Below are 57,211 nucleotides of genomic sequence, written 5' to 3' on the forward strand. Positions count from 1 at the left end.
CAATCGAAACGTGGCGCGCATGTCCCTACTTTTGGCAGGCTTACCTTTTACGGTGCCTGGGGAAACGATTAACAGATTGTGTAGTAGTGGACTATCTGCCATTGTGCAAGCCAATCGCGCTATCAAGGCTGGAGATGGAGATCTATTCATCTCTGGAGGAGTTGAGAATATGACCCGCGGGCCTTACGTGATCGCCAAGCCTTCTTCTGCGTTTGGTAACGATTCCAAAATGTATGATTCCAGCTTCGGATGGCGATTTGTGAATCACAAGATGCACGAGCTTTACGGAACCGATGGCATGGGAACCACAGCAGAGAATCTCGTTGCTAAGTACAACATTTCCCGAGAGGATCAGGATGCTTTTGCACATTGGAGTCAGATGAAGGCTGCGGCAGCTCGTGAGAACGGTCGCCTTGCTAAAGAGATCGTTCCTGTGACCATTCCGCAGCGCAAAAAAGACGATATCGTATTTGCAGCAGATGAATTCATCAAAGCAGGTACCACCAAAGAAATTTTAGCCAAGCTTCGTCCCGCTTTTAAATCAGACGGCAGTGTGACTGCTGGAAATTCTTCTGGTTTGAATGATGGAGCAGCAGCTACCATTGTCGCTTCAGAAGACGCAGTGAAGCAGTACAACCTAAAACCACTTGCCAGAATTGTAAGTTCTGCAGTGGTCGGTGTAGAGCCAAGAGTAATGGGGATCGGTCCTGTAGAAGCCACTTATAAAGCGCTTCAAAAGGCCAACTTAAGTCTTGCAGATATGGACGTGATTGAGCTCAATGAGGCTTTTGCCTCTCAAGCTTTGGCCTGCATTAGACAGTGGGGCTTGGCCGATGATGATCCGAGAATTAACCCTAACGGAGGTTCTATTGCTATTGGGCATCCACTTGGTGTGACAGGAACTCGAATTGCCTATTCTGCCGCGTTGCAATTGCAAGAAACTGGGAAACGCTATGCACTGATCACCATGTGTGTTGGTGTAGGCCAAGGATACGCGGCGATTATTGAAAACGTAAATCTTTAATCAGGATGAAAATAGTAGTCATTGGAGGAAACGGTACCATAGGCAGCCATGTAGTTGCGGCCCTAAAACAAGCGCATGAAGTGGTTGTAGTAGGTAGAAATTCTGGGGATCTGCAAGTGGATATGGCCTCAGAGGCCGATCTAATGCAGCTCTTTAAAGCCACAGGTACAGTGGATGCGGTTGTGGTTACTGCGGGTGATGCCAAATGGGACAAGTTTGAAAGCTTGACTGAAGACGATTTTTACATTGGTATCAACAGTAAACTCATGGGGCAGGTCAATGTAGTGCGTATTGCCAAAGACTATTTGACCCCAGGAGGCTCCATTACCTTGTCCACAGGTATACTCGCAGATGACCCCGTAGATATGACCACCTCCGCAGCTATGGTAAATGGTGCTATACACAGTTTTGTAAAGGCAGTTGTTCTTGAATTGGACGCAGTGCGTGTCAATGTGGTATGTGCCGGTCTAGTAAAAGATGCCTACGAAAAATATAAAGACTATTTCCCCGGACACGATCCTGTACCGATGCCAAAGGTGACCAACGCTTACCTCAAAAGTGTACTCGGAAAGATCAACGGACAAATAATACGCGTTAACGCATAAATCAGCAGTATGAATAAGACCCAACATTATGTATTAGGATCCTGGATGGACGGTGCCGGAGACGGCAACCCAATAGCAGATTCAGTGACCGGAGAAGTTTTTACTGCAGTATCGGTAGAAGGACTTGCAGTGCCTGATATTTTACAATACGGTCGTGATAAAGGTGATACACTAAGAAAAATGACCTTTCAAGAGCGCGGAAATATGCTTAAAAAGCTGGCGCTGCATTTGACCAAAAAGAAGGAGGCCTTTTATGAACTCAGTTACAGAACTGGAGCCACACGTATTGACAGTTGGATCGATATTGAAGGTGGATTTGGAAACCTCTTTGCCAACGCATCGCTTCGTAAACTGTTCCCGAATCAGCCGTATCACGTAGAAGGTGATCCTATTGACCTCTCTCGCGGTGGACGTTTTATGGCCCATCACATTATGGTGCCGCGTCAAGGAGTTGCCGTCCACATCAATGCTTTCAACTTCCCAGTTTGGGGTATGTTAGAGAAGTGTGCGGTGAACTGGATGGCCGGAATGCCTGCAGTTGTATTGCCCGCACCTCAAACCGCCTATCTAGCTGAAGCTGTTGTGCGTGAGATCATCGCTTCAGGAATTTTGCCTGAAGGTAGCTTACAACTCATTAGCGGGACAGCCAAGAACATATTAGACACAGTACATTCTCAAGATGTGGTGACCTTTACGGGTTCTGCGAGTACCGGTCGTTTACTAAAAAATCATCCGCAACTACTTGCAGAGTCAGTGCCTTTTACCATGGAGGCCGATTCTTTAAACGCTTCTATTTTAGGAGCCGATGCGGTTCCGGGCACTCCAGAATTTGACCTTTTTATCAAAGAGGTTCGCAAAGAAATGACCGTAAAATGTGGTCAAAAGTGTACGGCCATCAGAAGAATCATTGTTCCAGAACCATTGATGGAAGATGTGCAGATCGCTCTGGGTAAAGCCTTAGATAAAGTAACCGTTGGTGATCCACGTCTTAAAGAAGTGCGTATGGGTGCCTTGGTAAGCACGCAGCAGCGTGATGCGGTTAAAGAACAAGTCAGCAAGATCGCTGAGACGGCTAGTTTGGTCTACGGGAATTTGGATGGAGTAAATACCGCTGGCGCAGATGCAGAATCTGGAGCCTTCATTTCTCCGATCTTATTACGAGAAGACGATCCATTTAAAAATCAAGCGGCACACGTTACGGAAGCCTTTGGCCCAGTAAGCACTTTGATGCCGTATAAAGATTTGGATGAGGCCATCACCTTGGCTCGTATGGGTAAAGGTTCCTTAGTGAGTTCTATTGTGACTCATGACGATGCTATTGCTAGAGATTATGTAGTTGGTGCAGCCAGCCACCACGGCCGCATTTTGGTACTTAACAGAGAGAATGCTAAAGAAAGTACCGGTCACGGTTCTCCGCTACCAAACTTGATCCACGGTGGTCCGGGTAGAGCCGGAGGTGGAGAAGAGATGGGAGGCATGCGAGGAGTGAAGCATTATTTACAGCGTTGTGCAGTTCAAGGTTCACCGACTACGCTAACGGAGGTGACTGGAATCTATCAGCCTAAAGGTGCGTACAAAGAAATTGACAAGCATCCTTTTGCTTACCATTGGGAAGATATTGAACCAGGCATGTCTTTAAAGACTCACAAACGCACTATTACCGATGGGGACATTGTGAATTTTGCCAACCTGACTTGGGATCATTTCTACGCGCATACGGACATTACTTCACTGGACGGTTCCATTTTTGAAAAGCGTACGGCGCATGGGTATTTTATCCTCGCTGCGGCAGCGGGCTTGTTTGTTTATCCAAACAAAGGGCCAGTAGCTGCCAACTACGGTTTGGAAGAGTGCCGCTTTTTACGTCCGATCTATCACAACGATACCGTTTATGTACGTCTGACCTGTAAGCAGAAGATCGATAGAGATTCTCGAGGCAAAGAACTGCCAAGCGGTATTGTGAAATGGTATGTGGAGGTATTTGATACTGAGGATGAGTTGGTGGCCATTGCGACCATTTTGACCATGGTACAAAAGAAGCAAACGGTCTTTACGGAGATGACCGAGAGCACCATAAAAGGCTGTCTTAATAGACTTCAAGCCGATGACAAACCGGCTTGGGGAACCATGACGGCGCAAAGCATGGTGGAGCACCTAGAATACACCTACCGCATTGCCAGTGGTGAGATCCAAGATTTTGAGATCGCCACGCCAGAAAAGATATTGGAGAAGGTCAATGAGACCTTATATAACTATAAGAAAATGCCAAGGGAGTACGATTTCCCATTGGCTGCAGCATCTAAGATCGAAGAGCATTTGCACGCCGATCTTGACACTGCGAAAGTAAGAATGCTAGAAGCGCGCGAGGAGTATCTGCAGTTCTTTAAAGAGAACCCAGAAGCAATTACCAAGAACGTGGTCTTTGGACCCCTCAACAAGTTTGAATGGTATCTCTTGGAGCGCAAGCATTTGAATCATCATTTTGAACAATTTGGACTTTTATAAATATGACCGCACCTTACGTAAAGACACATATAGAAGACGGGATAGAAACCATTGAATTCTTCCATCCCGCGCATAACAGTTTGCCTGGAGATATCTTGGCACAATTGGCAGCTGCAATTACTGAAGCTGGAGAAAATGAGGCCGTGAAGGTGATCATTTTAAAAAGTGGAGGCGACCGCACCTTTTGTGCGGGGGCTAGTTTTAAAGAACTCATCGCAATAAATGACGCCCAAACTGGGCAGGTGTTCTTTTCTGGATTTGCCAATGTGATCAACGCGATGCGAAAATGTCCTAAGTTCATTTTAGGGCGCGTACAAGGAAAAACTGTTGGCGGCGGAGTTGGTTTGGCTTCTGCTACTGATTATTGTATAGCCACCAAATTTGCGGCTATCAAACTCAGCGAACTCAATGTTGGGATAGGACCGTTTGTGGTTGGACCAGCGGTAGAGCGCAAATTGGGCTTAAGTGGCATGTCGCAGATCGCTATTGATGCCAACACTTTTTACCCCGCAGAATGGGCTAGACAAAAAGGATTGTTCACTCAGGTTTATGATTCCACAGAAGAATTGGACGAGGCCGTCAATGGTTTTGCGAAGCAGCTCTGCGGATACAACCCAGAGGCTATGCGTGAAATGAAGCAGATGTTCTGGCAAGGAACCGAGCATTGGGATGAACTATTGGCCCAACGTGCCGCCATTAGCGGACGCTTGGTGTTGAGTGAATTCACCAAAGAAACTTTGAAACGATTTAAATAGTGATCTATTCCTTTAAAGGACATATCCCAGTAGTGCACCCGAGCAGTTTTGTGCATCCTTTGGCTGCAGTGACCGGCAATGTGATCATTGGTAAAGACTGTTATATAGGGCCAGGAGCTGCTATTCGCGGGGACTGGGGTGAGATCATTTTAGAGGATGGTGTCAATGTGCAAGAGAACTGCACCGTACATATGTTTCCGGGCAAGAGTATTACGCTGGAAGCCGGAGCTCATGTGGGACATGGAGCGGTAATTCACGGAGCCAATCTAGGCCGTAATTGCCTCATTGGGATGAACACCGTGATCATGGATGATGCCGTAATTGGAGATGAATCCATAATAGGAGCCATGAGTTTTGTCAAGGCAGAGACGGTGATCCCAAGACGCAGTTTGGTGGTCGGAAATCCGGCCAAGGTGATCAAGGAAGTTAATGATGAGATGATTGCATGGAAGACAGCGGGGACCAAACTTTACCAGCAATTGCCGGCAGACTGTCATGAATCTCTCCGTGAAGTAGAGCCACTAACAGAGATTCCTGAGAACAGACCCGATCAAGAAGATTTTTACAAAACACTAGCGAGTTTTAAACGCAATAATTCATGAAGAAACACACCTTGACTTTACCGAGAATGGGAGAATCCATTACTGAAGGCACCTTGCTCAACTGGTTGGTGGGGGAAGGCGAGTCCTTTGCAGAAGGAGATATCCTTTGTGAAGTGGCTACAGACAAGGTAGATAATGAAGTTCCAGCTCCTGCTGCTGGAACGCTAATCAAGCATTTAGCTTTGGCTAAAGAGGTTGTTGCTGTTGGCGCTCCTTTGGCAGAATTAGAACTCAGTGATGAAGTTGTGGTTAAAGCTGAGGTACCACAAACTGCCGCTCCAGCATCCGCAGCACCCAAAACATCAAAACCCAAGAAAAAGCCTGCCACAGGCTACACGGTAAACGAAAATATCTTTGTGAGCCCGCTTATTGAGGCTATTGCCCGTGAGCATCATATCAGCTTTGAAGAATTGGCTCGAATCCCAGCTACGGGGAATGAAGGCCGCCTTAGAAAGAGTGACGTTATGCAATACATCGCTGACGGGCGTCCATATCAGTTTGTACAACCCGCAAGTGATTCAGGTTTTAAGCTACCCGATCTTAAATTTGACAAAGGCACCGGAGAACGTGTGCCTATGGACCGTATGCGCCAAATGATCGCAGATCATATGGTGTTCTCTAAGCATACTTCGCCTCACGTGACTGCTTATGTAGAGGCGGATCTTACGGCAATGAGTACTTGGCGCAAGGCCAATAAAACGGCTTTTATGGATAAGCATGGGCAGAAGTTGACTTTCACGCCTCTGTTCATTCAAGCCATTGCAAAGGCCATTCAAGATTTTCCGAACATCAATAGCTCTTTAGATGGTGAAGACATCATCATTAAAGATCATATCAATATTGGTATGGCTACTGCTCTGCCGAGTGGTAACTTGATTGTACCTGTAGTGAAGGATGCCGATAAATTGAGCTTGGCGGAATTGGCTGCGGAGACCAACCGTTTAGCCCTCGCCGCGCGTGAAGGCAACTTAAAAGCGGACGATACGCAAGGCAGCACCTTTACCATCAGTAATGTAGGAACCTTTGGAAGCCTGATGGGCACGCCGATCATCAATCAACCAGAAGCCGCGATTCTCGCAACGGGAATCATTAAAAAGCGCGCTGAGGTGATTGAGTATCCTGAGGGAGATCAGATCGAGATCCGACAAATGATGTATCTCTCCCTTTCTTTTGACCATCGTATTGTAGATGGTTTCTTGGCAGGATCTTTCTTGAGAAGGATAGCCGATTATATGGAACAGTTTGATTCCGAAAAAACGATTTAAGACCATGGAAACAACTATGCAAAACATAAAAATTCAAAGGGTCGCTCAATCACGAGCCACCGCTATTGATTTTGACAATATCCCACTAGGGCGCACTTTTACAGATCATATGTTCATCTGTCAATATGAAGACGGGCAATGGCAGGATCCGGAGATTCGCCCTTTGGAGCTTATCCCAACACATCCAGCAGCGATGGCCTTGCACTATGGACAAGCTATTTTTGAAGGCATGAAAGCCACTGTGGATGCCTCTGGAAATCCTATGCTCTTTAGAGCTTATGATAATGCTGCGCGCCTTAATTTTAGTGCAGCGCGTATGGGGATGCCTGATTTTCCCGAGGAACTTTTTGTAGAAGGTCTAAAGCAGTTGGTAGCTTTGGAACGCAGTTGGATTCCTCCGCAGGAGGGAAGTGCATTATACTTGCGTCCGTTTATGTATGCCGATGAGCCTTTTATCGGTATGCGTGCGGCTACTTCGTATAAATTTATCATTATCGCTTCACCGGCGGGACCGTTCTTCAGTAAGCGTATTCGTTTGTATGCAGAGAATCAATACATCCGTGCGGCCCAAGGCGGAACGGGAGAAGCCAAGGCGGCAGGAAACTACGCTGCAGCTATTCGTCCGACAGAATTGGCAAAAGCAAAAGGTTATGACCAAGTTTTATGGTTGGATGCAGATAATCACGAATACATTCAGGAGGTTGGAACCATGAATATCTTTTTTAAGATCGATGGGCATTTTGTGACGCCTATTTTGGATGGTGCCGTACTTGATGGTATCACCAGACGTTCTGTAATGACCTTATTGACTGATGCTGGATACAATGTGGAGCAAAGACGAATCAGCATTAAAGAATTGGCAAAAGCGGCTGAAGAAGGCCGCTTAGAAGAAGCCTTTGGTACTGGAACGGCTGTTGGTATTGCCTATATCGAGGCCATTGGTTGGGGAGATCTAGTGATTCCTGTGGGCGACTCTAGCCCTGTAGCAGAACAGATTAATGCGACCTTGAATGGAATTAAAACGGGACGAATAGAAGACCCACACAATTGGATGCTTACTGTCTAGTTTCCACAGCTATGAATAAAGAACTTTTAAACAAGGCATTTGCCAATGTGGCCACGGCTAAGGCTATGACCGAACTCTATGAGGAAAACTTCAAAGAGGTCTCTAAATATGTACATGCAACTTCACGCGGGCACGAGGTAATTCAGACCGCAGTTGGCTTGCAGATGCAACCCCAAGACTATATGTTCCCGTATTACCGGGACGATTCGATGTTGCTCGCCATAGGAATGCAGCCCTATGAATTGATGCTTCAGGTCTTGGCTAAAAAAGAGGATCCGTTTTCTGGCGGAAGGACCTATTATTCTCACCCCAGTTTGCGGGATGAGGACAAACCTAAGATCCCGCATCAAAGTTCTGCCACAGGGATGCAAGCCATCCCGGCAACTGGAGTGGCGATGGGCTTTTGGTACAAAGAAAGTGTGGGTCTGCAGGATGAATCCGTTGCGCCGCCTGTTGTGGTTTGCTCTTTAGGCGATGCATCTGTGACAGAAGGAGAGATTGCTGAAGCCTTTCAAATGGCGGCCTTAAAGCAGTTGCCCATCTTGTACTTGGTGCAGGACAACGGCTGGGACATTAGTGCCAACGCTGCTGAAACTCGTGCGCAAAATGCCTATGAGTACGCTGCTGGATTCCACGGTTTGGACGCCGTAACCCTTGACGGAACTGACTTTGCAGAAAGTTATTCGCAATTGGAAGAGATCATTGCCACCATTCGCAAAGAGCGCAGACCGTTTTTGGTTCATGCTAAGGTGCCTCTTTTGAATCACCACACTTCTGGGGTACGCATGGAATGGTATCGGGATGATCTGGACGAGGCGCGCAGTCGTGATCCCTATCCGAAGATTATAAAATTACTGAGTGAAAATGGTTTTTCTGCGGAGCAGATCAGCGCCATTGAATCCGAAGTAAAAGAAAAAGTAGCTGCCGATTTTGTCAAGGCCAAGGCTGCAGAAGATCCAAAACCGGAAGATCTCTTTACGCATGACTTTGCACCAACACCAATTACTCAGGAGCAAGGTGAACGCAGCCCAGAAGGGGCGGAGCAGGTCGTCATGGTTGACTGTGCCCTTTTTGCCATTGAAGAGCTTATGGCGCAAAACAAGGAGTGTCTGCTCTACGGTCAAGATGTAGGAGCGCGCTTGGGAGGTGTGTTTAGAGAAGCAGCAACGCTTGCTCAAAAGTTTGGAGACAATCGTGTGTTCAATACGCCGATCCAAGAAGCTTTTATTGTAGGTTCTACCGTTGGGATGAGTGCAGTTGGGCTAAAACCTATAGTTGAGGTTCAATTTGCTGATTATATCTGGCCGGGGCTCAACCAGCTATTTACAGAAGTGAGTCGCAGTTGTTATTTGAGTAATGGAAAGTGGCCCGTTTCTATGATCTTACGCGTGCCTATTGGTGCTTACGGCAGCGGTGGACCTTATCACAGTTCTTCTGTAGAAAGTGTAGTGGCCAATATCCGTGGTCTTAAGATCGCTTATCCGAGTAATGGAGCTGATCTAAAAGGCTTGCTTAAAGCGGCCTATCACGATCCGAATCCCGTGGTGATTTTTGAGCACAAAGGTTTGTATTGGAGCAAGGTGCCGGGCACTAAAGGAGCTACTTCAATTGAGCCAGCAGAAGATTATGTTTTGCCTTTCGGGAAGGCTTGGGTTTTGAATGAAATCTGGAAGCAAGAGCAAGAAGAAACCCTGAGCATTATCACTTACGGTATGGGCGTGCATTGGGCTATGAATGCTGCGGAGCAGTTAGGATTGAAGGATCGCATTGAGATCGTGGATTTGAGAACTCTGCATCCCTTGGATTATGAAACCGTTTTTGGTTCGGTTAAAAAGTGTGGTAAGTGTTTGGTGGTTACTGAAGAGCCATCGGAAAACACCTTTGCCAGAGCATTAGCAGGCCGAATCCAGGAAGAGTGTTTCGCCTCCCTGGATGGCCCAGTAATGGTTATTGGTAGTGAGAATATGCCGGCAATTCCGCTGAACAGTACCTTGGAACAAACCATGATTCCTTCCACGGAGAAGGTCAAGGAAAAGATCCAACAATTGCTCAACTACTAGTTGCGGATCAGTTGTACCGTTTGAATAGATACTCCTGATTGTACCTTGGCAAAGTATTGTCCAACATTCAACCCAGAAATATCTGCTTGTAAGCTGTTGTTGGTACCCTCTAAGGTCATTACCTTCTGTCCAAGAACATTGAAGATCTCTACTTGCTCGATCGGTGTACTGGCAGAAAAGGTTACTATGTCTTGAGTTGGGTTTGGTGCGTAAGTCAAACCTTCTACAACGGTATCATCAACGCTTAGTACCGCATCATATATCTTCAGGTTGAACTGCGCGTTTACTGGGAAGTCACTAAGGTCCTCCGTATAGATGGCCCAGTTGGAACCGGTGTACCAAGCTCCCATCACCTCGTCTACTATTACGTTTGTTGCATCTCCGCTTGCGCCCCAATTGTGGGTAAATACAAAACGGGCTTCCGGGTCACCATCTAAAAGAGGATGACTTATTACCGTGTAGTTTCCAGAGATGTTACCCGCGGTAGCAACGTGCTTGGCAGAGGTTGTTGTGGTTCCTTCAATACTAACAAAGAAAGCCGAGTCTAATGGAATTGCATCGAGATCTTCTGCATAAATAATCCAACGATTGTCGCCATCATCATACCACAATCCATAAGATTTATCGTTACGCAAAGAACTTGGGTTGTAGTAAGTAGTCAAAGTGATGATCGCATCTGGATTGTTATTGATGTCTGGGTGATTTAAAACAGAGTAGGAGTCGTCAGTGCCCTGGTTAGCCAAGTCTGCAATATGCACATAAACGTCAGTTCCATTTCCGATGTAAACGTTATATGAAGAACCTTCAATCATGGCAGAACCATTTTCGTTGTAAATGCCCCACTGTCCTTGACCTACACCATAGAATAAGCCAGAATTGTTGGTGTTGTAAACACCAGCAGATCCAGGTGGATTCCAGCTGTGTGAGATCACAATATCGGCATCTGGGTTGTCGTTCAAATCTGGATGGTCTATCCAAGTTAGATCTGATGAAATTGTTGGAGCGGTGGCCGTATGCACAAAGAAACTGTCTTGGGCAATACCAGGTGCACTAAGTAAAAGTGCGATTAAAAGGGGTGTAATTTTTCTCATAATTATTCGAGTTAGTTAAAAATTTCTACTCGAATATATTGCAAGCCGTTTCCTGAAAAAAAAGGTAAAAACCTATTTGTTTTGTCAATTATCCGAGACGAACCCTCGAATCCCTTCTGCAGTGGGCAATTCGAAGTATTTACAACTGAATTAAAACGACTTAACTAACTGATAATTAGGGGAAAAACCTCGAGTTTCAAAAGGGTTTTTCGGGTGAAAATCACGTAATTTTCAAGAAAAATAAAACACTATGTACAACTATAGAGCGCACATTAAAGACGTCTATGACGGAGATACCGTAACAGCTGTGGTTGACCTTGGATTCCTCCATTATCAAGAAATGAAGCTAAGGCTTTACGGCATTGACACACCAGAGCTTCGTGGAGCCGAACGAGAAGACGGTTTACGCGTCAGAGATATTGTCAGAGAGATGATTCTCGGTAAAGATGTAGAGATCCACAGTTACAAAGACAAACAAGGGAAATACGGTCGCTATTTAGCAACCATTATTGTAGACGGTGTAAATGTCAATGAATGGCTGGTGGCTCAAGGGCATGCACAGCCTTATTTTCCTTAGGCTATTGTCGGGCTTGCGGAGGATACTCTTCCAAAATTTTACCTACAATCTCTTGAATGCGGGCGATCTTTTTATCTACACTTAAATGTGAGATGTTTGCAGTACCCATACCTTGCCAAACCAACTCATTGGTTGTGGTGTCTATAAGGTCTATGTATAAAGTGCCTTCTGTTCTGGAAGATACGGTGCTTCCTCCAAAGCCACCGCCCCACCAAGGGTTCCAACCCCAGCCCCAGCCGAAGTTATTGTTGTAGACATCAACGCGTTCGCGTTCTTTGGTAAAGATGCTGATAAGCAAATCTGGATTGTCGCTTTTGATCATGCCTTTAGCCGTCAATTCAGTATCAATGGCACGTAAGATTCTTTTTTTATCAAGATCAGAGATCTGAGCTTTGTCAACTCCAGGTTTAAAGAAGGCAAAGGATTGATAGGTGTTGAAACTAGCAGTGGTGTCATAATCGGACACGACTCGTACCGAAGTGCATGAACTCATCACGAGCACTACCAAAAGGGCCAAGGGTAAAAACTTTTTCATTTGCATAGCATTATGGTTTAAAATAATGAATCGTCGACTTGATTCGGAAGCGTTACTCGCAATTTAGGCTCTCGGGCCATTTCTGCTTTTATAGCGAATAAAGCTTCTTCGTTTCGCGCCCAACCTCGTCTTGCAATACCGTTATTCACATCCCAAAAGAGCATCTGTCGCAATCGGGTTTGCGCTGCCTTAGAACCATCAAGAACCATACCAAATCCGCCGTTAATCACCTCTCCCCAGCCAACACCTCCACCGTTGTGGATGCTTACCCAGGTGGCGCCTCTAAAGCTATCTCCAATCACATTGTGAATGGCCATATCTGCAGTAAAGCGGCTGCCATCATATATATTTGAAGTCTCACGATAGGGAGAATCAGTTCCAGAAACATCGTGATGATCACGCCCAAGGATCACCGGTCCGAGTTCTCCTTTTTCAATCGCTTCGTTAAATGCCTCGGCAATTGCAATACGTCCTTGGGAATCTGCATAGAGAATTCGCGCTTGTGATCCAACCACCAACTTGTTCTCTTGGGCACCTTTGATCCATTGAATATTGTCTGCCATTTGCTGTTTGATCTCTGCTGGAGCTTCTTGCATCAAACGTTCTAAAACTCCTAGGGCAAGCGCATCAGTTTTTGCTAGATCAGCAGGGTCGCCACTCGCACAAACCCATCGGAATGGGCCAAATCCGTAGTCAAAACACATAGGTCCCATAATGTCTTGAACATAACTCGGATAAATGAACTCGCGAGCTGGATCTTCTGTATCTAAAATATCAGCCCCGGCCCTTGAAGCCTCCAACAAGAAGGCATTGCCATAGTCAAAGAAATAGGTTCCTTTTACGGTGTGTTTATTAATTGCCGCGGCATGGCGTTTTAGACTGGCTTGTACGTGATCCTTATATGCCGCAGGATCATTGGCCATCATTGTGTTTGCTTCTTCAAAACTTAGACCTACCGGATAATAGCCTCCTGCCCACGGATTGTGCAAGGAAGTTTGGTCGCTGCCCAGATCTATATGAATTCCTTCTTGATCAAATCGCTCCCAAACATCTACTATGTTTCCAGCGTAAGCGATAGAAACAGTTTCTTCTGCTGCCAATGCCTTTTTAACGCGATCACTCAGCACAGCAAGATCATCAATAACTTCATCAACCCAGCCTTGGCTGTGACGCGTGTGGGTGGCTTTGGCATTCACTTCTGCACAAACGGTGACACATCCGGCAATATTTCCAGCCTTGGGTTGCGCTCCACTCATACCTCCTAAACCAGAGGTCACAAAAAGACCTCCTTTAGGAGCCTTTCCAATTTTTCTAAATCCGTTGAGTACCGTTATGGTAGTTCCGTGAACAATTCCTTGTGGACCAATGTACATATAGCTGCCCGCGGTCATTTGCCCGTATTGGGTAACTCCTAAAGCGTTGAAGCGCTCCCAATCATCGGGTTTAGAATAGTTCGGGATCATCATTCCGTTAGTGACCACCACGCGAGGAGCATTCTCATGAGACGGAAACAGCCCCAAAGGATGTCCGGAGTACATAACCAAAGTCTGATCATCCGTCATTTGAGACAAATACTGCATGGTAAGCAGGTATTGCGCCCAATTTTGGAAAACACCACCATTACCTCCATAAGTAATGAGCTCATGTGGGTGTTGCGCCACCGCCGGATCCAAATTGTTCTGGATCATCAGCATAATGGAACGTGCCTGCAAAGAATTACCAGGATACTCATCTACCGGTCTGGCGTACATTTTATAATCAGGACGCAGGCGGTACATATAAATTCTACCGTAGGTTTCTAGTTCTTCTCTGAACTCTGGTAACAAGGTCGCGTGATGTTCGGGATCAAAATAGCGCAGGGCATTGCGTAGGGCCAACTGCTTCTCATAATCGTTTAGGATTGCTTTACGTTTAGGTGCATGATTGACCTTAGCGTCATAGGGTTTTGGAGGAGGAAGTTGGGAGGGAATCCCTTGTTGGATAGCTTCTTTGAAACTCATGAATTCGGTTTGGATTGGGTGTTAGTCTTTTTATCGTAGCCGTAAGGACAATGTCTGCAGCCACTCTCACAACAATAACCTCGCTTGAGATGGTACTGTTCTGTAAAGCATTTGTAACCCTCCGGGGTGAGGTAATAATCACCGGGTTCCAAAGGGATTCTTTTTCCAAATGTGCTCATACTACAAAAATACTATTTTCTTACCTTGAGCCCATGATCGTAGTGGTAAATAGATACCTGCTTCCTAGAGGTACTTACGGGATGACCCTTTGGCCATTTATTTTGGTTAGGGATTCGCGCTTGCGTAAAGATCCTGTTCTGATCAATCACGAACGCATTCATTTAAGACAACAGTTGCAGCTTTTGATCATTCCATTTTATCTGTGGTATGGGATCGAATTCGGGCTACGCTGGTTAAAATACGGCAATAGAAAAAAGGCCTACAGCAATTTGTCAATGGAACGCGAGGCTTACGCCAACGAAACCGATCTTGATTATCTGCAGACCTTTCGTCTGTGGTCTTTTATTCGGTATTTATAAATGCGCATTGGAGGGGGGGTCGGTTCGCCGCGGATTGAAGAGACGGCTTGCCATTCCAAATGCGCAATAGGTTTAAGCTAAATCAGTTGCGGTTTACGCTTAGCGATCGTTGTTGATCTTTCCAAAAGGCTTAAGTTCTGGAGTGGCTAGTTCAAGCGTATCGCTAGCCTTTGCTTTGGTCTCACTGGTGTTTATTGCATAAGCAGTGAGCTCGCGTCTTCCAACTAAAGACGTCTTTACTGTGTCCGTAGTTTTTTTTGTTGTTTCAATACTGTAGGCTTTAAACTGAGCTACAGCTGTCGAGTCTTTTTGTTGTGCAAAGCTTGTTAGTGAGCACAAGAACAATGGGAGTAGTAGTAAATATTTCATGACTAGTACTGGATTGAAAGCGTTGCGTGGTTCGTATCTGGGTAGTAATCTGGGAAGATTGCGATACCGTCTGTTCCGTACAGGTTGGTGGTTTTAACTTGTAATTCTAGTTCGTAGGTTTGACCCACTGTCAATCCCGTTAATAGTTTTGAGAAGGCTCCACTCCAGGTGGTAATGGTGTAAGTTGAACTACCCGACTCGTGAATGGATTGCGAGTTTGTTGTAGTTCCACCAAGTACTGTGCTGGTAGTGGTGTCATAGACTCTAAAGGATCCGTAAGACAAAGAGTTTGTATAAGCCAATCCAGACATGGTCAGATTAAGCATCACTTCTGATTTCTCAGCAGTAAAAGTCAATACCATTCCTGGAACTGTAGTGAAGCTGCTTCCAGCAAGGATCTCATTGGTAGTTAACGATACGCTCTGTGCTTTAGGCAATTCTTCATTGTTGCGACGCAAGGCTACCCACTCGTCTCCGTCCCAATAGTAATATCCTTTTCCTGTAGTAGTGTTGGTGTTGTAAACCAAAAGGCTTTCTGCATCTGCTAATTCAGAAGCAGATGATCCAACATCAGTAATCGGGTCTATAGTGCTTAGGTCAGAAATATCTACTCGAGGGATGAATACTCCTTTATCTGAACTGTTAATATCTAAAATAGATCCGTCATCTGGGCTTGTGGTGTTGATTCCAACTTGTCCTACCGCTGTAAAGGTCGCGGCGATAAGAAAAACAGTTGCTAAATTTTTTAAAGTTTTCATTTTGATAGGTGTTTATTGATTTGGGTTTTTGTAATTGTTCTGAAGCGAAAGTACCTCGACAGCAAGGCTTTGTAGGATGATTTTAGATGGATAGCTAGTTGTTGTCGACGAATGGTGTATTTTCGTTAGATAAACCAGATGAAACCCTTAAAAGCACCAATAACACCCTTGATTACTGCCCCAAATGGCGCGCAATTAGACCTTTTAAGGGAGGATCTCTTGGGGGGAGCTGTACAGGGTAATAAGTACCGGAAGTTGTACTATAACCTTCATGAGGCACAAGAGCTAGACAGCGAAGCGCTGTTGAGTTTTGGTGGAGCCTACAGCAATCACATTGCTGCTCTTGCAGTGGCAGCAGCCGAGTATGGTATGAGGTCCATAGGGATCATCCGCGGAGACGAACTACAACACAAGTGGGAAGCGAATCCCACCTTACGCAAAGCCGTTGACCTGGGTATGGAGTTGATTTTTGTTTCTCGTCAGGAGTATCGTCTCAGAAATCAAAAGGAATATCTGGACGAATTGCAAGGTCGTTTTCCGAAGGCATACCTCATTCCTGAAGGCGGAACCAACGCCTTGGCGCTTAAAGGTTGTGGTGAGATACTCGGAGCACATACCATTGACTATGATTATCTCTGCGTTTCTGTGGGAACAGGAGGAACCTTAGCGGGAATTAGCCAGGCGGCACCGGAGCATCAAAAGTTGATTGGATTCTCTTCTCTTAAAGGCGATTTTATGGTTGATGAGGTTGCTCAATGGACCACTACGAGCAATTGGGAGTTGAATACAGATTACGCCTTTGGGGGTTACGGTAAAATAACTGCCCCGCTGATCGCGTTTATAAATCAATTTAAACAAGCATACGGAATTTCCTTGGATCCGGTCTATACTGGGAAAATGCTTTTTGGACTTTTTGAGCTGTTAAAAGCGAACAGATTTCCTGAAAAATCTCGTATTTTAGCGGTGCATACCGGAGGTCTTCAAGGCATAGCAGGAATGCGACAAAAAATTGCCCAAAAAGGTCTTCCGCCGCTCGAAATCTAAGCTATGGTTATCCGCATATTTGCCCTACTTTTTACTTTTGGTTTACTGTTGAGTTCATGTGGGTCAAAAAAGAAAACGACTCAAAGAAGAACCAAACCACGTACAACGCAAACAACATCGACAAAACCAGATACCTCTGGGCAAACCACCACGACTGCTGCGGGAAGTTCAACTGGGCAACAAGATCAACCAGATACCACTCAGGCCACTCCAAAGGATTTGACCTATGCAGAAGCGGTTGCCTGGTATATTAAAACTTTTAGTCAGGTGGCGCAACAGGAAATGGAACTCTACAAGATTCCGGCAAGTATTACCATGGCCCAGGGAATTTTAGAATCTGGAGCCGGAAGGAGTGATCTCACCCAGCGAGCCAACAATCATTTCGGTATAAAATGTCATACCCAATGGACGGGAGAGCGCGTTTATCATGACGATGACGAATTACAGGAATGTTTTAGAAAATACATTGATGCCAAGTATTCCTTTAGAGATCATTCGCTCTTTTTAACCGAACGCAGACGCTACAGCGGTTTGTTTGATCTGGCGATTGATGATTACAAAGGCTGGGCCCGAGGTTTAAAACGTGCAGGATATGCAACAGATCCAAAGTATCCGAACAAACTCATCAGCATTATTGAACGCTATCAGCTTTACAGATTGGATGAGGAAGTTTTAGCGGGGGGAGCTATTAGTGGAGGAGGTTCTTCTACCACAAATCCAGCCCGAACCACTTATGTAGTAAAACAAGGAGACACTTTATATAGTATTGCCCGCAGGCACAACCTGAGCGTTGATGCGCTAAAGGCCAAAAACGGACTGACTTCCAACACCATTTCTATTGGTCAAACCTTGGATGTGGGTTCTGAAAACTAATTAGCTATGATTTACAAACGCAGCAGCGCCTTATTTGCAGAGGCCGCGCAGTATATTCCAGGGGGGGTGAACTCTCCGGTAAGAGCCTTTAAAGCCGTTGGTGGCGATCCGATCTTTGTGGAACGCGCTGAGGGAGCTTATCTTTATGGTGAAGACGGCAATACCCTTATTGATTATATCAGTTCTTGGGGACCGATGATCTTGGGGCATGCCTATGCTCCTGTGATTGATGCGATCAAGGAAAGAGCTGAAAAGGGAACATCTTATGGAATGCCTACAGCTTTGGAAACTGAAATTGCCAAGTTAGCTGTGGAAATGGTTCCGGGAATTGATAAGATCCGTTTTGTGAATAGCGGAACAGAGGCCTGTATGAGTGCCATTCGTTTGGCCAGAGGATATACGGGGCGTGAAAAGATCATCAAGTTCGCCGGCTGTTATCACGGACATAGTGATTCGTTTTTGATTCAAGCGGGTAGTGGTGCCGTTACTTTTGGAAACCCCAACAGTCCTGGAGTCACTCAAGGAACTGCGAAGGATACTTTGTTGGCTAGATACAATGACCTGGAGCAGGTCAAAGAGATCATTGCAGCAAATCCTGGAGAGATCGCAGCGATCATTCTGGAGCCTGTAGCTGGGAATATGGGATGTATTCCTCCTGCAGATGGATTTTTAGCAGGCTTGAGGTCTTTATGTGATCAACAAGAGATCCTTTTGATCTTTGATGAGGTGATGACTGGCTTTAGATTGGCTGCTGGTGGTGTACAAGAACTTATGGACATTCGTGCGGATCTGGTGACCTTTGGAAAGGTGATCGGAGGAGGTTTACCGGTAGGTGCCTTTGCCGGACCAGCGCACATCATGAGTCATTTGGCTCCAGAAGGTCCGGTATATCAAGCCGGGACTTTAAGTGGTAACCCTCTTGCCATGGCTGCTGGATTAAGCATGTTGACTACACTTCACAAAAAACCAGAAGTATTTACAAGCTTGAATGAAAAGACTGCTTATCTGCACCGCGGTGTAGAAGAAGGTTTGGCTGCAAGTGGTTTGGACTATTCCATCAACAGATTGGGGTCCATGATCTCTGTACACTTTAGTCCAACGCCCGTAACTGATTTTGACACTGCAGCGCTTGGAAATAATGACAACTTTAAAAAGTATTTTCACAGCATGTTGCGCCAAGGAATCTACTTGCCGCCGTCTGCCTTTGAATCTTGGTTCCTCAATGACGCCTTGTCCTATGAGGATATTGACAAGACCATTACAGCCTCAAACAACGCCCTTAAGGAATTGACATAAAAAAAAGCGCTCCGTTAGGAAGCGCTTTTTTCTTATCGTTTAAATGGTTACTGCTTGCGCAACCATTTTTTGTATTGCTTGTCAGTAAGCGTCTCTTTCATGCTGTTGTTGAAGTTCTCCTCCAGTTTACGAGCAACATGAGCAACGTTCGGGTTGTTAGGGTCTTTTCCCTTAACACTCTTTCTGTATTCTACTTCACGCTTTACAATAGCGCGGAACAAGGTGCGTTCTTGCTCATCGCTTAAGTTCAGGTCTTTGTCCAATTGAGCCAATTCCGCCTTAGCCATTTCATCTGGCTTATCTCCACTTGCAGTAAACGTTTGTCCATTCATGGTTTGGGAAAACAATCCAAGTACCAAGGTCAAAAGCGCTAATTTGAAAATACGTTTCATTTCTTAAATTTTTTGTTTAGTTCAAGCAGGAACCTTTGGGGGCATTAGTGCCATCTAGGCCGTCCTGAGTGTACTAATGTACTAAATATTTACTTACAAGAAAGGGTTTACAAGAATAAAGCCAAAAACACGTTTTTCATCCGTTTTTTTGGCTTTTTCAACTACAAATCAACTGTTAAAATTTACTTTCTCTTGGCATGTCTTCCTTTACGACCGCGTTTTCTTTGGTGTTGCATTTTCTCCCATTTCTCATATTGATCCGCATTTAAGATCGACTTGATCTCGGCTTTAATGGCAATCTTTTTGTCCAAGGCGGCGTCCATTTTATCAAAGCGTTCTTCCGTAGTGAGTTTTTTGATCTCATCGGCTTCTTTACGCGCTTTGACTGCTTCCATCATCGCTTTTTTGTCTTGAGCTATTTTGGTTTGTACTTCCAACATGGCGACTTGTTGATCAGCATCCAAATCCAATGCTAAAGTGAGCTTTTTGGTTTCTAATTGCGCCAGTTGTTCTGCGCTAAAATCTTTGAGCATTTCTGCTTGGGGGCCGTGTTGTGGGTTATGACCTCGGTGTCCACGTTGTGCAAAAGCTGCTGTGGTGGTAAGGGCGAGCATAAGGATTAAAATATTCTTCATGATTTCTAAAGTTTTAATGTTTTGTTTGCCCTTATGACTATACAAAATCCCAAGCGTTTAATCTGCCTGAGAATTCTTAACACTAATTAACTTTAGAGTACAAAAATTTGGATATAAAAAAACCGCCTTGAAGGGCGGTTTAAAATTTCTTAATGTTGCGCTTAGTCTAGTGACTCCAAATATTCAACCAACATAGTTACTGCTTCCTCATGCACTACGGTTCGGCCTAACTGAGGCATACGATAGTTTACTAAAGTAGAGAGTGTTCTGGCTTCAATTTCTCCGCGATTGGCATAAATACCTGAATCGTCAAAGGCGGTCTCATAGCGGAAGTCCATATCAAAGGTTCCTACCACACCATCAGGATTATGACAGTGCGCACAGTTGATGTCCATATAGGCTCTTGCGCGCTCTTCCAAGGTGTAAGCAGTGTCGTCCTCCCAATCTGGCAATAGGGCCAAAGAAGCTGGGTCTGGAGCAAAGGTCAAAATACCTTCATTGATGAAGTACTGCAATTGGTTGATGTTCACATACTCGTTATTCGGATTGAAGTTCAAGCTGCGAAGCTTAGGTCCAATTGGCGTAGTAACCGCGTTGTTGAAGTGACATACAATACATTCAGAACGAGAAGGAATGATATAGTCCACATTACGAGTTACTCCATTGCTATCGATATAGCTGATGTAATAAAAGGTTGTGGCAATTAATGTCTTGTCTGGAAAATCAGGCAATTGATCGTCTCCGGCATACTCCATGGACTGGCCGTTTGGCAGGCGGATCAAACGCTGCTTGGCTGCGTAGTCTGTAAAAAGACCAGAGTTTAATTCGTAAAGATAAACTCCATCACGAGGAGTAAGATCACTTAAGTTGCCATCAAATACAGGCAATTCTGAAAGCTTGTCTGTAAAATCTACTGGATCCGGATCTGTAGTAGTGTCTCCTCCGCCAGTGGTGTCATCAGTTGGGTCCGTGGTGTCATCCGTGGTGGAAGTATCGTCTGTGGTCGTGTCGTCGCTAGGCGAGTAGTTGTCATCGCTACAGGCGGTCACAGCCAACGCCAAAGCGAAGAAAAAGATAAGTCGGTAAAGTTTCATAGCGTAAAAATGTTGCTAAATATACCAAAACCAAGGGGATATCAAAAACCTGAAATTGCTTTACTCAGGCAAACGACCATTTAACTCAGAGAAATGACCATTTAACTCGATGTAGGTTTTATGAATTGCCACACTGTGTTACTTTCGAATCAAGTTCTTTTAAACACTACAACTCGTCAAGAGTTTCACTATAGCAAACCAACGGCAGTCAGCAGGCCATATTGTTTAATTAGTCCTGTATTCTGCACAGCTCAAAGCCTGTTGTCGCCTTGGTTGCACAAAGCATTGCTTTCTTAAGTAAGGTAAGGAAGTAGTTTTTATTTTTTGGTTGGAAGTTCATCGCCTCTAAGTTACCCTTTGCCAAGGGGGGGCTTAGGGGCGGTGTTTTTTATGGACTAATATTTCCGTAATTTTATGCTTCAACCAAACACTTTACTCATGCGAAAGTTTCTTTCCCTTACCATCCTTTCTTTTTTATTGCTGATTCCGGCTGCGCAGGCACAAGATTATTTCTTGAAGGATCAAGGTCCTTTTAATCCTGACATTCCTTCTCCAGAGGCCTATTTGGAGTACCCTATCGGATCTCAACATACCCGCCACGATATGATGGTAGCTTATTTTAAAATGCTCGCACAAGTGTCTGACCGCGCAACAATAGCCACTTATGGAAAGACTCATGAGGGTCGTAAGTTGGTGATGTTGACTATTTCAACTCCAGCAAACTTGCAAAATCTTGAAACTATAAAAGCGGAACATTTAAAGTATGTAGATCCCAAGCAATCTCCGAGCGCCTACGAGAGTTTGCCCATCTTTATTCAGTTAGGATATAATGTGCATGGAAACGAACCTTCTGGAGGGGAAGCTGCATTGCTCACCGCCTATACTTTGGTGGCTTCTAACAATCCTCAAGTACTCAACTATTTGGAGAACGGGATCATTATGATTGATCCTACCATCAATCCTGACGGGCGTGACAGACATACCCAATGGGCCAATCAATACAAGGCAAATCCTTTGGTTTCTGATCCTATGGATGCAGAGCACTGGGAAGCATGGCCAAGAGGGCGTACCAACCATTACTGGTTTGATCTCAACAGAGATTGGTTGTTGGGAATCAACCCAGAAAGTCGTGGGAAGCTCAATTGGTACCACCAATGGTATCCGAATGTGGTTACCGATTTTCACGAGATGGGCACCAATTCCACCTATTTCTTTGAACCGATGAAACCCATCGGGTCCTTAGATCCTATTATGCCCAAAGAAAACTATGAGGACCTAAACAATCTTTTTGCAACCTATTATGAAGACGCTTTAAACGGAATTGGGTCTTTCTATTATACCAAGGAATCCTTTGACGGAACCTATCCCGGTTATGGGTCTTCCTATCCGGACTTGCAAGGGGCTTTAGCGCTTTTATTTGAGCAGGCGAGTTCCCGCGGGCATGTCCAAGAAACTGCTTTTGGAGAGATTACCTTTCCGTTTACCATCAGAAACCAATACACTTCTAGCATGGCTACCGTGCAGGCTGCTGTTGAGAATAAAGGTACGCTTAGAAAATACCAACAAGACTTCTTTAAATCCGCAGTAAACGAAAAGGCGCCTACGGGCTATGCTGCTTATGCCTTTAATAAAGGAACAGACGGCAACCGCATGAAGGCCTTTATTGACAAATTGTTGTTGCATGAAATTGAGGTCTACAAAAGCGGCGATCAATATTCAGTGCCTTTGGCCCAGCCACAACGTCGTATGGTGCAGTCTTTCTTTGAAACTTATAAAAGCTATCGTGATTCGGTGTTCTATGACGCCTCTTCTTGGAGTGTTGCTAATTTTTACAATGTTCCTTACCGAGGGCAAACGCGCAATCCGGGAGGCACACCAGTGACTTCCACAGATGGAATAACCAATGTGAAGAATGTGCCGCAAAGCGGTTATGCTTATTTAATGGATTGGAACGATTATAATGCGCCAGCTGCTTTGCACCATTTTCAGTCTAAAGGCATCGTGGTGAATGCTGCCTTTAAGCCTTTTAGTATAGTGACGCATGCAGGAGAACAATCCTTTGATTATGGAACAGTGATGATTCCGGTTTCAAAACAAAGCCTGTCAGCTGCAGAAGTTTATACCATCATTAAAGAGGCTGAAGCTGCTTTTGAAGTACCTCTGTATGCTGTAAATACCGGTTTTAGTGCAAAGGGAATTGATCTGGGAAGCAACAATTTTAGAGCATTGGATCAACCCAAGGCAGCTATGCTTATTGGGAATGGCGTTAATTCTTATGAGGCAGGAGAAGTGTGGCATTTGTTGGATACGCGGGTGCGTATGCCGATAACTAAAATACAAATGCGCGCCTTTTCTTTTGCTGACCTGGATCGTTACAACACCTTAGTAATGGTCTCTGGAAGTTATCGCGAACTGGATTCTACGCAGATAGATCGACTAAAATCTTGGGTGGGACAAGGCAATACCTTGATCACCATTGCCAATGCATCGCGCTGGGCGGTAAGTAGAAAATTGGTCAATGAAAAGTTCACCCAGAGTAAAGATAAAAAAGACACTACTGTAGAGCGCAAGCCTTATGTGGATGCCGGTGAGAATATTGGCCGTGAACGTGTAGGTGGAGTTATTTTAGAGACCGATTTGGATCTGACCCATCCGCTTGGATTTGGATACACTTCCTCGCGTTTACCGGTCTACAAAAACAACTTGGTCTTTTTGCAACCTAGTTCAAGTTCATACAGTACGGTAGCCAAGTATACAGCCAGTCCACATATTGATGGATTTATTTCTCCAGATAATCTGGAGCAGATGATCAAGCCTTCTGCCTCGCTTATTGTAAGTCCTGTAGGTGGCGGTCGTGTGGTGATGTTTGCAGACAACCCGAACTTTAGAGGTTCGTGGTACGGTACCAACCGTCTGTTTTTAAATGCCCTATTCTTAGGGTCGGAGATCAGAGTGCCTAGGGATTAACTATTTCAAAGAAATAGCACAACTGCTAGAGCTGCCAAACCAACGGACGCGATTTTTGTAAGCCGTCTTGTAGATATAATCACGGATCAATCTTGGAATAAAGGCCAATAAAGCAGTCACCCGTTTCCATTTATCGATCTTACCAACTACGCGCAGAAAGCCGTCGGAGTGCGTGTGTACTCCGTTTTGGTCAATGAGTATCACCGTTTCAAGTCTTTCGGTATTAAAACCGAATTGCTTTAGATATTCTTGACCTTTTGGAGATTGAAAAGGGACAAAGCTAAAGAGGTCCGCTGGAGCAAATTTTAGCAGCCAACCTACAACGCCGTTGCAGAGGTTGCATTCTCCGTCAAAAATGATAATGTCTTTTGTAGTTGTAGTTTCCATGATGCCTATGTAGTCGTAGGCGATAAGGCTCGCATTACAGTTAGCGGCTAATTTCCATGGGTGTCTAGTAGATCCAAAGTGGTTTGATAGAGTGTTTCTCCTGTGATCTTGCTCTTGAGCCAGGCGTAAAAACTCATGACAAAAATGTCTTCTTCCAAGGGATTCTTTTGGGTGAGCTGAGTACTAATCGAGTTTACAAATGCCTCGTCTTGTAACACTCTGGGATTTTGGTAGTAGATGTCTATAATCTTAAGAAAAGCTACCACACGCTGTTGTTGTTTTTCTTTGAGGATTTTTTTGAATTGCCTTTTGAATCGATTCAGTCTCAACAATACCAGATCCAGTTTGTCTCGTTCAATAAGGAGCAGGATCTCAATGATGTTTTTCTGCACTACCCAAGACCAACCCATTTTCTTTTCATACCAAGCGTCGCTGTGGTTCAGCCCGCGCATCAATTGACTCACCTTATCAAAATCGCCTTGGTGAAAAAAATACATACAAAGGGTGAGTTGTGCATGCAGGTCTGTTTTGGGTTGTTTGTCTAGCAGATTTATGGCCCTTTGTGGAGCGCCTCCGTAGAAGAATAACAGACTTTGCAAAAGCGCAACTTTGTCTTGCAGCAAGGCTTTATAGCTGGAATAACTGTTGAGATCCTCCACTAAAAGAGAGACGGTATCTTGGCATTTACTCAGTTGTTTATTTCTAAAGAGACTCAGCGCTATTAAGTGTAAACTTCGCATACGGTACAAAGCGTATCGGCCTTGAAGCTCTGGTTTGGAAATGATGAGGTTTTTGATCTGCTGACAAAACTCCAATATCTCAAAAAAGGCCTGATTCTTTTGAGCGTATTCCGTGGCAAGGCTGAGTAGTTGAAAGAGGGATTTATAACTCAAGTGGTGATCTAACTTTAGGGAAGCAGCCTCAAGTGCAGTAGCCAGTTGCTGGTCAAAGCGGATCTTTGTTGCGGAGCTGTTCTTCTCTTGAAACTGCGCATAGAGTGTGGTGATCTTGAGCTCTTGCAGATAGAGGCCGTTGTTGATTTGAGCCTGTTCAAGTAGCATTTGTAAAGATCTGTGCTGTTGCAAATGGGCGTACTGCAGATAGGTTTGATAGATCTCATTGAGGATGGAATAGGCTTCAATTTGCGTTGCGGCGTTTAAAGCTTTTTCTAAGGTTTTGAAGCCGAGTTTGATCTTTTTCTGTTCAAAAAAGATTCTACTGGCCAGCAAGAGTTTAAGGCAGTTCATGTCTGCTGAGGTCTCTTTAGCAAAACTCTGAGTGGCTATAAAATCAATCAAGCGATGTTGTATACGGTTGCTCAGTACATAGAGGGCATTCTTATTCGGTTTTCCGTATAAGGCAATATCCAGATCCTCTGTTTTTCCCTTGCAAAGCATTTGGAATAGATCTGTGTTCTTGGTGTCCGATCTGCGGTTCAATCCTTCCAAATGCCTTTTAAAGGCAAGCTGCTCATCAGTATCTAACAAGGCAATCGTTTCTCTTAATTCAATCATTTAAACGTAAGTAAATAATTATATAAGTACCATAAATATTATATTATAAGATTAAATGTATTAAATAAAACGTAAGTATTTGAGAAATTTTGTGTTTGTAGCCTATTCGAATCGATCCATATTTGCCTTGTAATCAAAACATAAATCATCAAAACAAGAATTATGGAAGATCAAGTGTTTAAAACCAAAAAACCAGTCAACGCTCCTTTTAAATCTAAGACCGTTGACCCAGAGAACTTCGATTGCAAACCTACCTCGGCTTTCGTGTCGGCTTCATGGACAGCACTCTTTATTGGAATGGTTTCTTATTGTGTCGGACTGTGGAACGTAAGTATGGAACTCAATGAGAAGGGATATTACTTCACCATTCTCCTTTTCGGTTTATTCAGTGTGGTGTCAGTACAGAAAAGTGTTCGTGACCGTTTGGAGGGAATTCCCGTCACTGAAATTTACTACGGCATCAGTTGGTTCACTACTATTGCATCCATATTGCTACTCATCATTGGGCTATGGAACGCAGACATCGACCTCAGTGAAAAAGGCTTTTACGGCATGTCATTTACCCTGGCACTCTTTGCTGCGGTGGCGGTACAAAAAAATACGCGGGACATTAAATTCTTGGAACGCGCAGAGAAGAATTAACGCAAATTGGAAGAGGTTTTGATGCGAGAGCAGCTGCCTTTGAAGTCCCGGCATTGTAATGATGTCGGGGCTTTTTTATTGGTAAAAACAATACTCGAACTGCGTCATACCAATTTTGGGATAGTATTCTCGGGCTGCTGGAGCCGCAAGCAAAATCAATTTTGCTTCAGGCGCTTGCGCTTTAGTCAGCCTGATGAGTTCCTTGCCGATGCCCTGATGCTGATAAGCCTCGTCTACAGCCAGATCAGAGAGATAGGTACAATAGGTAAAGTCGGAGATGCTTCTGGATACTCCAACTAACTTATCCCCGTCGCGAGCGGTCAAAATAATATCTGCATGTTTTACCATGTTCTTTAATGTTTCCAGAGCCTTTGGGCGGCGTTCGGCCAGGGTTGAGGCCATTAACAACTTTTGAAATTCTTCCCCAGTCAATTCGGGTTCTAGGCTATAGGTAATCATTGCGTTTTTGTAAGAGATAGTGTTTTTCCAATGCATTATTAACGGTCTCTAGGGCTTTATCCATATACTTTAAGGCTGATTTTTTGTCGCCTGTTTTAAAATGGAAATCGGCCCAGGTAGCCCATAAGAGATACGCCCGCTGATTCAATAGGGATTCGTCTATGGTGGAGAGCTGCCCAAGAACGAGCTCATATTTTTGAAGCTGAAGCAACACAATGATTATGTTGAGTCTATTCAGTTCGCTGGGATTCAGTTTTTGAAGCTTTTTGTAGTGCTCCAAAATGGCTCGCCAGTTGGTGTCTTTGAACGATTTGGCTTTCAGATGTTCCGCGGCTATTGCGGCTTCTAAATGATAGATGGATTGATCGGGATAGGTCACCGCTTTATTCATAGCGTCGTTACCCACTTTGATCAGTGGAAAATGCCAAAGCGATCGATCCTGTGATTCCAAATCTATAAGCTGCCCGTCTTCACTGAGTTTACTTTCTAAACGGGAGGCGTGGAAGCAAAGCAGACCAAACAAGGCATAGCTGCTGCCGGAGCGCAGCATTTCTTTTTTAAGCACCAGTTGATTCAAACGCAGGGCTTCTCCGCAGAGTTCGCGGTCAATAAGTGCCTCGCGTTTGGTAGAGTGGAAGCCTTCATTGAAGATCAAATAGATCACTCGCAAAACACCTTGCAGTCGGGCAGGGATCTGTGCCTTGTCTGGAAACTCAAAACGGATCTTTTTTTCTGCGACCTTTTTACGAGCTCGGGAGAGTCGTTTTTTAATGGTCTCTTCCTTGGTGAGTAGGGCGGCGGCGATCTCTTTTAGGGAGAATCCCGAGATGGTTTTTAGCGCAAAGGCCAATTGTTCCTCCAGAGCCAATTCTGGGTGACAGGCCACAAAGATCATGCGGAGTTGACTGTCTTCTATTTCGAGATCTAAAAACAAATCGTTGAGGTGAATGCTCGCTGCTCCGTGTGCCAATTTTTCACTGCGGAGCTGATCTGCTTTGACTTTTCTGAGCAGATCAATGGTTCTGTTTTTGGCCGATTTGATGAACCAGGCCTCTGGGTTTTCTGGAATTTGTTTTCGCCATTGTTGTGTGGCTTTGACAAAGGTATCCTGTACCGCATCTTCAATCAACTCCAGATGCGATAACCCAAAAAAGTTGGTCAAGACAGCGATCATCTTTCCGTATTGGTGTCTGAAAAGATGATCGACCACTTGACTATCCATTAGTCTTCAAAGACCATGATTTCTCGAATCTCAACCGTACTACCCAAATCGTAATCTGGGAAGTCCTGCGCTATTTCTTGAACTTCGTCCATGTCTTTGGCGCTTACAATAAAGTATCCGCCAACCAATTCTTTACTTTCTGCAAAGGGTCCATCCGTCACCACCCGATCCGGCCCTGAGATTCTACGCACAGGGTCGTGCAAAGCTTCACCGCCTTTTACAATTCCGGCGGCTTCCATTTTATTGCTCCAGGTAAACCATTTACCCATGCGTTCTTGTAGCTGTTCTGGAGACAGTCCCATGTCTGCATAGGTCTCTCCAATGAAGATCATCATAAAATCTTTCATGATTGTATATTTTAATTGTTGAGTAGTTTAGTTTGGTGAGTGAAATCCAACCAGATTCCCTTCAGTATCTGTAAAGGTCGCAAAAAATCCATGCGGTCCCAAAGCCGTTTTCGGGATTGCGATCTTTCTTCCAGCAGCTTCAACCCGCGCTAGCGGTTGAGCCAAGTCGTCGCCGCCGTTTAAGTAAATGATGGAGCCCGTTTGAGATGGTTTGGCGTCTGGACTTTTTACAATACTTCCGCCCACACCTTCTTGTTGGTCTGAGGGAAAGAAAGCCATCACCTGATCAAACTCAGGCATTTCTAAGGTTTCCATTTCTGCTTGAAAAACAGCTTGATAAAAGTCTTTTGCGCGGTCAAAATCCGTAGTTGGGATCTCAAACCAGTTTAATGCATTTTTCATAATTAAGAGTTTTTTATCCCGAATTCCGCAATAGAAAATTTATTACGTCTAGAAACTGCTGCAAAATATTGTTTAGGCTGTTTTCGATTTAACCGTAGCGCTGCTATGGTTTAAATCTCCAAACAGCAATATTTTCTTGCATTTTCTAGCCTCACTACAAAGTTCTATCACGCACTTCGGGAGTTAGTTAATGAATATTTACACTCTTAGTACGAAGCTGTTTTGCAAAAGGGGGACAAGAATTTTATTTTTTTTGGCGGAGCCTAACTGCGGGGTTTCATTTCAAAGTTGATCTTGATCTCACCATCTATGATCAAACGCACGTAATAGTATTTTTTTGGGTCGATCATATGATCCAGGGCATAATCAAATTTATGTGACCCTGGCGCTACCGTATCGTCAAAGAAAAGTTCGTCCAAGACAATATTGTCCTGATTGAACAGCGCAATATGCACCTTAGACTCTTTGGAGAGGCGGTACTCAAATTTTCCTTTCATGGATCGTTTAATGAGCCCATTGCCTTGCGGACGGCGGACGGTCTCTCCTGCAACCGTAATGGTGTCTGAATCTATAAGGTCCATCACCAAACCGCGCGCTTCGCTGGTTTGAGCAATGTCCATAGAATTGATTTCAGCTATTGGGCGTCCATTGGTCAAGGCCCAAACAGCTTGTTGGCCCGCTATCCCGTAGGCTTCTTCTTTACGGATACGCTCAGCCAAGGTTCTCAGATTCCCCGAGGCCATTTCCCCCAGTTCGTAGACTGCGTTGGCGTCTGGGGCGGCATTTAATTCTTGTATTCTCATTCCGTAAAGTGGAATGGTCTTTTTTTCTTGAGGTTTTAGGGTGATCTCTTCCCCGCGAGTAATGATGATATCTTGCACATCTGGGTTTTCTGAATACAAGATCTGCCCCGTATTGATAATGAGCGTCAACACTTCGCTTTCATTGTTGACCACTTCTAAATTGATGGGCTTGTAGTAGTGCGGACTGTCTTCGTTACCGCTAAAAGTGGCACTCACAAAGGCTTCGTCCAAAGCAGTTTTAAAAAGCATGGATCGCTGGCAAACCGCAGTCAATGGCAGCACAAATAAGAGCAAGAATGCAATGGAAGTGTTTTTCATAATGATAGTCTAGTGTTGCTTAAAAAACGCGAGATCTATCTAAAAATTATGAGGCGGGTATCCTTGAGCGGTAAAAATACTTTGCGCCAACTCTAAATCTTCCTTACCACCGAGGCTTTCCGGGCGCAGCATAATGTAGTGTCTGCGCAGGCGGCCTTTTTCATTGCGGTAGTAAACAACCAAGTGTCTGTAGGCCTTCTGCATTAAAGCTGGGCTGGTCTTGATCTTGACAAAATCTTTACGCAATATGGTTTGCTGATGCACAAACCACAAAGACTATATGAACCACTTCTGAGTTTTGAAAGCTCGCCATTTGAGTGGCTAAATAATATATGAATAGGCCGAGTAAGGCGCTCGCCATGCACAGTGGAGATACCACGCTGTAGGTGTCGTCAATATCAAAAAGTTCTTCAGGATTGCTGCTTTGATTGAACACCAAACGATCTTCTAAAACGTGGCACAAGCCTTTTTGTGTGGTAAAATAGGTTTGCATCAGCTTTGAAAAATTCCGCGAGTAGTGAATAAAGACTTAGCGGTCTCAATAGAATCTTTACTACCCTCAGTGAAGGGTTTCATTTTTATGCCCCGGTGCCTTTTTTTACCATCCCCATCTTTAAAATGGAATATAAAATAGCCTTGAGATTCTCCCAGTATGATGGTTTTATATTTTACAAGCAGTAGATTTTCCATGGGGATCATCTGCGTTTGAGATACTCCATGATCATAAAACCAAAAGAAGACAAACATAGCCAGTATCAGTAGTACTAAAGGCGAAAGGTTGTCAAAGGGATCTCCCAAAACAATGGAAAGTATCAGTGCTAAAAAGAACAAGACTGGGATCAGTTTTGGTGTGATCAGGTCTGAGGGTTTTATTGACGGCAGGCCGTAGCGTTCCTCCGGATTCGTACTTTGATTAAAGACGATCTTATCCGTCATAACATGACAAAGTCCGCTTGAAAATTCAAAAACCGAATGCTCCATACGGGAAGATACGAAAATCTACCCCACAAAGTTTACTAGGAGCGCATCCGCAGTTTTCTCCACCTTCGCCAAACCATTTTTGGTGAGCTCCTTAATGGCTTTGTCCCATTTTTTATTAGAAAGTCCCGCTTGTTCTTTCAAGTCCCCTAAAGGCATAGATTCTCCTTTGCGAAGCAGCTCTAAAACGCCTTTGGCTTCATCGGTCAAAGCAACTTGCTTTTTCTCCGGCTTCATTTGCGGGAAGAACAAGACTTCTTGAATGGATTGGTTGTCTGTCAAGAACATGATGAGTCGGTCCATACCAATTCCCATCCCTGAGGTTGGAGGCATACCGTATTCTAAAGAACGCAAAAAGTCAAAGTCAATGAATTCTGTAGCTTCATCATCTCCTTTTTGAGCCAATTTAAGCTGATGCTCAAAACGCTCGCGTTGATCGATAGGATCGTTCAGTTCTGAGTAAGCGTTGGCAATTTCTTTACCGCAAACCATAAGTTCAAAGCGCTCGGTGAGTTCTGGATTCTCACGGTGCGATTTACACAGCGGACTCATTTCTTTAGGATAGTCAGTGATAAAGGTCGGTTGGATGTAGTTGCCCTCACACTTCTCACCAAAGATCTCGTCAATGAGCTTTCCTTTACCCATCGTCTCATCAGTTTCAACGCCAAGTTCTTTACAAGCCTCGCGGATCTCATCTTCTGACTTTCCGTAAATATCAAAACCGGTAAACTCCAAAATCGAGTCTCGCATACTGATGCGCTTATAAGGCGCTTTGAAATCCACCTCATAATCTCCAAAGGTCGCTTTGGTAGTTCCGTTCACGGCCATGGCGCAGTGCTCCAGCAGCTTTTCACAGAAGTCCATCATCCAGTTGTAGTCTTTATAGGCCACGTAGATCTCCATGGCTGTAAACTCCGGATTGTGCGTACGGTCCATCCCTTCATTGCGGAAGTTCTTGGAGAATTCATAGACTCCATCAAATCCACCAACAATAAGTCGTTTTAAATACAGCTCGTTGGCAATTCGCATATAAAGCGGAATGTCCAAGCTGTTGTGGTGGGTAATGAACGGACGCGCCGCAGCACCTCCAGGAATCGGTTGTAAGATCGGAGTCTCTACTTCAAAATAACCAGCCTCGTTAAAGAACTCGCGCATGGCATTGAATAGCTTGGTGCGCTTCACAAAGGTTTCCTTAACCTGAGGATTCACTGCCAAGTCCGCGTAGCGCTGACGGTAGCGTTGCTCCGGGTCGTCAAACTTATCGTAAATGACACCATCTTTTCCTTTAGGTAGGGGAAGCGGCTTAAGCGCTTTGCTCAAAAGCACAAACTCTTTTACCATTACAGTCTTTTCACCTACCTGAGTGGTGAAGAGCTCTCCGTGGATTCCAATAAAATCACCAATATCAAGCAGCTTTTTGTACAACTCGTTATAAGCGGTTTTGTCTTCTCCCGGGCAGATCTCGTCACGGTTAAAGTATACTTGGATGCGTCCGTCTGCATCTTGAAGTTCTGCAAAGGAAGCCTTCCCTTGGATTCTTCTAGACATCAATCGGCCTGCAACAACAACCTGTTTGCCTTCTGAAAACTCCTGTTTAATGGTTGCAGAAGTATGGTCAACGGGAAATTCCGCTGCCGGATAAGGGTCTATCCCCAGGGCTTTGATTTGCGCCAATTTCTCGCGGCGCACCAGTTCTTGTTCAGACAATTGCATGCAAAAGAATTTAAGAGGCAAAATTACAGTTTTTGCCTCTATTATTAAATTCTTCCTTGCAGCAATTTATTTCCCTTCTTTAGCCGACTTGACACGCTCAAGTGCCTCGGAGTAATCCGAGATCTCTGGTTTGAGGCTTATGGCCTTATTATAGGCCTCTAAGGCTTCATTGTAGGCCCCGAGTGCTTCTAGTTTTTTACCCAGTCGATAATGAACTTGGGCTTCATCAGCAAAGAGCAGACTGTTCAATTTGAGCACACTCACGGCCTGTTGCTCTTTGTTTTGGGTGCTGAGTACATAGGCCAAAGTATTGAGTTCGTAAAAAGAAGAGGTCTTGTCACTGAATTTAGCGGCGAGCTTTTTGAGCTTTCTGTCTGATAGGCCTCGATCTTTATCACTAGAAAGTTGACTGCCCACAGCATTGGCTATGGGGTACTGTGGCTGATAATTTCCTTGAGTTATAGCGAGCAGATCTGCTTCTAGACTCACAATTGGGTCTTCCACAATTCTATTGACCTCTTGTCCGTTTTTTGAAATGATGATAGTGGGTACCCGATGAATATTGCGACCAAGTGTCTCTCCATTAGGCCCTTGTTTATAAAACGCACCATCGCCGCGCACAGCGATCAAGTTTACATTGGCTTTGGGCATGTCAAGATCTCCAAATAGTTTGATTAGACGTGGAACTTCCCGTTTGCTGTCGCCACACCAAGTTCCCATAAAGACCTCTATTTGATAGTCGCCAATAGTTTCTTTTAAGTTTTTTACTGTCTTGGCGTCAGGGGTGTAATTGTCATAGCCCTTTTGATACCAGTCTACAAATTGCGGTCTTGTTAAGTCTGCGAATTCAAAAGGTCCCCAGAGGACCTCTCGGCCTTTAGCGTCGGTAATTAAATTGTTAGTGGTTTGGGCAAAACCCGTGCTTGCTATAAGGAGCAAAAGAAGCGTAAGTCTTTTCATGCTGAATACATTTTTGTTCAGCAACGAAAGTGCTTAATTCTTTAGCCTGATTTGTAAAACAGCCGTTGGAAACGGGTACTAGACCCCCGTTTGAAATTTATTAACTATTTGATTTTTAAAGATTTAATTTCATCTCTTGAAGTAACACCCAATTTGCGGTAAATGTTGTTTACGTGAGATTTTACCGTGCTGTGGCTGATGAAAAGTTCGCTAGCGATCTCTTTATTGGTCTTATTTTCTTGGATGAGTTGGAAGACTTTTTCTTCCTGCGGAGTGAGTGTGATCTTTATGGAGGCATGTCGGATCTTGAGGTAATAAAATCCGCAGCCAATTAAAAATAAGACCAAGCCTGCGATCAAATATTCGGAGGAACGGTCTGTGGAAGATTCCTGAGCGATCAAACTACTTTCTACCTGATGCTCTCGAATATACTGTTTGGCAATTTCTGTATCTCCGTACTCATTTTCCAAGCGTGTGGCCAATTCTGCGTAAAAAGGAGTTTGCTGTAAACGTTTTACGTAATGATCGTAAAAAATGGTGCTTCTATCCGTAAGTCCGGCATAAATGTAAAGCCCAACCAGCGGATCTTGATCTTGGCCAAATTCATGCAATCGGGCTGTCCAATCATCAAGTAAATTGTCAATAGCCGTCTGAGAACGCAATCCGACGAACTCATACTTCATCGCCTCCATAATAGAATCGACCTTAAGTAAAGCCAAGGTAGCTTCATTGGTGCTGATGGCCTCACAAAAGATCTCGTTGTCAAAACGCTGCGGTAAGGTAATGGTGTCTCGATTATTAGCAATAATGATCATGGCCTTGCTGTGTTCGCAGTTCCCCGTAAAGTGATTCAAGTCCTGCTCATAGGAAGCGCAACGATCCACGTGAATGCGGTAGAGCTTATTTTTATCAGACAGCTTATTGCCTTTAAAACGAAAGATCCCCAAACTGTCCAAAGAAACCCTTTGAATCAGTAGATCGATGAACACACCATTGAGTTTACGGTAGTCTTCAATCTCCGACAAATACGCTTGTCCGTTCCAGTCTCCAGGGTCCACTTGACCCTCAAAGACATACTGTCCAAAGCTGGTGGCTGGAAGTAAGAGTAGGCTCAGAAGTAGGTAGTAAAACTTCACACTCAAAAGTAGGGAAAACTCGCGGTACAAAAAATCCAAAGTCATGGGCGTAACACATCGGCTAAACTGCCGTCCTATCTGTATTAATTAATGTATCTTTATCCTTAGAATTTATGAGCATATGGCGCGTATTACTCAGCATTGTCTTTCCTCCTTTAGCGGTGATCGATAAGGGCTGCGGTTCCATTGTAATTGTATTAATATTAACTATTTGCGGCTGGGTACCCGGAGTGGTAGCCGCCCTAATCATATTAAATAACCCAGAACGATAATCATCAACACTATGAAATTATTCAGCAAATTACTTATGCTACTGATCGGTTTGGTCATGATCAGCTGTAACTTTACCGAACAAATGACCATGAATGAAGACGGCAGCGGTCGCCTTTCGGTTAACTTTGACGCCTCAGAACTCATGGGTATGGCCGGAGAAATGGGTGGCGGAGATGAAGACGGTGAAAAGGAAAAAGTAGATTCCATCATTGACTTCAAAGAGTTCATTCAAGAGAATAAAGACAGTATCATGTCTTTACCTGCTAAGGAGCGCGATGAGATCATGGCCATGGAGAATTTTAAAATGCGCATGTTGATCGATGAAGAAGAAGGCGTGATGAAATTCAACATCTTCTCAGACTTCAAAGACGTATCAGAAGCCAATAATATCAATGACGGTTTCAACAGCTTGGATGGTTTCATGAATCCTCAAGGAGACAAGTCGCAACAACAGCCCAAGAATGATGAGAGTGTAAAGGTTAGCTATACCTTTGAAAACAACGTCTTTAAAAGAGATGCCTATATTGTCGATGCTGAGAAGTATCAAGTACAGATTGACAGTATGAAGAGCATGGAAATGTTCTTCAGTTCATCCTCTTACAAACTAGAATATACCTTCCCGAGAAAGATCAAATCCACCAATAGAGAATCGGCTACTTTCAGCAATGATGGGAAAACCCTTTACTACTCAGTAGGTTTTATGGATTATATGAAAGATCCAGACCTTATGGATATTGAGGTGGTATTGGAAGACTAAATGCCCTTTTGATGACTGACAACAAGCAAATTCAATTTCAAGACCTCGGACTGCGGGATTACAAAGAGACCTGGGATTATCAGGAGGAACTCTTTCAGCAGATCTTAGACATTAAGATCCACAACCGCCGTCAGCAGGATGACAAGCCAACACCCAACTACTTGTTGTTTGTGGAGCATCCGCATGTCTACACTTTAGGCAAGAGCGGAGATTTTGACAATTTGCTCATTCCAGAAGCACAACTGGAGGCCATCGATGCAAAGTTTTATAAGATCAATAGAGGTGGCGATATTACCTACCACGGGCCAGGCCAGGTGGTAGGGTATCCCATACTCGATCTGGAAAACTTCTTTACAGACATTCACAAATACCTGCGTTTCTTAGAAGAGATGATCATTCGTGTAATGGCAGAATATGGCCTCAAAGGCGAGCGCTCCGATGGTGAAACTGGTGTTTGGTTGGATGTGGGTACCCCCTTCGCCAGAAAGATCTGCGCTATGGGTGTACGTGCGAGCCGTTGGGTAACCATGCACGGCTTTGCCTTCAACGTCAATTCAGATCTAGGCTACTTTGATCATATGATCCCTTGTGGTATCAAAGACAAAGCGGTAACCTCGCTCAATGTTGAACTCGGCACCGCTGAGGTATCCATGGAAGAAGTTAAGTCTAAACTAAAAAAGCACTTCTTGGAACTTTTTGAGGCAGAGTTTGCAACTCCAGCCCTGTCTTAATTACTTTTTTATAAAGACCACGCGTCTGTTTTGGGCCTTGCCTTCTGGCGTGGAATTATCTGCAATAGGGTCTTGTTCACCTTTTCCATCCGTGCTTAAACGATTTCCGTCAATGCCGTAGATGTCAATTAAAGCTTGTTTAACGGCCGCTGCGCGTTTTTTGGAAAGGCTGAGGTTGTTATCATCATTGCCGTCGCTGTCGGTATGTCCAACGATCTTGAGTTTCATATTCTTGTCTTGCAGCAATACTTGAGAGATCTGTTTTATGATCCCGTAGGATTGCGGTTTGATGGTTGCCGAGCCAGAATCAAACAGAATTCCAGAAGTAGACACCTGCCCGTCATTCATCAAGGTGCGTCTGAGGTCCAATCCGCCTTTGGCCACTTTAAAATTGGTGATAAAAAAACGTTCCTTACCGTCTTTAAAACTGCTTGTGTTTAGCTTTATACCGTTCATGATGGAAACTTCGGGTAAGGCTCTTGGCACATCAATGAGTTTCTTTTGATTGACCCAAAGACGAATGCGTCTTTTATTTACGGCAATGGCATAGTGGTGGATTTCCAATTGTTCTTTACGAAGCTCGACATTAAGTGAGTTGTTGATCACATCTTTTCCGTCAATACGACTGACAATGGTTGCGGAGTTGCCTGTATACTGCGGATAGTTCAGTGATACTTCCACGCGATTGTTGGTTCGTTTTAAACTGTTCTCCTCTTCAACACTCACTCTAAATCTCGCTGAACTGGAGGTTCCACGGTCAACACCTGCGGTGCGTACGTCAAATTCAATGGTATACTCTTCTGGAAGTTCGGTGACGTCTGGAACGTAGAATGTGTAGAAACCAGAGGAGAGCTCCAACCATTTGGTAGGGTCATCTCCAAAAGTGACTACCTCACCACTGCCGTTGGTGTTCCAACGGGAAGGGAAGTCACCAATAAAATCCGCTGAAAAATCATCTTCAAAAATGATCTCATCTCCAGGAACAAAATCGAACTTACTGTTGATAGTTGGCGGTGCATTCGGGGTGGCGTCACCATCTGAACGTCCGGAGTCGGCTTGATCGTTGGAAGTGGTTTCTTCGGAAGAGGTTGTGGTTTCTTCTTGATCTTCCGTTTCATCAGACTCTCCGGATTTTCGTCCCGCCAAAAGCTTTGGAATGGTCTCCGCGCAGTACCGTAGTGCCTTTTTGGCCTTATTGATCTGCAACACTCCCTTGGATTGTTTGATCACGCCGGCTCCGTCAAGATCGGCAATTACGTTAGGCGCGCTGAGCAGAAGTCCGTCCACATCGTCTATAGCCGCTTCTAAGATGTCGATATCTTCATCATAAAGGGAAGTGCCACTCTCTAAATATCCGTCGTAGCGGTAAACATTGTCATAAAGGTCAAAGGATTCACGTACAAACCGATCTGCACTGCTTACCCCAATACTGCCGCGAGGTCTTTTGATGCGTTTGGTCTGGGCCTGTAATTGAGGTGCGATGAAAAGAAATATAAAGCTGGCACATAGCAGATGGAGGTTCTTTGGTTTCATTCCGATGCGGTTTAATTAGTTGGTTTAAAGTTACTTAATGCTAGCGCACATCATACGCCTGATCTGAGATTCAGGGTTTTTCTGGTGGCTGATCAACTTTTAGTTCCTAACTAAGGCTAGAAGTAAACAAGTCAGGATTAAAACTCGTAGATGGTCAAAGTGTTCTTGTCACTTTGGGTCAGTAAATTAGGTCGGCGGTTTCGGTTGGCATCTCCAATGACCCCGGAGGTAGTCCCATAAACCGGGAAGTTAGGCAGCAGATCCCCGTTGGTGTCAAAGACATAGACCGTTTTTTCCTGCAGATCTGTAAGGCTGACATAGCGTTTTCGGCCCACTTGAAATATGCCTGGAGCGCTGTAAACTCCGTAAGGTAACTCATAGAGACGCCCGTTTATTCGCAGCAGATTTTCATCCAGAGACACCTTGGTTTTGCCACTGATCACTAAGGAAAAACCCTGTTCAACTCCAAGTTCTTTGCGGCTGATTCCGCCGCGGGTGTCAATACTGACCTTGGTTTCATCCCCCGAGATAAAGACAAAGTTGCCGCCTTCCTCAAAAATGGGAGAACTTCCAAAGGTAAATGTACTATTGACCTTAACCCGATCTTTCCCCACACGGCTTTTGATCAAAAGACGGCCGTCCGTCAGCGGAAAGGTCAAATAATCTTTATTGCCAATGCGCAAGTGTTGGGGGGGCATGGCTAGAGCAGTTGGTGCTTCTGTAAAAGTAAAACCTTTAACAATTTTGGCCTTCGCATCGTACATCAATATGTCCTTGTCTTGCACAATGACAAAGCGGTATTTTCTGTTGTTGTCGTAGTCAAACACGGCCAAGGGCTGGGTAACCTCATCCTTGAATTTGATAGGGAAGGAGCCAACGTCATCGCCGTTGCGGTCAATGATGTAGAGTCGGCTGGCTGTAGCAAAAGCCAATTGTTTTTTGCCGTTTCTCAGCAAATCTACCTCTTGAATCTTCCCTAAAATGGGTTCGCCGAGTTTGCGCGTCCAAAGGGATTTTCCGTTGTAAGCAAGCAGGTGGAGCGGGTTGTCCACGTCCGGATATACGATATCTTTTCCTTTGGTCCGGTGGTTAGAGAACCACTGCGGATCTGCCAAGGGAGAAGATCCCAGCGCAATGCTTCTCAGTTCCTGAATGCCTGTGGTGGTTTGTTTGGCCTGAGGCAATACGGTTTGACCTTGTAAATAGAGCACCCCGTCCAACGCAGTGTACTGCAGCCCCATCAATTGGTGTTCCTGCTGCTGATTCAATTCAGTTTCTTGAGCAAATAAACCGTTAGCAGCATCACTCAAATAGGGTTTTAGTCTTTCCGGTTGACCGTAGATTCTCAAATGCGCCACATCACTCAAGCCGGCACTGATTCCAGAATAATCGGAACGATTGGCTATACTTGCTTTATTGCGGTAGCTGCTTATTATTTCTTCTGAGGCGATCGTCTCTTCAGTAAACACAAAGTAATCTTCCAACCTAAAGAAAGTAGTCGCCTTAACAGCGCTCAACCATGGGAATTGGTCTGCATCAAATTGTAAGGTGTCGTTTAGGCTGTAGCGTTTAATAGCTCTGAACTGATCGTTTTCACTTGAATATGCACTCAGGATATCCTGAAAATTCAAACTGTCTATAGCTTTAAAGGCGATGACTTTTCCTCCTTTCCCTTCTAAATAACCATAGCTACTGCTATTGTCAAGCAGCTGAGCTCCTAAGCTACTGTCCAATCTGTTGCTAAGGGTATCTACGGGAGATTTATAACTTCTCTCAATAATATAGGTTGAAGTGGCCGGAGCAATGCTGGGCAGATTGAGCTGGGCAGGCTGTCCCAAATCGTTTCGGCTCCAAAGGGCAGTTGAATCTTTGGTTTGTCCAACACCATAAAAGCCAAAACCATCAGGTTGCAATTCTAAGGAAACACCTTGCCAACCCGATCCAAAAGAAGACTCGCTAGCCAGTCCGTTATTAAAGAATACTGCAGCTTTGTCTGTATTCAAAGAGGCCGAAAGTTTCCCCAATTGCTGTCCGCTTAAACCAGGTCCTTCCATGCTTTTTTGAAGCAGCGCATCAGAAGTTGCCGCGATCAAAACACCTTCTTCCAATTGTAAGAACAGCGGCCCGCTGTCTGTTTGGAGCTGTAATTTTTTGTTCTCCTTTACGCGAATAGCTGCTAACCAGCCTTGATCAGCAAGAGAGTCATTTTGTTGGAGCAATTTTACTTTAGTGATGAGCCCGATTTGGAGTACACTGTCCGTACTCGGTGAAAATGAAAGCCAGGATTCTCCTTGTGGGTTTAAAGTGTCAAAGCGTGACCACAAGGCCGCAATACCAGGAAGACTATCGGAGCGCTCGTATCCTCTAAGAAAACTGTTATTCTCCAGTTCACTAATCATGTCCTTGGGGTCATAACTGCGAATGATCAAGCTAGCGTCTGCAGGTACGTAAAAGCTCAGTTTGCCGTCAAACTTACGCTCTGATTCACAGGCCGAGATCAGCAATACAAGCAACAGCAAAAGCAAACCGTAACCGGCTGAAGGCAGAATTCGTTGTAATCGTGTTGTTTTAAAAGGCCCCATCATATTGAACAAAAATACTAGGAATTGCAACGTTTTTAAAGCAGACTTTAGTCTGTTTATCGAAAGGTTTTTAACAGCTAGAGGTCCAATTTGAGTTGTTCCGGCAAAAGTTTAAAACTCATGCGGTGATAAGGAGTGCTGCCAAATTCTCTTATTGCCGTTCGATGCGCCTGAGTAGGATAGCCTTTATTGGCATCCCAGGCGTATTGCGGGTGTTTTTCATGCAGTTCCAACATAATGTCATCCCTATAGGTCTTGGCCAATACAGAGGCCGCTGCAATATGTAAATAGCGCCCATCTCCCTTAATGACACATTCATGGGGAATCTCCTCAACAGGCTTGAACCGATTGCCGTCCACGGCAATGAATTCTGGTTTGGGGTCCAATTGTTCAATAGCGCGCTGCATGGCAGTGATGGAAGCATTGAGGATGTTGATCTTATCGATCTCTTCCATCCACACATGACAAACCGCATAGCTCAAAGCCTTTTCCTCAATGATTGGGCGCAAGGCTTCCCGCTGTTTGTGGGTTAATTTTTTAGAATCGTTGAGCGCGGGAAGTTTAAAATCATCGGGTAAAATCACCGCTGCAGCTGTGACAGGACCGGCCAAACAGCCGCGTCCGGCTTCATCCGTACCGCATTCCACGAGGGTTTTATGAATTTTTAACTTCAGCACCTCCAAATTTAAGATAAGAATACGTTGAAAAGTATAACTTTGCGTGCAACTACTGGAATGAAGCGCAGATTTTTTTTACTACCCTCAAAAAGCCACAGGTCTTTTTTCTTTGCTCTCGGCGTATTGATGCTCCTTGGAGGTTTCTCTCCAGTGATGGCACAACGTACGGGTGTACCGTTCAATCAGCAGCAGGGAGGTAATGATGGGCGCAATAACAATCGCGGAGGTGATTTTGACAACAACATTACCAATCCAACGGACAAACCGCCGATTGAGCTGTACAAGATTATCTCAGTAAAGCGTGACACCACCAATTTGGACACCACCTTGACCATGGCCAAGGATTATAAGTTCAATTATCTACGCAAGGACGATTTTGAGCTTTTGCCTTTTGCCAATGTTGGGCAGACCTATAACAGTCTAGGATATGATCTGACCAAAGTGAGTCTGGCTCCTGAATTCGGTGCGCGAGCGCGTCATTTCAACTATATGGAAATTGAGGACACCTATTACTACAGTGTACCTACGCCATTAACAGAATTGTATTTTAAAACGGTCTTCCAACAAGGACAGCAGTTGGATGCCTTCTTTACCATCAATACACAACCGAATCTCAATTTCTCTATTGCCTATAAAGGTTTACGTTCCTTAGGAAACTATCAAAGCACCTTGACCTCTACGGGGAACTTTAGATTTACGACCAATTATTTCTCTCCTGATAAGCGGTATAGAGCCCGAGCCCATATGGTCACGCAAGACCTGCTCAACAATGAGAACGGAGGGATTCGAGACGATTTCATTCCGATCTTTACCTCCGGCGATCCTGAATTTGATGACCGCGGACGGGTAGAGGTAAATTTTGAAGATGCAGAGAATATTTTGGTAGGTAAGCGTTTTCATTTGGATCACGATTACGCTTTGATCCAGCCCGATTCCACCCAAACCAATACCCTGCGTGTGGGGAATATTGTGAGTTTTGAGGATAAGTACTTTGAGTATTTTCAAGAGTCTCCTTTTGATGGATTTGGCCCAGCCTATGAGACCAGCAACTTGCAAGACCGCTCTACTTTAGAAGAGTTTTATGCAGAAGGGAATGTAGAATACAAAAACCCGATTGTAGGAGATATGCGTTTTTATGCGGGATATACCAACTTCAATTACGGTTATGAGCGGGTGATTATTTTGGATAACCAGACCATTACCAATCGTTTAAAAGGTGATTTCATTAGCGTTGGAGGTAGTTATGCCAAGCGCTATAAAGGGTTTGACCTAGAAGGTCGAATCGGCGTTAACGTAAGCGGAGAATTTGAAGGGAATTATCTGGAAGGTAGCGCTGGTTATGCTATAAACGATAACAACAAAGTACGCATCAGAGCAGCCATCACTTCTCGCGCGCCAAACTATAATTTTTTGCTACACCAAAGCGACTATATCAATTACAATTGGCAGAATGATTTTGAGAATGTGAAGCAACAACAGTTTCAATTCCTCTTAACTTCTGATAAGCTTTTTGATGCTGAGGTGACCTATACTGGTATTGAAGACTACGCTTATTTTGATGGTGTGACTGTGACCTCCACAGACGGGACTACGAGCTTTACGACCCCGCGTCCCTTTCAGTTTAGCGGTCGTGTGGATTATTTAAAGGTCAAAGTGTCTCGTGAACTGCGTTGGCGTAAATTCGGTTTGAACAACACCATCATGTACCAAACTCTTTTGGACGGAGAAAGTGTATTTAAAGTTCCAGAATTGGTAACTAGAAACTCTTTGTTCTATGAAGACGAGTGGTTTAAAAAAGCACTCTTTGTACAAACGGGTGTCACCTTCAAGTACTTTACGGCTTATGAGATGAACCGATACGATCCCGTTTTGGGCGAGTTCTATTTACAGAACGAGCAGGAGTTTGGAGGCTTCCCGCTGATCGATCTGTTCTTTAACGTTAAGGTGCGTCAAACCCGGGTGTACTTTAAATACGAGCACTTCAACTCACTCTTTAGCTCTAACCCCGATTACTTCTCAGATCCGCAGAATCCTTACCGCGATGCGGTGATCCGCTTTGGATTGGTGTGGAATTTCTTGTTGTAAAATTTTAGACGGATTTCTGTTTCTCAAGTTTCTCTAAAAGGAAAGAAGCCACTGCTCCCAATATCCCAATTAGCCATGCTATTTTAATGCCGAAGATTGCAAATTTTGACGGTTCTTTAACGATAAGTTTTCGCTCTGGTTCGAGCTGAATTATTTCTTGAAGTATATTTCCTTGAAGCTTGTATTTTCTATTTTGAAGATCAGTGAATTCTCTATCTGATCTGGAGTATTCGATTGTTTCGGTTTGTTTTTTCTGAGGAGTTATCGTACTTCCAAGTGAATTGTAATAGGTGAGACTATTATTGCGAATCGAATAAATGACAAGCTCATCTTTGCCAGTGATTTTAAGGGTAAAGGTTCCGCCAGACTTATCCACCTGCCAGTTTCTAATAAATTGCCCGTTTGAATTGTACATCTGAACCTTACCGAAGTCTTGTAGGCCGAGAAATATGTTTCCTTCGCTATCTACTGCAAAATCCTCAACACCATTTAAGGGTAGTTCTTTGTTGTAATTAATATTCCCAGATGATATCAATGATGCTCCGATAAAGTTTAATAATCCCCAAAGGATAAAAGCACCAGAAAATATACGTACTAGTGTAATCAAAATAAAAAGCTACTGAATCGTATCTCCCGGCAGTTCTACCCGCTCGCTGTCAATGACCAAACTGTCCACCGCTAGCGGAATGATACTGTCTACCACTTTCTCTTGTTGAAAGTCCAGATCTTGATAAGGATACAATTGTTTATCCGTCAAGTTCTCATCGGCCTTCCAGGTTTCTCCCAACTGATCTAAAATAGCATCGCCCCAGCTGAGTGGCTTTTTGGCATCTATCCAAACCACATCGCGGTAGTCAGTATCAATGAGTGCCAAATCTGGAGTCGCAGCTCCGTCAAACCTTTTGGAATCCTCACGGGCAGAGGTCACTGTGGTGATCACAAACATACGCTTGCGCCCGCCAATGTATTTGATAAAAGGTCTAAACTCTACCGGTCTATTGACAGACCAATCGTATTCTTTGCGTGACTCGATCACTTTTAAGGGCATAGCTGAAACCCCTGCCAAGCCTTCATTTTTAGAAGCGTGATTGTAGTAGAACAACTGATCGGTTCCATCCGCAGGAATCATCACACTAAAAGAAAGGGTAGTGCGCTCATCACCTATCGGTTCTAAACCAAACCAGTGGTACAGCCCGTCATAGGCGCCCACGTTCATGCCTTCCCAATTGAAATCGGTGACGAAAGGTTGCTGGTTTTGATCAGCTTCCAGATCGGGGATTTTAACAGCTGTCTTTTTATTCCAAGGGAGTGGATCTGTAAATCCACCCAAGAATTGCAAGGACTGAGCTTGCATGCGTGAGACTTGCTCTGCCAATATATTCTGTCTTTGCAGATACGGATAGTTCTTGGTTTCCTCAGGTGAATAATAGGTTCCTTTTCCTATCAGGATACGCTCCACATAGTCCCCAAAATCGTGTGCTCCCGGTTCAATGACCATAACCCCTCCGTAGGTAGGATATGGAAAAAAGAAACCTTTCCATTTGATCAAACTCACTACTTGGACCCACTTGCCGTCATCGTTCTTCATATAGAACACATCGCTCGGCTCATAAGTAAAGAGCTTAAAGAATCCGAAGCGCTGTACTACGGCGTTATAAGTGTTTCTGCTCCAGGCCAAAGATTCGCCAATAGAAAAGGTGATCTTCACTCTATTGTCTTCTGAAAAACGCGGAAATGGCGTGGTGGAATCCACATTGAAAAGCTCTTCGGTATTGTCATTGATGCGTTGCCAAATATATTCTTCGGCAGGCTGAACGGCCATAGTCCATTGATTGGTGCCATCAACCCGAACCAAATGTGGTAAAGACACCTCTTGAGTCTCTCCAATAGACTCATAGGCCATGGTCACTATATTGTTGAACGGCTGAATGCGTTCGTTCTGCGTAAGCGGTAATTCATGAATTTCGATCTTGTTCAGATCAGAGAACACATTATAAGACTGCATGAATTGATAGAGGTTCAAACTCCAGCCTACATACCACAGCAGACCAAACCAACCCGCTATTCCTGCAATATAACCTATACGCGCTCCGGTGGAAGGAGACCTTCTAAATCTTGAAAAAAGAAAGACGGTAATGATTCCGCTGAGCAGAATCAAGAATATGTACTTGCGCAAAAACAGCAGTGCCGGCTGATAATCATCCCGCAGAATGAATAAGAGGATCAAAGCCAGCAAACCCAGCAGAATCACATTGCGTTTCTGCTTCTTGCCGCGTTGCCAATATCTTTTGAGTCTACTCATGGTGTTTTAATTAGTTGATCATGCCTTTGTCCTTTAGGCGTTCTCTAGCGCTCTTTTTAGGCGCTTCAGGTTCTGGTTCTGCTTCTGCTTCTGGAGTAGGCTCCTTAGCTTCTTCCGCCTCCGCTTCTGGCTTGCCTTCTGCCAAGTCTTCTATAAAGTCTCGTCCTTTTTGAACGGCTTCCACTAAGTTCTCCTTAGAGAGTCCTTCCTTGGTCACAAAGAAGGCCGAAGCGATATAGGTTCCCGCTAAGGTTCCGACTATGGCGCTCACAAAATACTGTACCACAAAAAGGTTGATCGGAGTAAGGACCATGACCAAAATCAGGCCTAATAGAAAACCTGCGGTGATCCACACCAAGCGCATCAAAAAAGGTTGGAGGTACAAAAAGCCTGTAGGGTTGTCGGCCACCATCTGCAGCTCTTTGCTGTGAGTGATCTTGTTCACCAAACGGTAGAACTTATTGTTTTTAGATTCGCGCCAGTAGGCAACAATTCCAAACAAAATGGCAGCTATAAATACAATGATCTCTATGGTCATAACTTAAATTCTTTATTGCGTTCTTTTATACGCGCCACGATCCAATCCTGATACGATACGTCATAGATTACAAAATGGGCGTAAAAGCTCTCTTTGTCAAACCAGTACAGGGCCACAGGATCTAGCGGCATAATTTTAACCAGCAGCTTCCAGATCAAAGCGCGGTGCTCATCTTCAATAGAAGAATGAGGTTCGTGCAAGGCGAGGAAAATTCGGTAATCTACCAGGTCCTTGCGTTTATATTGGTTGCTCTGGGCAATCTTCTCGTTATAGATCTCCACGCCGCTAATGAGCTTGCGCTGAGCATCTGTCAAGGTGTTGAAATAACGCTTGTACAGAAACTCGTTCCCTAAGATCTCTGCCAAAGGATGTTCTGTTTCCTTAAGGTTTTCCACCATCAAATGCTTTTTGATGCGCAGGTACTTCGGAGTGGATTCTGAGCGCTTCAAATTGCATTCGACGATCAAATGATCTACTAGGGTCTTATGCAGTTCCTCGTGGTCCTTGTGGAACAACATCACTTCATGGGTGGTGTTGCTGATGGAACTCTTAAAGGTTTCCATGGACTCAAAGACCATGATCTCTTTGATGAAGTCACGCAGGATAAATACGCCGCCATAGGCTTTGGTGTAAAAAGAGTTCACTTCTACACTGATGGGTTCCAAATGAACTTTGCGTTCCCGCAAATCTCCATAAGCTAGGGCAGAGGCCAAGAGCTTTTTGTGGATCTCTCGGTGGAAGAAATTGTTCCCTGTATTGTACTCCTCAATGAGGGCCATTTGCTCTGCCTTGTTCTTGTCCAAGTCCCCACTGATCTTAAAGTGAACGGTCACTTTTTCAATCTTCAAAAGATCAAAGGACTCGTAATAGGTATCTAAGCCTTGGTCTATATGCAAACAGATCGCGGAATCTTTAGTAATGTCTTTGATCTCTCTTTGGTAGGCCGTAAAGACAGCGTACATCAGATCCCGATCAAAACTGTGGAAGGGTCTGTAAACAGGCTGATCAAACTGCTCTGGAGAAACAATGATCCCATAGGAATTGGCATCGCCCAGGTTGAGGTAGTAATCGTCTTTGAGCTCCGCAGCTACCTCTGGACTCCACCCTAAACCGTCTATTTGAAAGCGTTTGAGCTTAACCGGTTTGATTCCCAACATGGCCAAACAGTCGTTATAGCGCGCTACCAACGGTCCAGAAACCGTGGTCAAGCCGCCGCCAAACAATCCTGCCTGTTGTAATTTCTCCATTAATCTGTTCCTTTTTCAAACTGCTCGCGAGCTTCCATTTGAATGTTTAGCTCGTTCACGCGTTGTTCCACTTTACGTTTAAAGTCGGTATCTGCAATGGTTGCTACGTTGTCTAAGTAGCGCACCACCTCTTGTCTTCTAATGTCCGAAAAGTCCAGGCCTTTCATGTTCTGCTTCATCAGGTCCTGAAGCATGGTGTATTTGGTGTCGTAATCCTTTTTGAAATACAAGGTCGGATCCTCAAACCACTGCTCAGGCAAGTCAAAGTCTGTTAAGCGCAAGGAAATCGCAGACTGGATGTTTCTAATATCTCGAGAGGAGAAAAACGGAAAGCTCTCCTGAATCTTCTTGTAGAGCTCCGCATAGAACATATGCTTGTCGTGCGCATGTTTGGATTCTACCTGCTCAAAGATCTCCAATACGCGCTCTTCACTAGGACGCTCAGCATGCTTTAAGATCTCCCCTAAATTCTTTGCCAAGCCTTGATTGGCTAAGTATTCGTATTTCTCCGGATCTTTCATATTCACAAAGCCTGGCATGGTTTCGTTGAGTTTGCTCCACCACAAATAGTCCTGATCCACAAAATCTGGAATGGTTCGAGCTCCATCGATCTTAAAACGTGCCTGCACCCTTGAGATCACCGCTTTGTCCAGCATCTCCGGTAAGTTTGTAAATAGACCAATGGCACTGTTTCCGTAGTTCACGGCATAGGCTCCTTCTGTGTAGCGTAAGAACACTCCAATAACCTCTTTAACCCCTGCAGAAACTCCTTGAGCGGTACGTTCTTGCAGGTTGTTCTCCGCATCGTCTATAGGCGCAAAGATCAACTTAGTAGGGTCTTGCATGGGTTTCATCCACTGTACCATTTTCTCCGCAGAACCTCCTTGAAAAGTAGAGATCAACGTGTCTGGCATAGGATGGAACAGAAAGGGTATCTCCAAGATCTCACAGTATTCCTTAAGCCGTGTCGCCATAGCGGCGATCAACATACTTTTACCTGTACCTGGAATTCCGTAGCCCATAAAAACCGGCATAAAGCCACCCAACTCTTGGAACGGATTTTTCTTTGCTGCAAAATCATAACTCAGCATACGCTCAGTCAAACGGCGGGCAAAGTGCTTAGCGTCTCGGTTGCCTACAATCTGTTCAAACTGGATCTTATTAAACTCTACACTCTGTGCAGTACCTTCAAAGACATTCTCCCAGCCAGAGACAGCAAACTCGCTGTTGTCTAGTTTATAGGTTCTGTCGGTAATGGTCTCTGTGTATTCTAAAGAACTGATGCGGAGTTGGATCTCACTAATCAATCCTTCAAAATAAACCACCGTAAAATCAATCACATCTTTGTCTGAGGTGATCATCTCTGGATGGCTCAAATACTTGTCAAAGTAAAAAAGCATACAGGCAATTCCTTTAATAGGTGAAGCTAAAGAGACCTCAGGAATCCCCGCGAATTTATTTTTAAGCACAGTCAGATCATCAGAAGCATGAGGCTTCAGATCGAAAAGCGTCTTATAAGCAGTCCCATAGAGCATAAAGGCCGTGGCTGTATGCATCTTGCTGTCGTATTCTCTGCGGCGTGAAGCGTCTAAACTGCTGCGCTGCTCTTGCATGGCAGAAAGACCGCTGGCATCAGAATAGGCGTCCTTTAACCAAATACCCATACTGAGGCCTTCTTGCAGCGCCATAAGGGATTGGTTCAGAGCTAAAGGAATGGCAATAGAATCATTCAGCAAGCGCTTTTTAAGCCCTAAAATGGTCTTGGAAACAGAGGTCACGTCTGTTTTGCCATTGCCAGTCGCTTTAGAGAGGTAGAGTAGAATAGAATCGTCTTTGCCGTCCTTCTCTCTATTCTTGGCTTTCATACCCTGTTCCCATTGAACACCTTTAAGGTAAGAGGCCGCTTCTTCGCGGAGGGCTTCCAGTTCGTTCTTTTTGATGGGAAATGTGGTATTGTGTTCCATATATTAAAGGTTTACAGCAGGGATTTCTATAGGGTTCTGTGTCAATAAATTCAGTTCGTCCGGAATGTCGTTGTACAAAATCTGCAACGTCCGGTGGGGTGCAAAGAGCAGGCGTTCCCGCTTGGGTTCTGACCAAATCTGGAAGTGCTGCTTGTTGAAAAAGCTCCCTTCTTTAAAGGTGCCTTTGGATTCGATATGCGCCGCTCTGAGCGAAAACGCAAAATTCGATAGGTCCAGATCTTTGTTGCCAATGGCTTTGAGCAAACTGTGCGTAATGGCCAGTTCATCTTTGGCAAAGATGCTGTGCAACGGCCCAAGGTCAATCAGCTTTAAACTACGCGGATACAGTTTAGGCAAACGCTTGTCAATGGCATAGGCCATCATCTCTACGTCCATATTGCGATCCGCAACCTTTTCTAAGGCTTCATAGATCTCCGCCTGATAGTCCGCAACGCTGGTCTTGTTCACGTCAAAGTACATATAGCCTACAAAAGGCCTGTTGAGCGTAACGTCATAAAAGGACCAGCTCACCAAATTGCGACCAATAGTTCTGTCGTTGGTACGCACAATTTTCCCTTGTACAAAGCGTCTAAAGATATAGTTGCGGTCTACCGATGTATAGTAAACAATAGACGCCGCTTGATGTAATTTTTTATCTGCTACTGGCTTTTTTTGCTTTAAGAGCGTGTCCAAAAACTCTTCTTTGAGTTGCAGAGCCGGAGGCAATTTTTCAATGAATTCTTGCTTGAGGGCCAGATCATTGAGCAAGTACCGGAACTCCAAAAAGTTTGGAAATCCGGACTCCGTGAGATCGATCCGCATCTTTTCCTCATCGTCAAAGAGGTACTTCACACGGAAAGCTTCCAAGCTGTAGAGCATCAAGTCACAGTACTGGGACAGGAACTCGAGTTCGCGTTCGGTACAGATGTCCTTTTGTTTTAGGGCATCAACCAAAGCATTGAAACCGTGTTTGACCAGTTTGAAATACGCCTTGTACTGTTCTTTGGTTTCTAGAACCGCAGAATCCAAGGGAGTAACTATGTCATGTAAGCCCATAAGCTCTCGCTTTCACGTGAAAGTTTAAAATTAAAAGATGTGGCTTCGGAGTTTATCCGAGCAAGTCGTCGTCTGCAGGGTCTGGAGCCGGAGCCGGATCATCACCGCCGCCGTCACCGCTTGGTGCAGGAGCATCATCAGTAGCGTAATAGTCCTCAAAGATCTCCTTCATGTCAATCCCGTAACGGTTGGCAAAGTCTTTTTGGATCTCTGCATCCTTTTTACGCAGTTCTTGTAAAGCCTCGGCATAGGAACTGTAAACACCTTGCATCACTTTCTCGTGAACTGGGATGTTGTCCATCATCTGCTGACGCGCCTTGGCAGAAGCCGTGTGCATTGCCGCTAGGGTTTGTCCAATATGCTCGTCGGTTTTAACCCCTAAGTGCTCTAAGATCGCTGCGAACTCTTGATCGGTTCTCGCTTTAAGGGCAACCACATATCCGTCGTAATACTTCAGACGCTCGTCGGTATCACTTTTAAGCTTGGCTCTATGCGATTGCAAATTGCTGCGCAGAGAAGTCAATACTTTGATGGTCAAGTTGTGCTTGTGCACAAAGCTGTCCTTAGAAGCGGCAAGGGTAGTGTAGGCGTTTTTAAGACCTTCCAGTTCTTCTACCTTTTGTTCCAGCTGAGTGATCTTGGCAATGGCCTCAGAATACTCTGGTGATTGCTTGTCAGTGATCTCCTCAAGCTCTTGACGGGCTTGCTTTAAAAGAGCGTATTGCTCTTCGAGTTTTTCTTCAGTCTCTTGCTTTTTCTCCAAGGCCTTGTTATGGTTCTTGGAAGCTTCAACAATAGCTACCTGCAATTTCTCTTCTACCTCTTTGATCTCTACCTCACGGTTCTTCAAACGGGTAACGGCAGCCTGACTCTTGTACGAAAGCTCATTGAGCAAGGTTTGGATGTCTGCATTCTCAATGCGCTCTTGGAACATTTGCTTGGCGCGAAGGTCTGCTGCATCACGGGCTTTTTCTGCCGCTTTGAGCTCTTCTTCTTTGCGCTTGATGCGGGACTTGCGTCCAAAAAGGTTGTTCCACCAATTGTCCTTGACGTTCTCCGCATCTTGCAGTTCCACCTTGGCTTTGTCCAAAGCTGCTTGTGCACGGTCAATTACTTTTTGTTCCTCTGCATTGAGGGTAGAGAACTTCTCGAAGATGATTCCTACTTCATCCTGATAGTCCGTAAGGTCTTTGATCGCTTCTAATAGGGAGCTGCGATCCTTTTCTGCCATGCCTACTACGTCGTCCAAGGTCGCGTTGAGTATCTTTTGACGAACTTCCGGATCGTCCTCTTGCGCCAACTTGGCTTTCATTTGGTCCATGGTTTTACCCCAGTTCACATCTACTTTCTCTTGTGCGGGGCCAGAATCGGTCTCTAATAAGTCAAAATCGTCAGCCATAGTAAGACTATTGTTTTAAGGTTGCTAAAATTTTCGGAGTATCAATTTCGGTAAAAAAAATGAGTTAAGGCACTCATTTTGGAAAAGCTTTCGACTATTAGTCTTAAACGAAGTCAAAATGTTACAAAAAGCAACTATAGTGTACAATTTGAGCGATTTCAAAAAAAACCCCGAGCGGATAACTCGGGGCTTTTAACAGTGGGCTAATTCAGATTAATCTTTCAATAGACTTCTGGAGATCACGATCTTTTGGATCTCGCTAGTTCCTTCGTAGATCTGTGTGATCTTCGCGTCACGCATCAGTCGCTCCACGTGATATTCTTTTACATAACCGTTTCCGCCGTGTACTTGTACCGCTTCTACCGTTACTTCCATGGCAACTTGAGAGGCGTATAGTTTAGCCATAGCCCCGCTCAAGTCGTAATTATTGCCGTTGTCTTTATCCCAAGCAGCTTTCATTACCAAATGACGAGCAGCTTCGATCTTTACATGCATGTCTGCCAACTTAAAGGCAATAGCTTGGTGGTTGCAGATCTCTGTGCCAAAAGCCTTACGCACTTTAGAGTACTCTCTGGCCAATTCGTAAGCTCCTTGAGCAATACCTAAAGCCTGAGCGGCAATTCCAATACGTCCACCGCTTAGGGTCTTCATGGCGAATTTGAATCCGAAGCCATCTTCACCGATACGGTTCTCCTTAGGAACCTTAACATCGTTAAAGATCAAAGAGTGAGTGTCGCTTCCGCGGATACCGAGTTTATCTTCTTTAGGGCCGATCTCAAAACCTTCCCATCCTTTTTCTACAATAAGCGCATTGATTCCGCGGTGACCTTTATCGCGATCGGTTTGAGCGATCACAATATAATAATCCGAGGTGCTTCCGTTGGTGATCCAGTTCTTGGTTCCGTTGAGCACGTAGTGGTCACCCATGTCAATGGCTGTAGTTTTTTGAGAAGTTGCATCTGATCCTGCTTCCGGCTCACTCAAACAAAAAGCTCCAAGAGCTTCTCCAGAGGCCAATTTGGTCAAGTACTTCTCCTTGTGCATATCGCTACCGAAGGCTTGAATTCCGTAACATACCAAGGAGTTGTTTACAGACATCACTACCGATGCAGAGGCATCAATTTTGCTGAGTTCTTCCATGGCCAACACGTATGAAACCGTGTCCATTCCGCCTCCGCCGTACTGCGGATCAACCATCATTCCCATAAATCCAAGTTCTCCCATCTGCTTGATCTGGGCTGCAGGGAATTCTTGTTTGTTGTCGCGCTCTACAACGCCTGGAAGCAATTCGTTCTTAGCAAAATCACGAGCCGCTTCGCGGATCATTTCATGTTCTTCGGTTAAGGTAAAATCCATGGAATTCAGTATTCTTTAAATTATTCTCAAAAAAGGTTAGCAAAGATACTTCTTAAATAGCATATTTTCAATAAATCCTGTTATTTTTAAGAATGCTTAAAAATCAATATCACGTCTTGGGAGTAATGTCTGGCACATCGCTGGACGGGATTGACTTGGCTGAGGTTTTCTTCACTGTAGATCAAGGGGTTTGGACTTATGAATTTGGACACACCCAAATGTTACCCTACGACGAAAAGCGTGAGAAGGCTTTTTTGGCCGATCTGGTCAGTCTAAATCCAGAGGAATTGGACGCGGCAGATTCGCGCTATTCGCAGTTTTTAGGCGAGCAGATCAAAGCATTTATTTCTAAATACAACATTCAGCATTTGGACGCGGTCTGTTCCCACGGCCATACGGCATTGCATCGTCCGGATCTGGGAGTAACACGACAGATCGGCAATCAAAAAAGGATCGCTGAGATCAGCGGGCAGCGAGTGGTTTGTGACTTTAGAGTACAAGATGTCGCCTTGGGTGGGCAAGGGGCTCCTTTGGTTCCCATCGGAGATCGATTGCTTTTTGGAGCTTTTGATTACTGCATCAACCTTGGAGGTTTTGCAAACCTTTCTTATGAACAAGATGGCCTGCGGATTGCCTATGATCTCTGTCCGGTCAATATCATACTCAATAAGCTAGTTGAGCCATTAGGACTGGATTATGACGATGGTGGAAAGATTGCCCAAAGCGGAACCGTAAATGATGAGCTATTGAAACAACTCAACGGTTTGGATTATTACGCGCAAGAGCCGCCAAAGTCTTTAGGACTGGAATGGGTCCGCAGTGAAATTCATAAAAAGTTCAAACTCAATGAGCTCACGCCAGCAGATGCTCTAGCTACATTTGTGGAGCATATGGCTTATCAGATAGCCAAACCCTTAAAAGAAGAAAGCAAGGTCCTATTTACTGGAGGCGGAGCCCATAATGAATACCTCTTACAACGAATAGAGTCGTATAAGTCATTGAAAATCACTGTGCCGGACAAGCAACTTATTGAATATAAAGAGGCCTTGATTTTTGCCCTTTTAGGCGTTCTCAAACTGCGTGATGAGGTCAATTGTTTAGCTTCGGTCACTGGGGCCAGTAAGGATCATTCTAGCGGGCTGATATTTAACGCTAATATTTAGTTATCACGAACGGTTTGGGTACTTAAGTTTGTTATATTTGTCATGCTACAATGTCAACCAACTAAATGAAACAACTCCTTAAAGCTTACGAGAATAAAGCACCAGAAATCGTGTTCCATTGGAATGATCCATACACCGACGCAGAAGGCTGGACGGTCATCAATTCGCTCCGTGGTGGAGCTGCTGGTGGTGGAACCAGAATGCGCAAAGGTTTGGATATGAATGAAGTACTTTCATTGGCCAAAACCATGGAAGTGAAATTTACAGTTTCCGGACCTGCCATTGGAGGCGCTAAATCGGGGATCAATTTCGATCCTGCAGATCCTCGGAAAAAGGAAGTTTTAGAGCGTTGGTATGCGGCCGTTTCTCCTTTGCTGAAATCCTATTACGGTACAGGTGGAGATCTCAATGTTGATGAAATCCACGAAGTAATTCCAATAACGGAAGCCAGCGGTGTTTGGCATCCGCAGGAAGGAGTTTTCTCAGGACACTTTAAGCCGACTGAGGCCGACAAGATCAACCGCATTGGTCAATTGCGCCAAGGGGTGATCAAAGTAATTGAAAACCCGAACTACTCCCCGGACGTAACTAAAAAATACACAGTGGCCGATATGATCACTGGTTTTGGTGTTGCGGAAGCTGTAAAACACTACTACGAGGTTTACGGCGGATCTGTAGTCGGAAAGCGTGCCGTAATCCAAGGTTTTGGAAACGTGGGTTCAGCTGCAGCTTATTATCTGGCCTTAATGGGGGCGAAGGTTGTGGGAATCATTGACCGTCATGGCGGAGTGATCAATGAAACCGGTTTCTCTATGGAGGAGGTTACCGAGTTCTTTTTGAACAAACGAGGCAATGAACTCATGGTGGACAATATGATCCCGTTTGAGGAAATGAACGAGCGTATCTGGGGGCTAGAGACTGAGGTCTTTGCACCTTGTGCGGCCTCTCGTTTGATCACGCAGGATCAGATCGATCAAATGATTTCTTCTGGTTTGGAAGTGATCTCTTGTGGAGCGAATGTTCCTTTTGCTGATCCGGAGATTTTCTTCGGTTCCATTATGGAGCACACAGACCGCGAGGTTAGTTTGATCCCAGATTTTATTTCAAATTGTGGAATGGCCAGAGTTTTTGCTTACTTTATGGAGCGAAAAGTACAGATGACCGATGAAGCGATCTTCAACGATACTTCGCAGACCATTAGACGTGCTTTGGAAGCTACACACCAATCGAATCCGAATAAAACAAGAATAAGCGAAACCGCATTTGAGATCGCTTTAAAACAACTCATATAAACTACCAACTGTATGGAATCTATCATCATTCTCATTTTTGTCTTTGGTTATTTATCAATCACCTTGGAGCATCCGCTTCGACTCGATAAAACAGTGCCTGCCCTAATTATGGCTGCCCTTATCTGGGCTGTCCTTTCTGTTGGATTTGCCTCGGGCTGGTTTAGTGTCATTGATACCCATGAGAATGTGTTTACCTATATAGCGGGGGATCATCATATGGAGGAAGGCTTCTCCAATACCCTGTTGCATCACCTGGGTAAAACGGCGGAGATACTCATCTTCCTGATAGGGGCCATGACCATTGTGGAGATCATTGATCTGCACCGTGGTTTTGAGATTCTAAAGGGAGCCGTTAAGACCAAGAGTAAGAAGCGTCTGCTTTGGATCATTGGTATTTTGGCCTTCATTCTATCAGCCATCATTGATAACCTTACGGCAACGATCGTATTGGTAACCTTGCTGCGCAAGTTGATTCCAACACGTGAAGATCGTCTTTGGTTTGCCTCCATGGTAGTGATTGCAGCAAATGCTGGAGGTGCTTGGTCGCCTATTGGAGACGTAACGACCACCATGCTTTGGATCGCGAATAAGGTGACTGCGCTAGGTTTGGTGAAGTTTGTAGTCTTGCCGTCTATTGCCTGTTTCATTGTGCCGTTCTTAATTGCCAGCCGCATGAAGCCTTTCCAAGGAGAAGTAACTGGTGTAGATGAAGATGAGGATGCGGACGGTCGCAAATTACTCAGTAGTAAGACGATGTTGTTCCTCGGTTTGGGGATGATCGTATCGGTGCCGATCTTTAAAACAGTAACCCACTTACCCCCTTATATTGGGATGATGTTCGCCTTGGGAATTGTGTGGTTAGTTTCAGAATACATTCACCCAGAAGAAGATTTCTCAGAATCTGAAAGACATAAATACTCGGCGCACAAAGCCTTGTCGCGTATTGAAATATCAAGTATCCTTTTCTTCTTGGGAATCCTGATGGCCGTTGCTGGACTGGAGAGTTTGGTTTACGGAACTTCCATGGACGGAGAGCAAGTAGGTACCCTGCGTTATTTGGCAGAGGTATTGCAAGGCGCCATTCCTTATGAGGATGTGGTAGTGATCTTACTGGGTATTTTCTCAGCCATTATTGATAACGTACCGCTAGTAGCAGCGTCTATTGGAATGTATGAATCTCCAACCGACTCTGTATTGTGGCATTTTATAGCCTATTCTGCAGGAACCGGAGGATCTATGTTGATCATTGGTTCTGCTGCCGGTGTAGCTGCAATGGGAATGGAGAAGATCGATTTTATCTGGTATTTAAAGAAAATTACTTGG

Annotated in this window: 55 protein-coding genes (1 of these 55 cut by a window edge); 22 read left to right on the forward strand and 33 right to left on the reverse strand. The window is 44.6% G+C overall.

Annotated elements, in window-relative coordinates; all coding sequences use genetic code 11:
• The 8 genes from HRT75_RS04205 to HRT75_RS04240 all read left to right on the forward strand — a co-directional run.
• On the forward strand, positions 1-1,024 hold a 1,024-nt coding region (locus HRT75_RS04205; protein ID WP_291183010.1), incomplete at its 5' end, for an acetyl-CoA C-acyltransferase.
• Positions 1,025-1,029: 5 nt separating this feature from the next.
• Complete coding sequence (locus HRT75_RS04210) at positions 1,030-1,629, forward strand: short chain dehydrogenase (RefSeq protein WP_291183011.1); 600 nt, start codon at positions 1,030-1,032, stop codon at positions 1,627-1,629.
• Between the two features lie 9 nt (positions 1,630-1,638).
• A complete protein-coding gene (paaZ, locus tag HRT75_RS04215) occupies positions 1,639-4,134 on the forward strand; it encodes a phenylacetic acid degradation bifunctional protein PaaZ (RefSeq protein ID WP_291183013.1) in 2,496 nt (831 codons plus the stop codon).
• A 2-nt stretch (positions 4,135-4,136) separates the two neighbouring features.
• Positions 4,137-4,889 carry an enoyl-CoA hydratase/isomerase family protein gene (locus HRT75_RS04220; protein ID WP_291183015.1) on the forward strand — a complete coding sequence of 251 codons (753 nt, stop codon included), beginning with the start codon at positions 4,137-4,139 and terminating at the stop codon, positions 4,887-4,889.
• A complete protein-coding gene (locus tag HRT75_RS04225; RefSeq protein ID WP_291183017.1) occupies positions 4,889-5,491 on the forward strand; it encodes a transferase hexapeptide repeat family protein in 603 nt (200 codons plus the stop codon). The genes HRT75_RS04220 and HRT75_RS04225 overlap by 1 nt, the downstream gene beginning before the upstream one ends.
• Positions 5,488-6,756, forward strand: a complete 1,269-nt coding sequence (locus tag HRT75_RS04230) for a dihydrolipoamide acetyltransferase family protein (RefSeq protein ID WP_291183019.1) — start codon at positions 5,488-5,490, stop codon at positions 6,754-6,756. The genes HRT75_RS04225 and HRT75_RS04230 overlap by 4 nt, the downstream gene beginning before the upstream one ends.
• Before the next feature lie 4 nt (positions 6,757-6,760).
• Positions 6,761-7,822 (forward strand): branched-chain amino acid aminotransferase, encoded by a 1,062-nt coding sequence (locus tag HRT75_RS04235; RefSeq protein WP_291183021.1) that lies wholly within the window; start codon positions 6,761-6,763, stop codon positions 7,820-7,822.
• A gap of 11 nt (positions 7,823-7,833) precedes the next feature.
• On the forward strand, positions 7,834-9,882 hold the full coding sequence (locus tag HRT75_RS04240) for a thiamine pyrophosphate-dependent enzyme (RefSeq protein ID WP_291183023.1): 2,049 nt from the start codon (positions 7,834-7,836) through the stop codon (positions 9,880-9,882).
• Here the strand turns inward: HRT75_RS04240 and HRT75_RS04245 are convergent.
• On the reverse strand, positions 9,879-10,973 hold the full coding sequence (locus HRT75_RS04245; protein ID WP_291183025.1) for a T9SS type A sorting domain-containing protein: 1,095 nt from the start codon (positions 10,971-10,973) through the stop codon (positions 9,879-9,881). The two genes, HRT75_RS04240 and HRT75_RS04245, sit on opposite strands and share 4 nt — an antisense overlap.
• Positions 10,974-11,223: 250 nt before the next feature.
• Between HRT75_RS04245 and HRT75_RS04250 the strand changes: the two genes are divergently transcribed.
• On the forward strand, positions 11,224-11,550 hold the full coding sequence (locus HRT75_RS04250) for a thermonuclease family protein (protein WP_272831666.1): 327 nt from the start codon (positions 11,224-11,226) through the stop codon (positions 11,548-11,550).
• Position 11,551: 1 nt separating this feature from the next.
• Here HRT75_RS04250 and HRT75_RS04255 read toward each other — a convergent pair whose 3' ends face one another.
• The 3 genes from HRT75_RS04255 to HRT75_RS04265 are packed head-to-tail and all read right to left on the reverse strand — an operon-like array spanning position 11,552 to position 14,264.
• Positions 11,552-12,091, reverse strand: coding sequence for a DUF4136 domain-containing protein (locus HRT75_RS04255; protein ID WP_291183027.1), 540 nt, complete (start codon positions 12,089-12,091; stop codon positions 11,552-11,554).
• 11 nt (positions 12,092-12,102) lie between these two features.
• Positions 12,103-14,085 (reverse strand): urocanate hydratase, encoded by a 1,983-nt coding sequence (locus HRT75_RS04260; protein WP_291183029.1) that lies wholly within the window; start codon positions 14,083-14,085, stop codon positions 12,103-12,105.
• Positions 14,082-14,264, reverse strand: a complete 183-nt coding sequence (locus HRT75_RS04265; protein ID WP_272831669.1) for a DUF5522 domain-containing protein — start codon at positions 14,262-14,264, stop codon at positions 14,082-14,084. Before HRT75_RS04265 ends, HRT75_RS04260 begins: the two co-directional genes overlap by 4 nt.
• Positions 14,265-14,297: 33 nt before the next feature.
• Between HRT75_RS04265 and HRT75_RS04270 the strand changes: the two genes are divergently transcribed.
• Entirely contained in the window at positions 14,298-14,624 is a 327-nt protein-coding gene (locus HRT75_RS04270) for a hypothetical protein (RefSeq protein WP_291183032.1), read from the forward strand.
• A 99-nt stretch (positions 14,625-14,723) separates the two neighbouring features.
• Here HRT75_RS04270 and HRT75_RS04275 read toward each other — a convergent pair whose 3' ends face one another.
• Together HRT75_RS04275 and HRT75_RS04280 are read right to left on the reverse strand one after the other, a co-directional pair.
• The gene (locus tag HRT75_RS04275; RefSeq protein ID WP_291183034.1) at positions 14,724-14,993 is read right to left on the reverse strand and encodes a hypothetical protein; all 270 of its coding nucleotides are present in this window, start codon (positions 14,991-14,993) and stop codon (positions 14,724-14,726) included.
• A 2-nt stretch (positions 14,994-14,995) separates the two neighbouring features.
• Positions 14,996-15,751 (reverse strand): hypothetical protein, encoded by a 756-nt coding sequence (locus tag HRT75_RS04280; protein WP_291183036.1) that lies wholly within the window; start codon positions 15,749-15,751, stop codon positions 14,996-14,998.
• Between the two features lie 138 nt (positions 15,752-15,889).
• On the opposite strand from HRT75_RS04280, the gene HRT75_RS04285 reads away from it, so the two are divergent.
• From HRT75_RS04285 to hemL, 3 genes are read left to right on the forward strand one after another with little or no spacing between them, the layout of a single operon-like run.
• The gene (locus HRT75_RS04285; protein WP_291183038.1) at positions 15,890-16,795 is read left to right on the forward strand and encodes a pyridoxal-phosphate dependent enzyme; all 906 of its coding nucleotides are present in this window, start codon (positions 15,890-15,892) and stop codon (positions 16,793-16,795) included.
• Between the two features lie 3 nt (positions 16,796-16,798).
• Positions 16,799-17,668 (forward strand): glucosaminidase domain-containing protein, encoded by an 870-nt coding sequence (locus HRT75_RS04290; protein ID WP_291183040.1) that lies wholly within the window; start codon positions 16,799-16,801, stop codon positions 17,666-17,668.
• A 6-nt stretch (positions 17,669-17,674) separates the two neighbouring features.
• Positions 17,675-18,964: a glutamate-1-semialdehyde 2,1-aminomutase gene (gene hemL, locus HRT75_RS04295; RefSeq protein ID WP_291183042.1), complete on the forward strand. Its 1,290-nt coding sequence runs from the start codon at positions 17,675-17,677 to the stop codon at positions 18,962-18,964.
• 47 nt (positions 18,965-19,011) lie between these two features.
• Here the strand turns inward: hemL and HRT75_RS04300 are convergent, their stop codons facing one another.
• The 3 genes from HRT75_RS04300 to HRT75_RS04310 form a co-directional block, all read right to left on the reverse strand.
• Positions 19,012-19,356, reverse strand: a complete 345-nt coding sequence (locus HRT75_RS04300; protein ID WP_291183044.1) for a hypothetical protein — start codon at positions 19,354-19,356, stop codon at positions 19,012-19,014.
• A gap of 182 nt (positions 19,357-19,538) precedes the next feature.
• Positions 19,539-19,991: a hypothetical protein gene (locus HRT75_RS04305; RefSeq protein WP_291183046.1), complete on the reverse strand. Its 453-nt coding sequence runs from the start codon at positions 19,989-19,991 to the stop codon at positions 19,539-19,541.
• 161 nt (positions 19,992-20,152) lie between these two features.
• On the reverse strand, positions 20,153-21,085 hold the full coding sequence (locus HRT75_RS04310) for a hypothetical protein (protein ID WP_291183048.1): 933 nt from the start codon (positions 21,083-21,085) through the stop codon (positions 20,153-20,155).
• Positions 21,086-21,523: 438 nt separating this feature from the next.
• Here HRT75_RS04310 and HRT75_RS04315 point away from each other — a divergent pair, with 438 nt between their 5' ends.
• The gene (locus HRT75_RS04315) at positions 21,524-24,052 is read left to right on the forward strand and encodes a M14 family metallopeptidase (RefSeq protein ID WP_291183050.1); all 2,529 of its coding nucleotides are present in this window, start codon (positions 21,524-21,526) and stop codon (positions 24,050-24,052) included.
• Here HRT75_RS04315 and HRT75_RS04320 read toward each other — a convergent pair whose 3' ends face one another.
• Positions 24,053-24,439, reverse strand: a complete 387-nt coding sequence (locus HRT75_RS04320) for a thiol-disulfide oxidoreductase DCC family protein (protein ID WP_291183052.1) — start codon at positions 24,437-24,439, stop codon at positions 24,053-24,055.
• Positions 24,440-24,486: 47 nt separating this feature from the next.
• Positions 24,487-25,953 carry a hypothetical protein gene (locus HRT75_RS04325; RefSeq protein WP_291183054.1) on the reverse strand — a complete coding sequence of 489 codons (1,467 nt, stop codon included), beginning with the start codon at positions 25,951-25,953 and terminating at the stop codon, positions 24,487-24,489.
• Between the two features lie 162 nt (positions 25,954-26,115).
• Between HRT75_RS04325 and yiaA the strand changes: the two genes are divergently transcribed.
• A complete protein-coding gene (gene yiaA / locus HRT75_RS04330) occupies positions 26,116-26,595 on the forward strand; it encodes an inner membrane protein YiaA (RefSeq protein ID WP_272831684.1) in 480 nt (159 codons plus the stop codon).
• A 75-nt stretch (positions 26,596-26,670) separates the two neighbouring features.
• On the opposite strand, the gene HRT75_RS04335 is transcribed toward yiaA, so the two are convergent.
• The 11 genes from HRT75_RS04335 to HRT75_RS04385 all read right to left on the reverse strand — a co-directional run bounded on the left by HRT75_RS04335 (position 26,671) and on the right by HRT75_RS04385 (position 34,978).
• Positions 26,671-27,054, reverse strand: coding sequence for a GNAT family N-acetyltransferase (locus HRT75_RS04335; RefSeq protein WP_291183057.1), 384 nt, complete (start codon positions 27,052-27,054; stop codon positions 26,671-26,673).
• On the reverse strand, positions 27,041-28,276 hold the full coding sequence (locus tag HRT75_RS04340; RefSeq protein WP_291183059.1) for a sigma-70 family RNA polymerase sigma factor: 1,236 nt from the start codon (positions 28,274-28,276) through the stop codon (positions 27,041-27,043). Before HRT75_RS04340 ends, HRT75_RS04335 begins: the two co-directional genes overlap by 14 nt.
• Positions 28,276-28,623, reverse strand: a complete 348-nt coding sequence (locus HRT75_RS04345; RefSeq protein ID WP_272831687.1) for a YciI family protein — start codon at positions 28,621-28,623, stop codon at positions 28,276-28,278. The genes HRT75_RS04340 and HRT75_RS04345 overlap by 1 nt, the downstream gene beginning before the upstream one ends.
• A 27-nt stretch (positions 28,624-28,650) precedes the next feature.
• A complete protein-coding gene (locus HRT75_RS04350; protein ID WP_291183062.1) occupies positions 28,651-29,025 on the reverse strand; it encodes a VOC family protein in 375 nt (124 codons plus the stop codon).
• A 263-nt stretch (positions 29,026-29,288) separates the two neighbouring features.
• A complete protein-coding gene (locus tag HRT75_RS04355; RefSeq protein ID WP_291183064.1) occupies positions 29,289-30,146 on the reverse strand; it encodes a hypothetical protein in 858 nt (285 codons plus the stop codon).
• Positions 30,147-30,185: 39 nt separating this feature from the next.
• On the reverse strand, positions 30,186-30,392 hold the full coding sequence (locus tag HRT75_RS04360; protein ID WP_291183066.1) for a hypothetical protein: 207 nt from the start codon (positions 30,390-30,392) through the stop codon (positions 30,186-30,188).
• Complete coding sequence (locus tag HRT75_RS04365; RefSeq protein WP_291183068.1) at positions 30,385-30,639, reverse strand: hypothetical protein; 255 nt, start codon at positions 30,637-30,639, stop codon at positions 30,385-30,387. Before HRT75_RS04365 ends, HRT75_RS04360 begins: the two co-directional genes overlap by 8 nt.
• On the reverse strand, positions 30,639-31,127 hold the full coding sequence (locus HRT75_RS04370) for a hypothetical protein (protein ID WP_291183070.1): 489 nt from the start codon (positions 31,125-31,127) through the stop codon (positions 30,639-30,641). Before HRT75_RS04370 ends, HRT75_RS04365 begins: the two co-directional genes overlap by 1 nt.
• A gap of 18 nt (positions 31,128-31,145) precedes the next feature.
• The gene (gene lysS, locus HRT75_RS04375) at positions 31,146-32,837 is read right to left on the reverse strand and encodes a lysine--tRNA ligase (RefSeq protein ID WP_291183072.1); all 1,692 of its coding nucleotides are present in this window, start codon (positions 32,835-32,837) and stop codon (positions 31,146-31,148) included.
• 66 nt (positions 32,838-32,903) lie between these two features.
• A complete protein-coding gene (locus HRT75_RS04380) occupies positions 32,904-33,797 on the reverse strand; it encodes a tetratricopeptide repeat protein (RefSeq protein ID WP_291183074.1) in 894 nt (297 codons plus the stop codon).
• Positions 33,798-33,901: 104 nt separating this feature from the next.
• Positions 33,902-34,978, reverse strand: a complete 1,077-nt coding sequence (locus HRT75_RS04385) for a helix-turn-helix transcriptional regulator (RefSeq protein WP_291183076.1) — start codon at positions 34,976-34,978, stop codon at positions 33,902-33,904.
• Positions 34,979-35,046: 68 nt separating this feature from the next.
• On the opposite strand from HRT75_RS04385, the gene HRT75_RS04390 reads away from it, so the two are divergent.
• From HRT75_RS04390 to lipB, 3 genes are read left to right on the forward strand one after another with little or no spacing between them, the layout of a single operon-like run.
• On the forward strand, positions 35,047-35,205 hold the full coding sequence (locus HRT75_RS04390; protein ID WP_272831695.1) for a YqaE/Pmp3 family membrane protein: 159 nt from the start codon (positions 35,047-35,049) through the stop codon (positions 35,203-35,205).
• Positions 35,206-35,216: 11 nt separating this feature from the next.
• Positions 35,217-35,963 carry a hypothetical protein gene (locus HRT75_RS04395; RefSeq protein ID WP_291183080.1) on the forward strand — a complete coding sequence of 249 codons (747 nt, stop codon included), beginning with the start codon at positions 35,217-35,219 and terminating at the stop codon, positions 35,961-35,963.
• Between the two features lie 11 nt (positions 35,964-35,974).
• Complete coding sequence (gene lipB / locus HRT75_RS04400; protein ID WP_291183082.1) at positions 35,975-36,694, forward strand: lipoyl(octanoyl) transferase LipB; 720 nt, start codon at positions 35,975-35,977, stop codon at positions 36,692-36,694.
• On the opposite strand, the gene HRT75_RS04405 is transcribed toward lipB, so the two are convergent.
• From HRT75_RS04405 to HRT75_RS04415, 3 genes are all read right to left on the reverse strand, one after another.
• On the reverse strand, positions 36,695-38,227 hold the full coding sequence (locus tag HRT75_RS04405; RefSeq protein WP_291183084.1) for an OmpA family protein: 1,533 nt from the start codon (positions 38,225-38,227) through the stop codon (positions 36,695-36,697).
• Positions 38,228-38,364: 137 nt separating this feature from the next.
• Positions 38,365-40,839, reverse strand: coding sequence for a hypothetical protein (locus HRT75_RS04410; protein WP_291183086.1), 2,475 nt, complete (start codon positions 40,837-40,839; stop codon positions 38,365-38,367).
• Between the two features lie 47 nt (positions 40,840-40,886).
• On the reverse strand, positions 40,887-41,456 hold the full coding sequence (locus HRT75_RS04415) for a ribonuclease HII (protein WP_291183088.1): 570 nt from the start codon (positions 41,454-41,456) through the stop codon (positions 40,887-40,889).
• A gap of 87 nt (positions 41,457-41,543) precedes the next feature.
• Between HRT75_RS04415 and HRT75_RS04420 the strand changes: the two genes are divergently transcribed.
• Positions 41,544-43,571 carry a putative porin gene (locus HRT75_RS04420; RefSeq protein WP_291183090.1) on the forward strand — a complete coding sequence of 676 codons (2,028 nt, stop codon included), beginning with the start codon at positions 41,544-41,546 and terminating at the stop codon, positions 43,569-43,571.
• A gap of 4 nt (positions 43,572-43,575) precedes the next feature.
• On the opposite strand, the gene HRT75_RS04425 is transcribed toward HRT75_RS04420, so the two are convergent.
• The 8 genes from HRT75_RS04425 to HRT75_RS04460 form a co-directional block, all read right to left on the reverse strand.
• The gene (locus HRT75_RS04425) at positions 43,576-44,178 is read right to left on the reverse strand and encodes a hypothetical protein (protein WP_291183092.1); all 603 of its coding nucleotides are present in this window, start codon (positions 44,176-44,178) and stop codon (positions 43,576-43,578) included.
• 9 nt (positions 44,179-44,187) lie between these two features.
• Entirely contained in the window at positions 44,188-45,873 is a 1,686-nt protein-coding gene (locus tag HRT75_RS04430; protein ID WP_291183094.1) for a hypothetical protein, read from the reverse strand.
• A gap of 10 nt (positions 45,874-45,883) precedes the next feature.
• Complete coding sequence (locus HRT75_RS04435) at positions 45,884-46,411, reverse strand: hypothetical protein (protein WP_291183096.1); 528 nt, start codon at positions 46,409-46,411, stop codon at positions 45,884-45,886.
• Positions 46,408-47,658, reverse strand: a complete 1,251-nt coding sequence (locus HRT75_RS04440; RefSeq protein WP_291183098.1) for a DUF6638 family protein — start codon at positions 47,656-47,658, stop codon at positions 46,408-46,410. Before HRT75_RS04440 ends, HRT75_RS04435 begins: the two co-directional genes overlap by 4 nt.
• A complete protein-coding gene (locus HRT75_RS04445) occupies positions 47,658-49,622 on the reverse strand; it encodes an AAA family ATPase (RefSeq protein WP_291183100.1) in 1,965 nt (654 codons plus the stop codon). The genes HRT75_RS04440 and HRT75_RS04445 overlap by 1 nt, the downstream gene beginning before the upstream one ends.
• Positions 49,623-49,625: 3 nt before the next feature.
• Positions 49,626-50,678, reverse strand: coding sequence for a hypothetical protein (locus HRT75_RS04450; protein WP_291183102.1), 1,053 nt, complete (start codon positions 50,676-50,678; stop codon positions 49,626-49,628).
• A 52-nt stretch (positions 50,679-50,730) separates the two neighbouring features.
• A complete protein-coding gene (locus HRT75_RS04455; RefSeq protein WP_291183104.1) occupies positions 50,731-52,077 on the reverse strand; it encodes a microtubule-binding protein in 1,347 nt (448 codons plus the stop codon).
• A gap of 213 nt (positions 52,078-52,290) precedes the next feature.
• Entirely contained in the window at positions 52,291-53,433 is a 1,143-nt protein-coding gene (locus HRT75_RS04460; RefSeq protein WP_291183106.1) for an acyl-CoA dehydrogenase, read from the reverse strand.
• Between the two features lie 92 nt (positions 53,434-53,525).
• Here HRT75_RS04460 and HRT75_RS04465 point away from each other — a divergent pair, with 92 nt between their 5' ends.
• The 3 genes from HRT75_RS04465 to nhaD form a co-directional block, all read left to right on the forward strand.
• Positions 53,526-54,596: an anhydro-N-acetylmuramic acid kinase gene (locus tag HRT75_RS04465; RefSeq protein WP_291183108.1), complete on the forward strand. Its 1,071-nt coding sequence runs from the start codon at positions 53,526-53,528 to the stop codon at positions 54,594-54,596.
• Positions 54,597-54,661: 65 nt separating this feature from the next.
• Positions 54,662-55,888, forward strand: a complete 1,227-nt coding sequence (locus HRT75_RS04470; protein WP_291183110.1) for a Glu/Leu/Phe/Val dehydrogenase dimerization domain-containing protein — start codon at positions 54,662-54,664, stop codon at positions 55,886-55,888.
• Positions 55,889-55,900: 12 nt separating this feature from the next.
• Positions 55,901-57,211, forward strand: partial view of a sodium:proton antiporter NhaD gene (gene nhaD, locus HRT75_RS04475; RefSeq protein WP_291183112.1) — the 5' portion only. It continues 69 nt past the right edge of the window; only the first 1,311 of its 1,380 coding nucleotides appear in the window; its start codon is at positions 55,901-55,903; its stop codon lies beyond the right edge, outside the window.

Source organism: Gilvibacter sp. (assembly GCF_013214815.1).
In the GTDB taxonomy this organism is placed as follows: domain Bacteria; phylum Bacteroidota; class Bacteroidia; order Flavobacteriales; family Flavobacteriaceae; genus Gilvibacter.

What these genes read in the sequence shown, in the direction of transcription:
- HRT75_RS04210 (WP_291183011.1), top strand. Translation starts at nt 1,030, where the DNA reads ATGAAAATAGTAGTCATTGGAGGAAACGGTACCATAGGCAGCCATGTA.
- paaZ (WP_291183013.1), top strand. Translation starts at nt 1,639, where the DNA reads ATGAATAAGACCCAACATTATGTATTAGGATCCTGGATGGACGGTGCC.
- HRT75_RS04220 (WP_291183015.1), top strand. Translation starts at nt 4,137, where the DNA reads ATGACCGCACCTTACGTAAAGACACATATAGAAGACGGGATAGAAACC.
- HRT75_RS04230 (WP_291183019.1), top strand. Translation starts at nt 5,488, where the DNA reads ATGAAGAAACACACCTTGACTTTACCGAGAATGGGAGAATCCATTACT.
- HRT75_RS04235 (WP_291183021.1), top strand. Translation starts at nt 6,761, where the DNA reads ATGGAAACAACTATGCAAAACATAAAAATTCAAAGGGTCGCTCAATCA.
- HRT75_RS04240 (WP_291183023.1), top strand. Translation starts at nt 7,834, where the DNA reads ATGAATAAAGAACTTTTAAACAAGGCATTTGCCAATGTGGCCACGGCT.
- HRT75_RS04245 (WP_291183025.1), bottom strand. Translation starts at nt 10,973, where the DNA reads ATGAGAAAAATTACACCCCTTTTAATCGCACTTTTACTTAGTGCACCT.
- HRT75_RS04250 (WP_272831666.1), top strand. Translation starts at nt 11,224, where the DNA reads ATGTACAACTATAGAGCGCACATTAAAGACGTCTATGACGGAGATACC.
- HRT75_RS04255 (WP_291183027.1), bottom strand. Translation starts at nt 12,091, where the DNA reads ATGCAAATGAAAAAGTTTTTACCCTTGGCCCTTTTGGTAGTGCTCGTG.
- HRT75_RS04260 (WP_291183029.1), bottom strand. Translation starts at nt 14,085, where the DNA reads ATGAGTTTCAAAGAAGCTATCCAACAAGGGATTCCCTCCCAACTTCCT.
- HRT75_RS04265 (WP_272831669.1), bottom strand. Translation starts at nt 14,264, where the DNA reads ATGAGCACATTTGGAAAAAGAATCCCTTTGGAACCCGGTGATTATTAC.
- HRT75_RS04270 (WP_291183032.1), top strand. Translation starts at nt 14,298, where the DNA reads ATGATCGTAGTGGTAAATAGATACCTGCTTCCTAGAGGTACTTACGGG.
- HRT75_RS04275 (WP_291183034.1), bottom strand. Translation starts at nt 14,993, where the DNA reads ATGAAATATTTACTACTACTCCCATTGTTCTTGTGCTCACTAACAAGC.
- HRT75_RS04280 (WP_291183036.1), bottom strand. Translation starts at nt 15,751, where the DNA reads ATGAAAACTTTAAAAAATTTAGCAACTGTTTTTCTTATCGCCGCGACC.
- HRT75_RS04285 (WP_291183038.1), top strand. Translation starts at nt 15,890, where the DNA reads ATGAAACCCTTAAAAGCACCAATAACACCCTTGATTACTGCCCCAAAT.
- HRT75_RS04290 (WP_291183040.1), top strand. Translation starts at nt 16,799, where the DNA reads ATGGTTATCCGCATATTTGCCCTACTTTTTACTTTTGGTTTACTGTTG.
- hemL (WP_291183042.1), top strand. Translation starts at nt 17,675, where the DNA reads ATGATTTACAAACGCAGCAGCGCCTTATTTGCAGAGGCCGCGCAGTAT.
- HRT75_RS04300 (WP_291183044.1), bottom strand. Translation starts at nt 19,356, where the DNA reads ATGAAACGTATTTTCAAATTAGCGCTTTTGACCTTGGTACTTGGATTG.
- HRT75_RS04305 (WP_291183046.1), bottom strand. Translation starts at nt 19,991, where the DNA reads ATGAAGAATATTTTAATCCTTATGCTCGCCCTTACCACCACAGCAGCT.
- HRT75_RS04310 (WP_291183048.1), bottom strand. Translation starts at nt 21,085, where the DNA reads ATGAAACTTTACCGACTTATCTTTTTCTTCGCTTTGGCGTTGGCTGTG.
- HRT75_RS04315 (WP_291183050.1), top strand. Translation starts at nt 21,524, where the DNA reads ATGCGAAAGTTTCTTTCCCTTACCATCCTTTCTTTTTTATTGCTGATT.
- HRT75_RS04320 (WP_291183052.1), bottom strand. Translation starts at nt 24,439, where the DNA reads ATGGAAACTACAACTACAAAAGACATTATCATTTTTGACGGAGAATGC.
- HRT75_RS04325 (WP_291183054.1), bottom strand. Translation starts at nt 25,953, where the DNA reads ATGATTGAATTAAGAGAAACGATTGCCTTGTTAGATACTGATGAGCAG.
- yiaA (WP_272831684.1), top strand. Translation starts at nt 26,116, where the DNA reads ATGGAAGATCAAGTGTTTAAAACCAAAAAACCAGTCAACGCTCCTTTT.
- HRT75_RS04335 (WP_291183057.1), bottom strand. Translation starts at nt 27,054, where the DNA reads ATGATTACCTATAGCCTAGAACCCGAATTGACTGGGGAAGAATTTCAA.
- HRT75_RS04340 (WP_291183059.1), bottom strand. Translation starts at nt 28,276, where the DNA reads ATGGATAGTCAAGTGGTCGATCATCTTTTCAGACACCAATACGGAAAG.
- HRT75_RS04345 (WP_272831687.1), bottom strand. Translation starts at nt 28,623, where the DNA reads ATGAAAGATTTTATGATGATCTTCATTGGAGAGACCTATGCAGACATG.
- HRT75_RS04350 (WP_291183062.1), bottom strand. Translation starts at nt 29,025, where the DNA reads ATGAAAAATGCATTAAACTGGTTTGAGATCCCAACTACGGATTTTGAC.
- HRT75_RS04355 (WP_291183064.1), bottom strand. Translation starts at nt 30,146, where the DNA reads ATGAAAAACACTTCCATTGCATTCTTGCTCTTATTTGTGCTGCCATTG.
- HRT75_RS04365 (WP_291183068.1), bottom strand. Translation starts at nt 30,639, where the DNA reads ATGCAAACCTATTTTACCACACAAAAAGGCTTGTGCCACGTTTTAGAA.
- HRT75_RS04370 (WP_291183070.1), bottom strand. Translation starts at nt 31,127, where the DNA reads ATGGAGCATTCGGTTTTTGAATTTTCAAGCGGACTTTGTCATGTTATG.
- lysS (WP_291183072.1), bottom strand. Translation starts at nt 32,837, where the DNA reads ATGCAATTGTCTGAACAAGAACTGGTGCGCCGCGAGAAATTGGCGCAA.
- HRT75_RS04380 (WP_291183074.1), bottom strand. Translation starts at nt 33,797, where the DNA reads ATGAAAAGACTTACGCTTCTTTTGCTCCTTATAGCAAGCACGGGTTTT.
- HRT75_RS04385 (WP_291183076.1), bottom strand. Translation starts at nt 34,978, where the DNA reads ATGACTTTGGATTTTTTGTACCGCGAGTTTTCCCTACTTTTGAGTGTG.
- HRT75_RS04390 (WP_272831695.1), top strand. Translation starts at nt 35,047, where the DNA reads ATGAGCATATGGCGCGTATTACTCAGCATTGTCTTTCCTCCTTTAGCG.
- HRT75_RS04395 (WP_291183080.1), top strand. Translation starts at nt 35,217, where the DNA reads ATGAAATTATTCAGCAAATTACTTATGCTACTGATCGGTTTGGTCATG.
- lipB (WP_291183082.1), top strand. Translation starts at nt 35,975, where the DNA reads ATGACTGACAACAAGCAAATTCAATTTCAAGACCTCGGACTGCGGGAT.
- HRT75_RS04405 (WP_291183084.1), bottom strand. Translation starts at nt 38,227, where the DNA reads ATGAAACCAAAGAACCTCCATCTGCTATGTGCCAGCTTTATATTTCTT.
- HRT75_RS04420 (WP_291183090.1), top strand. Translation starts at nt 41,544, where the DNA reads ATGAAGCGCAGATTTTTTTTACTACCCTCAAAAAGCCACAGGTCTTTT.
- HRT75_RS04430 (WP_291183094.1), bottom strand. Translation starts at nt 45,873, where the DNA reads ATGAGTAGACTCAAAAGATATTGGCAACGCGGCAAGAAGCAGAAACGC.
- HRT75_RS04435 (WP_291183096.1), bottom strand. Translation starts at nt 46,411, where the DNA reads ATGACCATAGAGATCATTGTATTTATAGCTGCCATTTTGTTTGGAATT.
- HRT75_RS04440 (WP_291183098.1), bottom strand. Translation starts at nt 47,658, where the DNA reads ATGGAGAAATTACAACAGGCAGGATTGTTTGGCGGCGGCTTGACCACG.
- HRT75_RS04445 (WP_291183100.1), bottom strand. Translation starts at nt 49,622, where the DNA reads ATGGAACACAATACCACATTTCCCATCAAAAAGAACGAACTGGAAGCC.
- HRT75_RS04450 (WP_291183102.1), bottom strand. Translation starts at nt 50,678, where the DNA reads ATGGGCTTACATGACATAGTTACTCCCTTGGATTCTGCGGTTCTAGAA.
- HRT75_RS04455 (WP_291183104.1), bottom strand. Translation starts at nt 52,077, where the DNA reads ATGGCTGACGATTTTGACTTATTAGAGACCGATTCTGGCCCCGCACAA.
- HRT75_RS04460 (WP_291183106.1), bottom strand. Translation starts at nt 53,433, where the DNA reads ATGGATTTTACCTTAACCGAAGAACATGAAATGATCCGCGAAGCGGCT.
- HRT75_RS04465 (WP_291183108.1), top strand. Translation starts at nt 53,526, where the DNA reads ATGCTTAAAAATCAATATCACGTCTTGGGAGTAATGTCTGGCACATCG.
- HRT75_RS04470 (WP_291183110.1), top strand. Translation starts at nt 54,662, where the DNA reads ATGAAACAACTCCTTAAAGCTTACGAGAATAAAGCACCAGAAATCGTG.